We start from the raw sequence: 57,671 nt of genomic DNA, 5'->3' as shown, positions 1-57,671 counted from the left end.
ATTCATAATACATTACATAACCTCTTGGATCTGTAATACTTGTTAACCCAATTAATGGATCGTACGTGTAGGTTGTAATTTGTGCTTTTGCCAAACTTGAAACAGTTCTTAATTTATCCAATTCTTCTCGCAATTTACCTTCTGTTCCTTGATAACCAAATGCTCTATCTTTATCTAAATTTGACAACCTTTGTAGGTTTTCAATTGTTTCTGTTGATAATGATGATAAACTGATTCCTTCAATTTTTGCAATAGGCTTTGTTTGATGATACCCCCAAACATAAACGATACGAGTACCATCTTTTTTACTAACTTCTGTTGGATTTCCATAATCATCATAATTATGATATACAACTCTTGGTTCTAATTTTTGATTGCCTTTACCTACATGAATACTATCTAACAAATATGAATTGTTTCTAAAAACTTTATAACCTGACTTTTGCTTACTTAAAGTTATTGTAGTTCCTGAAATAATTTTCTTCGTTTCAACTTCAACTGGCTCAGTAATACGATGATCAAAAAGCAATCTTCCTTCATTTGTCTCATGTGCGTACTTGGTGGTACTAGTTATAATTTCTCCTTTACTATTTGTTGTTGTGGTTTTTAAAGGTTTATAATTATTTAAACTGTATGCATATGTTGTATTGGTAGTAGTTTTCTTCTCGTTTCCTAAAGCATCATAAAAATATGATTCAGAAATACTCTCTTTCATAAAAGGTAAACCATAATCGTAATATACTGGTTGAATATCAACAAAATCTGTAGGCTCTCCACAAGGTTTTGGGACTAAGTTCCCAGAACTAGTACCTGTACAAGGAGAACTAGCTCCAGTAGCATTACCTATTATATACTCGTTATAAGTTTTATAAAATTTGGCAACGCCACATTTTGTACCTGATGAATATTTGAAAAAATATCTTTCTGAATTTATTAACTCATAATCATAGTGATTGATTGTTTTAGTTAATGTTTGTCCAGATTCATTTTTTACTTCGCTTGATATTAAATTTCCTCTCTTATAATCAATATCTCTAACAGGTACATCATAATAAGAAGGTAAAACATCTTGATTATAAAAACGACTGTCATAAGAAGGAAAATCTATTGGACTAGTATATGTTAAAATACTTTTTCCATTATCCTCTTTAATAATTTCTACATTTTTATATCCAACATAACTACCTTTAGTCATTGAGGTTTGCAACCCATTAAAATATTTGTGCACGTATACACGTAAAGTTAATTCAGCTCCACTTCCATTGCTTTCTATTGAGTTACAAAACACACCGTTAAAACTTTTTAAAGCTACTCTATTTGTTCCTAAAGTTCCATCAAATGACCCTGAACTATATCCTGTTGCTGATGTTAAATTATAATCTTTCATTACTTTTTCATCTGAAAGCGGATAATGATACGTTGTTTTAGTTCTTTCTACGTTATCAAAAAATTTAATCTCTTGGATTCTAATTCCAGCACCCTTCATCTGTTTATTAATAGCACCTAAATATTTTTCATAATTCAAACTTACCTTTAATGAAATTTCTTCTGGCAATTCTATTGGAATATAGGCCCTACTATTCAAACGCATTGAGTAGGTTCCTTTTTTAAGTTGGACTTTATGAGTGCGTTGTGCTAAATCATTAATAATAGTTTTACTTAACAAATTATCTGAAGGAATAATTTCTAAATAATGATTTTGTTTAGCCTGATTACTTCCAGTTAACCCACTCAAAGTAATGCTAACCTCTGCATCATTTGAGACCTCAAATATCAAGCTATTTTCAACTTGACTATTTATCGGATGATGCCTTAACAAACTATCTGTAAATGCATAAAAAACTTCATAGTTTTCAGGATTTTTTTTAGGATCTAAAATTGTATTTCCTAGAAAAGAAAACCGATTAGGTTCAAATTTAAATTCTTTAACTCCTCCAGTTGGGTATGAGATTCCAGTAAGAACTCCAGTAGTTACCATTTCTGCATCTACAAACTGTAACCCTGTGGCTGTTATTTCTGGCGCTTTATAATATCCCCATTTATCTTTAAATAAACTACCGTAGCCTGGTAGTTTTTCTTCGTTATCGTAACTTAACCCATAATTTAAAGTTAAATTAGCTGCCTTTTCCTCAATATCCATTAAAAACAATCTATTTTCTTTAGTTGTTTTATAATTAAAAAGAAACTCTTTATTAAGGCTTCCTGCTACATCAAATATTTGCATTTTTCCCAAAATACACCCTGAAGAATTATTATCTTCTGGATGGTTTTCATCTTTCAATCCAATTACAAGTTTAGTTTGATCTCTAAAAACTACTTCTTTAACTTTTCTAGACCAAACATTAATACTATTCCAAGAACTTAATCTTTTAGGTGGTAATAAAGATGCGTTGTATGAAGAATTTGAATTTGAATTTAGATATTTAGAAAAGATAGGTGCGTCTGGAGAATATAAAGTAGCACTTTCAGTGCTGTAAGGAGTACTATAACTTACCAATACACTATCATATAAAAAAGTACATAAAGAAGATCCATTAGCTGATTTTACCTCTGACAAGTGCCATGATGATCTATATTTGATTTCTTTAAATGAATTAATATCGTCTACAATTTCATTATTTGCTAAATCCATTCCTCTTTTTCTAGAGGTACTAAAAGATTCTTCAAAAACATTAAATATAAATTGATATCCATTTGGAGCCTTTACTGTAAAGCTTGAAATTTCAAATGTATCCTCATCATATTCTAATTCAATTAATACTTTTTGTGAAGATGATAACAAACTTGGTTTTAACTTACCGTTGTCATTTACTATTATAAATCTTCCAGAATATCCCATAAAATTAAATTGAAATAAATCTGGCTGATAGTCATAATGTTGAACACCATTTGCTGACTTCCATACAAATTCTTCCCATTTTTGGTATTCAATACTTTGAGGATCAATTATGGTATTACCTGAATTAATATCATCAAAATATTTAACTCTATCGTAGAAACCATTGTGGAAAGTTCCTATATCTGCACTTATATATTCTCCTTGAGCAGGAGCTTTAGATTCATCAGGTGAATCCATAACAGTTCTTGATATTGCTCCTCCTACGAATAAAGACCATCCAGTCCCTGTCCAGCTAGAACGTTCATCAACTCTAATTCCTGAACTATTATAATTTAACGATACAGAAAAACCTAAGCCTCCATCTAAAGCTTTAGAAAACAATGGAATTGAAATATTAGGCTGTCCTGAATAAGTATCTACTGGAACTTCTTCAAATTTCATTAGGTTAGCAACAGTAGGTGAAGGAGGTATTACATTTGGTAAATCTGTAACTGTACTATTGGAACCTCCCGTAGACAGTTGTGCGTATATGGTAGTATACAAAAGCAATAAGAGTATGCTTAATAAATTTTTTCTCATAAACAAATGGTTTTTCTATAATTAGTTAAGATTACTATTTTTAGCATCGCGCAAATCTAATTATTTTTTTTATACCAGATTTCTTAAATAAAGTCTAATATTTCCCACCTGCAGAGGTTCTTACTATAAACTTTGATGCTTCAGTATATTTACTAAATAAAAAAAAACCTACTCAATTTCTTGAGTAGGTAAATTGCTATGAAAATGAATTTCAAAAGTTGTTTTGAAAATTTAATACATTTATCTTATAACTTCTACGTTCACAGCATTTATTCCTTTTTTTCCTCGCTCAGTTTCATATTGAACCTTGTCTCCTTCTCTTATATCATCTATTAAACCAGAATTATGAACAAAAACATCTTGTCCTGATTGTGATGTAATAAAACCAAATCCTTTAGTTGTGTTAAAAAACTTTACTGTACCTTCTTGCATGTTTACTATATTATTTAATTATTTTTTTGCGTAAATTTTATTTTAAATGTTTAATTATCTGTATTAAACATTCGCTCTTTGTACTGAGCTTTTTGTACCTCTTCTCTTCTACGTACAGATTCTTTCTTATACTCTTTTCTCCTTCTTACTTCTTGTATAAGTTTAGTGTTTTTATACTTTTTTCTGTAACGTTTCAAGGCTCTATCAATGTTTTCTCCTTCCTTGATCTTAATTATCAACATATATTTATTATTAATTTTAAATTTTTATCCTAAATAAGCTATCAAAACTTTTGATTTTGATGAATGCTTTAATCTTCTTAATGCTTTTTCTTTTATTTGTCTTACTCTTTCTCTTGTTAAATCAAATATTCCTCCTATCTCTTCTAATGTCATTGATGATTCATTTCCTATACCATAAAACATTTTTATAACATCAGACTCTCTAGGTGATAAGGTTTCCAACACCCTATTAATTTCTATGTGAAGTGATTGAGCATTCAGTTCTTTATCAACATTTGCTAGCTCTCCAGAGTTATACACATCATATAAATTAGAATTCTCTCCTTCTTTAAACGGAGCATCCATAGATAAATGCTTTCTCGAATTACTTAGAGACTCTTTTACATTAGTCAATGTCATATCTAACTCTTTAGCAATTTCATGAATAGACGGTTCTCTTTCGTTGTCTTGCTCTAAACGAACTATTGCTTTGTTTATCTTATTAATATCTCCAATTCTATTCAAAGGCAATCTTACAATACGAGATTGCTCTGCTAAAGCTTGCAATATTGATTGACGAATCCACCATACTGCGTAAGAAATAAATTTAAACCCTCTAGTTTCATCAAAACGTCGTGCCGCTTTAACCAAACCTATATTACCTTCATTTATTAAATCTATTAACTTTAAACCCTGTGTTTGATACTGTTTAGCTACAGAAACAACAAAACGTAAATTAGCACTTACTAAGGTTTCTAATGCTTCTTGATCTCCTTCTTTTATTCTTCTAGCCAACTCTACTTCTTCATCTGCAGTAATTAAGCCAATTTTAGAAATATCTTGTAAATACTTATCTAAAGATTTTGATTCTCTATTGGTTACTTGCTTTGTAATTTTAAGTTGTCTCATATTCTATTAAATACATTATAACTCTATTATTGATTATTAATTAAAATCATTTTTTATAACAAGAGTTAATTGAATGAATAAGAGCTATTTTAAAACTTATTGATCCTAATATTCAGTAACGTTACTATATGCATAGCCAGTTATTGAATCTCATATAATTAGAAAAAAAATTAAAGCGCAAGAAGGATAAGTTTGTCTGATTGTCTTAGGCGGGAAAGAAAGTTAAACGCAAAAATCCGTTTGTAATTTAATCTACAATTTTAATATATCCCTCAAAGGTAGGCTTTTGTATTAGATAAAAAAAAGAATTATTCAGTTTTTAAAACTTATAGCTAAAAAGAAAGCAAAACTTCATACATATAATAGTAACCATACCATATAGTTAGATGAACTGATACTATATACCTAATGGAAATGCCTTTATATAACTAATAGAACTGACTTCATAATTTTAAAATTATAGTATTTTCAATCTCAAAAGATTACTTCATTTCGTTGTACTACATTCGTAATAACAGTTCATCCCCCCCTGACCTATTGATAAAAATTTAAAAAATCAAGGCAGCAGCGTTGGATAAAAGATAAAAAGCTGTTTGAGCGATAGCGAGTTCTTTTTATCTGTGGCTGGTAATGCCGTAGTATTTTACAAAGTTTTATCATACCTCTTTATTTTTGGTTCTTTGCATCAAGGCAAAGAAGAAACTAAAGTACTTTAAAACCATAAGATTACTTCATTTCGTTGCACTACATTCGTAATAACAGTTCATCACCCCCCGACCTATTGATAAAAATTTTAAAAATCAAGGCAGCAGCGTTGGATAAAAGATAAAAAGCTGTTTTAGCGATGGCGAGTTCTTTTTATCTGTGGCTGGTGATGCCGTAGTATTTTACAAAGTTTTATCATACCTCTTTATTTTTGGTTCTTTGCATCAAGGCAAAGAAGAAACTAAAGCACTTTAAAATTAAAGAAATCAAGGCAAAGAAAAAACAAAACCATATTCAATAAAAAAACCTAAAAGACCATAAAGCCTTTTAGGTTTTTAATAAAATTTATATACTATTAGTTACACTGAAACAACCATTACAGTAAAAGGAGTTTCAGATAAACGAACTTCATTTAAATAAATACCTGTACTTGTTGTAGACTGTGTTTTTATTCTAATTTTGTAAATACCCGCAGTAAGTGTTGGTGCTTGCCCTATAATTTTTCTGTTACTATTTTGAGCCATCAACTGCACTTTAAACTCTGTACCATCTTCAGCAACAAAATACAACCCAACTTCTGGTTTATCTCCATCTACTTTTAAACGTGTACCATTTATTTCAAACAATCCGTTAGAAGTTAAATCGGTATTAACCGTTTGTGTAGTAATATCTCTAAAACTGTTAATTATGGTATTGGTTACTGGTTTTGTTATTTTTTGTAACGATATATTATTTTTAACTTCATTAATAAGTTTACCACTATTAATATTTACATGTAGCTTATGATTGCTTGCATTAAAACTATCACTTTCAGTTTCAAACACTCCTGTAATAGAATAACTTAAATTAAAAAATGGTAAATTAATATTATCTCCATCTAAAATACATTCCATCATTTCTTCATAATAAGAATTTAATACAGCTACAATATCTGTTTTACTTACTAAATTACGTTTGCTAAGCATTTTTTCAATAAGTGCGTCTTGATTTACGGTACGCTCAACTAACACACGTGCCGAATAGTTTTCCTCTTCTGTCAACTTGTTTTCTACTAAATAGTATTTCATAACATTTATTATTTATGGTTATTAATTTCTTTTCATTTACTAAGTATTGCCTACATGCATACACAACACTATATAGATACCTACCTATACATGCTACTTAATTGATAATTTGTAATGTTTATTGTTAGATTCGCAATTTTTATATCTAGCTTTTTTAATATTTCAAATTCAATAGCACAATAAATGTATAAAGTATTTTATAACTCCCCAATTATTTAACTAATAGTTAACAACAATACATACCCTTAACTTAAAATTAAGAGTACTTCACATACCAATAAACAACTAACAAATAGCAACTTTATACAGAAAAGTTTACCAACAACTCTTCACCCTCTATTAAATTAAATTACTTATCAACACGAAACCGTTTTCGTTTACCACCACCTTAAAATTCTCTTTTTATTATATCTATTTTTGATAAATGTTTAAATAAAAAGGGGATTATTTTAGTTATTATCAAAACAATCACATTACAACACTAACCTCCTCATACATCGTTTTAGTGCTTTTAATTTTACATTAAAAAAAGCTTTTTATATGGTTTGCAAACCCACACCAAAACCTGTATAACCTTTTATTTATTCTTTTTCTTTTAATAAAACTCATGGTACTGCAGACTTAATTTTTATTGAAGGAATCATTTAATTAATCATTCTAAATAATATCATGAAAGACATTAAATTATTTTTAATTGCTGCTTTTTTGTGTGTAGGATTATTTGCTCAAAAAGTACATACTTCTTATTTGTGGCACATGCAACAACCTATTTACTGGGCAGAAAAAAGTAAAGCAAACCCTAACCGTTACCAAACAGTATTTGAATCATTTAACTTAAAACAATCTGGAGATCCCTTTAATGTATATGCAGATGGTAAAAGCCATCCTTTAAATGATCTTGAAGAAATATTTGGAAAGTATGATAGAGTAAAAGCTTATCAATACGGACCAAAAAACTCTGTACAAACCTTATTAGGACATCCAAATGGTGGTGCTCAAGTAAACTATTCTGGATGTTTAATAGAAAATGTAAATAGTTTAGCCAATGCAGGTGCTTGGGGCTATTACCAAGGCTGGGAAAATGAATTTATTCAGGGTAAAAATTGGAAAACATCTGGCGGACAACCAAGAATGGATTTAACAGGTTTTACATTTCACCATGCATTAGCTCCGTTAATTAGTGAGCGTGCTTTAAGAATGGAACTAAAAACACACAGAATTATTTCTGATCAAACATTCGGAGGGGCTTATTCTAAAGGGTTTTGGCCTGCCGAATGTTCTTTCTCTGAACGTATTATTAAAGTATTGGTAGAAGAAGGTTTTGAATGGTCGGTAATTGCAAATAGTCACTTAGCCAGAACTTTAGATGATTACCCAATAAATTATGGAACTTCTGGTACCAATATTGATCCGCCAAACGCTGCCGATAAAGTAACTACCAAAGGGGTAAATTGGTGGAACGGACAAATTGATGGTCGTGGTGGTACATTTGCCGCACCGTATTCGTATCAAGCTCACAAGGCACAATACATTGATCCTGAAACAGGGCAAGCATACAAACTAGATGTTGTACCTATGGCGGATTTGTTAAGTTACCAAAACGGATTTAGCTCTATGGGGACTGATGAAATTGATAAAAACATCGCTCCTTTTAGTAATGAAGCGCACCCTACCATTATTTTATTGGCACACGATGGCGATAATGCTTGGGGTGGTGGTGATAGTTACTATCAAGAATCTGTGCCTGGTTTTGCCAATGAAGCAGCTTCTAAAGGGTACGATCCAACTACTATTCAACAGTTTTTAAATTCATACCCTGTGCCAGAAAACGACATTGTAAAAGTAGAAGACGGTTCGTGGGTAAATGCTGCTAATGACTGGGGGCATCCACAATTTATTAATTGGTTATGGCCTTTATATGATACTACTAGCTACAAGTTTAATCCGAATGGATGGACAGAAGATGCAAGAAACTGGGCAGTAATTACCGCTGCTGAAAATTATGTATTTACTGCTGCTGATATAGACGGAAATGTGAATCCTGCACAAGTAATTAATCCTTCAGCAAGTGCCTCAAGTGCAGAAAAAGCTTGGCACTTCTTTTTGCCTTCATTAACTAGTGGTTATATGTATTACGGTAAGGCTATTGATATGGAAGTAAAACAAACATTAGCTGGTAACATAGCTATTGATCATGCCATGGATGTGATTAATAGTAATCCTGATGAAGATACTACACCTCCTTCAGTTTTTATTCCGCAACGTTTTCCTTACAATCCTGGTGGTAAAGGCTTCGGTCCTATTTACGGATACAAGGAAGTTCAGAATTCTTCTGATTTTCATGTATGGACTTTTGCGCATGATATTAGCGGATTAGCTTCTATTGAATTAAAATACAGAACTGATGATGATGGGGTAAATCCAGTATCTGATAATGCAAACGATACTTACAGCGGCGGACAAGGTGTTGGTGCATGGGTTTCTAAATCGATGACTAAAAAAGCTTTTCCGAAGGGAAATATAACCAATGACCCTGAAATTGATTTATTTATTGTGCCTACGGATATTGCTGATTTATGTTATGCTGAAATTAAAGGTTTATCTAATGTATTGGTAGATTATTATGTAGAGGCAATTGATACCAAAGGAAATGTATTTAAAAGCCCAATTCAACACGTATATGTTGGAGAGTTTAATAGTAGTGATGAAGTTACTTTAGCTGTAAATCCTGAATCTGGTAACAACCTAGATACTATTGAAATAAGTATGGAAGCTGAAACAACTGCTGAAAATGCTACTGTTGCAATTTATTATACTTTAGATGGTAGTACACCAAGTAAAACTAGTACTGCATACAATGGTACTTTTAACATAGGAAATAGCGAAAGTGAAGCTATTACCTTAAAAGCAATTGCCTACGATAGTAATGATAATACTTCAGAAGTAATTACTAGAAACTATACTTTTGGAGAACTTGATTCTTTTGATATTCATTTTAAAAACACAGCTAACTGGAACAATGTATATGTATATTTATATGATAAAAACAATGACAGTGCTTTACCTGGATGGAGCTGGCCAGGAAAATTAATGACCAACGTACAAAATTCTCCTTGGTTTAAGTACACCGTAGAAGAGGCTGTGGAAGTAGGTATTGTATTTACAAATAATGCAGGAGCACAATCTGACGATACTTTTAGAACTTCAAATGGTTGGTATGTATCATCTGAAAATACATGGTATGATAACTGCCCATCTGACTGTCCTGGACTTTTAGATGTTCCCGTATTAACTGTTGATACTAATGGTGGTATCTATCAAGAAAACATTTCTGTTAATTTATCTGCTACTAATAATGGGGTTATTTATTACACTACTGATGGGGCTGTGCCTACTGCATCTAGTGCTACCTACACTAATACTTTAACTTTTACAGAAACTACAACGTTAAAAGCGGTAGCTATTAATAGTACCGGTAGCTCTAATGCTATTGAAGAAACTTATGAAATAACTGCGGATACGGGTGATACTGATTATACGGTACATTTTAGAAACACGAATCAGTGGAATCAAGTATATATTTATTTATATGATAGAGATACCAACTCTTCAGTAAATGGATGGAGTTGGCCAGGCAGACCAATGTCTCAAGTACAAGCATCTGAATGGTATTCTTTTACGATAGAAAATAGTGGTAATATTGGTATTGTTTTTAACAACAATAATAATGGTGCACAAACTGATGATTTAAGCCGAAGTACAGATGGTTGGTTTGATTTATCAACCAATCAATGGTATGATAACTGTCCTGCTGCTTGTCCTGGTGATGATAATCCTGATGATACTGAAAATCTTGTTATTCATTTTAATAACAGTAATACCAACTGGAATAATGTTACTTTATATTATTGGAACACTTCACCTGGTGTAATGACCACTTCATGGCCAGGAGTTAGTATGACAGACAGCGATGGTGATGGTTGGTTTGAGTATACTTTACCTGGGGTTAACTGTGCTAATGTTATTTTTAGTAATAATGGAAGCAATCAAACAACAGATTTAGAAATTTGTGGTGAAGGTTGGTATGATGGTGCTTGGGTTGCTAACCCTAATGCTGTAACTACTAAAGTAGCAACTACAAAAGTAAAAGAAGAAGTTTCTGCTCCGTACCCAAATCCTTTTACAAACAATGTAAACTTTTACATTGGCGGTACTGATAAAACCATGAATATTACTGTACACGATAGTAAAGGTGCTTTGCATTATTCTGATAGAGTAAACATTATAAATGGTAGTGTTTCTATTCCATTAAATGTTGCTACTGGTATTTATTTTGTAAAGTTTAGAAACAAAACGATTAATAAAGTTGTAAAAATTGTAAAGTAATTTATACCGTTTACAACTATTGTTTTCAATAAAAAAAGAGACTGTCTATTTAATTAGGCAGTCTCCTTTTATTAATTTTAATTGGTGTAGTATCATTCAGTAAATACTACATACTCACTACTGAATACTAAATACTTTATACTAATATCTCAATACTAAATACTAATGTCTAAACACTACAAACACCAATAACTTCCGTTAACATTTCTATGCTACTTCCAGGTCCTATAGTTAATAATTTAGCACCAGTAATAGGCGTTCCGTTAAAAGGTCTTATGTGAACTTCACCATCTGGTTTACGTTCAAAATAAGTATAATTATCATCCTCTCCTACAATAGTACATCCTTTCACCCTGAGAATACTACTCGGAATTTCTTTACATATAAAATGAATATAAGCTTCACTTGGTAAATTGGGTAAATCAACAGAACAAGAAGCCCAGTGTGCTTTTTTATGATCTAACTTTTGAGCTTTGTTAGTAGATGGTGTTAATTCTGGTAACAATAAAACATCTAAATCATCCATGGTTACTATTTTAACTAATGGATTTAATTTGTTTAACTCATCAATTACCTGATTTTTTCGCTCTTCACTTTGTCCCTCTACATGCGTTAATATTACCAATGATGATACCTGAATTTGATTGGCTTCTAACTCATTATTTTCTCCTCGTTTTTGCCAGTTTTTTACATCAACAACCGAAACTTGTATAGGTGGTAAAAAGCGCTCTTCTATTCCTACTCCTAAAAACTCCATTAACGAGCATGCATCTGAGGTACCATTGGCTTCTATTAAAGTTACTCCCCTATCTCTTTCAGGAATTCTATTTACCGTATTTCTTAATTCAACAATTCCGCTACAACAAATACAACTACCACTCAACGCTTTAATTGTATTACCGTCAACCAAACTTGTTAATTGCTGTGCATCCATGTTGGCATTTTCATAATCGTTTAAAACTACAAAAGGTTTCCAATCTTTATTTGTAAAACTATGCACTAAATGTTTTAAAAGCGTTGTTTTACCTGCTCCTAAAAAGCCTACTATTGTTATAATAGCTTCCATTTTTTCTTCTCTTTATTTGTTATAGAGTATTAAGTAGGCAGTATCTAGTATTAAGTACAAAGTGACAAGTACTTATCTCTTAATACTTTGTACTCACTACTCACTACTCAGTACTTAATACTTTGTACTCAATACTAAACCTCTATCTCGTTTAATCTATTCATTTTTTCAATTAAATCTCCCTTAATAGCTACTACAGCTGATTTCGGAATATTATCTGCATCAAAAGGCCACTTACTAGTAGGATTTTTAATGTCTTCTGTTTGTTCTCCTGGATGTTGAACACTTAAAAATAATGTTTTTCCGTCTGGAGAAAACCATGGACCAGTAAGCTCTGCATCTTTTGGTGCTGAAGCTACACGAATTACTTTACCTGCATCTTTACCTGATCTAGGAATAACAAATAAACTGTTGTTTTTAAAAGGCATATAAGGTTTGTCTTCTCTATTCATAGAACTACCAGACATATCACTAGTCATCCATAAATTTCCTGATAAATCAAAAGCCAAATTATCTGGACAAGAAAAACCGTTTTCCTCTCCTCCTGCTATGTAAGTAGATGCTTTAAATGTTAATGCATCAAAAGCGCCTTCAGTTTCTTCTATTTTTAAAATAGATCCGTGATAATCACCTTTATCTTTATTATTCGTTAAGGTAACAAAAATATTTCCTGTTACTGGATCTATTTCAATATCTTCAGGCCTATTTAACTCAGTAGCTCCTACTAGCTTTGCTGCTTCACGGGCTCTTACTAATACTTCTGTTTGATTTTTAAACTTCTCTTTTAAAACAGCTTGTGTTTCCCAATCTAAAGACAACCATTTTCCATTTACTGTATCTGCTACATACAGCGTTCCTTCTTTTAACGATCCTGGTTTAGATGAAATAAACTTATATAAGTGTTCACTATTTTTGTCGTCTCCTGTATATGCTACTACACGTTTATCTTTTAATTCGTATAACGTACAACATTCGTGTGCAAATCGTCCTAAAGCAACGTGTTTTTGCGCTGTACCGTCTTTTGGATTTACCTCTACTACCCAACCATAATGTTCTGGCGGATATTCATAAAAATTTTCCCAACCGCTTCTACTTGGTCTGTGAGTTGCTTTATTATTTTCATCATATTCAGTTTCTCCAAAGAAACCATCGTAGTTTTCTTCACAGGTTATAAAGGTATTCCAAGGTGTAATTCCTCCTGAACAATTACTATTGGTTCCTATTACTGTTGAAGCTCCTTTTATAGGCGTATCCCAATTTAATTTAATAGGTGTTTGAGCAGTAATTCGTCTGTTATGAGGATCGTTTTTTACAATCTCCCACTTGCCATCAACTTCTTTAATTCTTACTATACTACCTCCTACATTGTACATTTCTTTGTCAACTTGCTCTTTTGTACGATGCGCTATCGGGTTCTCAAATTCTCTGTGATTAAAATCTGAAACAAAAAGAGGATTAACATATTCGTGATTTACCCATAAAAGTCCGTCTTTAGGATTTTTCTCATCAAAAGGCAAAAAGCACGTAAAATCATTATTAAATCCAAATGCGTCAACATCACTTATTTTATCTCCCCATTTAACAATTGTATGGTAATTTAATCCTTCAGATAATAATAAATCATCCGCATCAGAAGGCTGAATAGCTTTTAGTGTCACTTCTTTTAATTTTGCCAAATACTCATCTGATATTTTTTCTGATTTAGACGGTGTTGTGGTGTTACCGCAACTTACCAAAAATGGTGGTACTGCTACAATTCCTATACTAGCTTTTCCTAAAAAGGAAATGAATTTTCTTCTGTTATAGTCCATAATAGTTTTCATGAAAAAACTACAAAACCAATCAAGTTGATTTTGTAGTTCTTTTAGTTTAAACAATACTTATCAATACATACCAAACTAGGGTAAATATCGCTGAAAGTATCTCCTTGTTTATTGTAAATTTTAGCACTAATTTGAACTGAATCAAGAAAAGACTGATGAAATTCAAATTGGAGCTCTTTTATTTTTATGTTTAAATAATGAGAGAGTATGTAAAACGCTCTGTTTGTTGTAGAACTTGTTACAGTTGCATACTTTTTATGTGTTGACATTTCTTGGTAGAAATCTCTTAAACCAGTAATATATTCGTATTTCTGATTCTCTAAAGCATCTAGTATAATGTAGTTTTCATCAGACAATACAAAAATCACCTTAGTTATTAAATGTTTACGAACTATTTGCTTTAGTTGTAATAGTGTTTGACTATTAAATACAACAGAATTGCCTAGAGAAGTATAAAAATAATTTTCATTTTTAAATGTACTGTCAATAACAGTCTCCAAACAATCTGTTGGACATATAAAATATAAATGCTTACGCATTATACTGCTGGAACCTCAATTTTGTATGGGAAAGATGAATGGTGTAAATCAATTTTTAATTTTCCATCAACTAACTTGTAACCAAACGTATATTCTACTTTTGCTTCATCACCTTCTACAGTTGTAAAAAAGTAATTACCCATAGCTATGGCTCTATCTTCTTGTAAAATAATACCAGCGTTTTCAAATCTTACCTTTGTCCAAGGTTGAATCGCAAATCCTTTATCTTCTTTACAAGCACGATCATCACCTGCTATAAAATAAGATTGAGCTTCTGCTTTTGATGGTCTAAACTGTTCTACTTCACATTTTGTAGGTTTAAATAAAACTGTACCTAATTCAAATGCATATAAATCATCTAAAAACTCGCTTGTAAAGTTTACACAGTTTGTTCTTTCTTCTTTTAACGAACCTATCTTTACTACTCCATTCCCCCAGTTTTCTTGTGCTGCTAACACTTGTTCTTTTGTTATCATTATTTATAATTTTTGGTTATTTACTATGTTTAAAAACTCGTCACGCTTTACTTTTTCTTCAAATACACCTCCAAATTCAATGGTTGTTGTAAAGCTATCTTTATCTTTTATTCCTCTTGAGGATACACATAAATGTTTTGCACAAATCATTACAATTACATCTTCTGTTTCTAATGTGCCTTGTAAATCTTTCAGAATTTGTAATGATAATCTTTCTTGAACCTGAGGACGGTGTGCATAATAATCTACCAAGCGATTAATTTTTGATAGTCCGATAACTTTGTCTTTTGGTATGTAAGCAATATGGGCATGCCCAGTAATTGGTAAAAAGTGATGTTCGCACGAAGAATCTATAGTTATGTTCTGTTCAACAAGCATTTTTTTATATCCGTACTTATTTTCAAATACTGATAATTTTGGCTTATTTTCAGGATTTAAACCATAAAACAGTTCTTTAACATACATCTTTGCAAATCGATAAGGAGTACCAGATAAACTATCGTCTGTTAAATCTAAGCCTAGCTCTTCCATTATTTTTCCGAAATGATGTTGTATGTTTTTGATTTTCTCTTCATCAGATTTATCAAAAGCATTTGGTACCATTGGTGTTTCTACACTCGAAGAAATATGGTTATCTCCTATTATCTCAATTTGCTTTTTATCCATTTTTTGCTCAACATTTATCGGTTTCACATTGACAATATCTCTGATTATACAAGTGAAGAACCACCAGTACTATTGCTGGTATGTAATTAAAAAACTCAGGTATGTGGAATATTTTTAAATTTTCGTTCATTATTACTAAAAACAACAAAAACCAACTTACCCAAAGTGCTTGTTTAATGTTATTTGAAGTAGTTGTTTGTATTGAATAATACACTGCTAAACCAGATATTATTAAAAAACAATAATCTACTAATTTCCACCATGTAGGCACGCCTACACTACAACATGAAGCAGAAGCATGAACTAAAAAAAGAAAAGGAGTTGCTATACAATGTAATAAACAAAGAGTACTTGCAAACATCCCCAATGCATCTGACTTTAATGTAATCAATCTCATATATAACTATTAATGCAACTAAGTCGCACACGTAAAAATACTATTTTTTCTAAAAACTTAGTTGATTTTGTGATGTATTAAAAAATTACAACAATAATTTAACTTATTTAACCTTACCTATAGTAACTAAAGTTTCTCCTTTATTAACTGGCGGAGTACCAATTATTAACAGAATTACACCATTTGACTTGGCATAAATAGTTTCTAAAGTATTACCAAAATAATCTGTAATCTCTCCTATTTTCATTCCTTTTGTAACATAATCACCTGACTTCTTTTCTGTATAAAAAATTCCATTGTAATTACTACTTTGGTAAACTCTATCATCTATAAAGAGATACTTATTATTTACAGCATTACTTACAGATAACATTTGAAGATGCACTAACATATTTAAAACACCTTTTTCTATTTTACGTACTAAATGGTCTTGTGTACCTCCTAATTTTCCGCATTCAATATCTACAGAGGGAATATTTCTTTTAAAAGCCTCTGCTGAACAGTATAAACTCAATTCATTTTTCTTAAGATATTTCTTACCATCTGTTTTAAAAACTATGACGTGATCAAAAAGTAATGCCTTAGCCATTTCTCTTCCTTTTTGAGATGCTTCTGGCATTGATGTGTTAGAATAATAAGCTGCATAAGCCATTAAATCTTCGGGTGCATCGCCGGCATGTGCATCTAAAAAGAAATCAGACTTTGCAATTACATTGTTGGTTATAAAATTTGCTATTTTTTGAGTAACTGTTCCTTTGGCATCCCCTGGAAAAGATCTGTTTAAATTTTTACCATCTAACGGATTTATAAAAGGAGCTCTTTTAGAAAAACTACCTACATTGGCAATTTGAACTAAAATAACGACTCCTTTTAATAACTTAGGATTGATACTTTTAATTAACCGTTGTCCTGCCAAAATAGGAGGATACTCATATCCGTGAACTCCGGCAGTGATACCTAAAACAGGACCTTGTTCTGCTCCACAGAAAACAGTTATAGGTATAAATGTTTCAATAGTTCCATCAGAAATAGGAACTTTAAAATGTTGTTTAGTTCCAGCAGCTACTGTTTTACCATAAAACTCAAAGGAATTTTGCGCATAAGTGCCAAGACTAAACAACAGACTAAATAATGTGATAACAAATGACTTCACTTTAAGAGAATTTTTTAGCGTTTATAAAAAAACTAAATCCTAATAACAATAATGTTACCAACACTATAGGGAATACTGTTTTAAACAAATTGAAATTACTACTATCTTCATAATACTCTGGTTTAAACTCATTCCAATCTACACTATCAACAGGATCATTTTCAAAAATCTTAGGATAAAACTTTAAACGAACTCTTTCGTGAAAATCGGTTGTTGCGTTTAAAAACCGTACTTGATCTGTTAAACTTGTATTTGCGATGGCATTCATAGATAATTGTACCTGTAAAGGAGGAAAAAACTGTGCTATTTGCTTGCTTAATCGCTCTCTTTTATCAATTTTATCGTACATCTGGTCTCTTTCTAACTTCGATTCGTCATCACCCATTTGTTGCATTGCATAGTACCACAACCAAGTAAATCCTTCTTTTTGTAACTTATATTTAGAGAATTGTGGATAATGTTTGTAAAATTTATCCATCGTTTCTTCTTTATCTGTATCCCATCTTTTGTGGTATTCATCTCTTTGCTTAATCGTCATAGAAAAAGCCTCTTCTACTGGGTATTTATTTGCTATGTAATTACTTACTAATACTGGTAAAAACACCACTAACACTAACCATGTTGTTAATAAAGTAATGGCGTTGGTATTTGATGATTTTCTTAATAGAATTACAAAAAAGCAAAGTGCAAACCAAAATAGAATATACACATAACTGATACTTATCATTTGCCAAAAAGCTGTGGTAAATGGTATGCCTAAAATTATTTTAGCTAATAAAAATAACACACCTAAAACGATGCTTATAAATAATAATCGGATTGATAATTTTAATAGTAAGTATTTGAAAGTAGAAGTACCTTGAATAGTTACCATTTTCCAAGTTCCATTTTCCTCTTCTTCAGATAAAATATTAAAGTTTAAAGCTATAATTACTAACGGAAAAAGAAAAATGATTAAAAAACTAAGATCTAAATTCCCAGCTTGCAATCGCATTGGATTGACCAAATCGGTATCATATTTTTGACCTTCCAGATTTAAAATAGTTACATTTTGTATGTGAGCATTCACATCACTTTGTCCAATCGCAATTCCTGCAATAGGATTTAATGGATTTATAAATGAAAACTTTAAATAGTAAGACAACAAACCAATATCATCTTTATGAAAAGAAACTTGTCTTTTTAAATGTTTTTCTTGTTGCTCTATAGTTTTATTAATTGCTATTTCCTTTTGATTTAAAAATTGTTTTCCGGTAGCAATTCCTAAAACACCTAAAAACAGTAAAATTCCAAAAGCTAGCAATACTGTTTTTGATCTAAAAAACTGTTTGATTAATAATTTGTACACGTTAAATAATTTTAAATCGATTAGAAAATTTGATCATTAATACAAAAGCTACAATACTCCAAAGAATTAAAGATATGAGTGCCAACAATTGATTTTTTAGGGTTACTGAAACTGTAATAAACTCATAACTAAACTTTGGGGCAGATTTCCAATACTCTCTATCTATCACATGTACTTTTCCTTCACTACTTTTTGCTTTATTACTGATGAATTTCATCTGCAATTCATTCATATACTGAGATTGCTTATATCTGTAATCTTCAGTTTGTAGTAAAAAATTAACGTAGGTTTCAAAATCTGTTGCCGATAAACTCATTGACAAATTCTTAATTGCTAAATAAGGATTGATAATTACCAAACCATTTGTAATACTGTTTTGATTTTTATACGTCTGAATTAATTTAGCTTGCTCTACATTATAAATTTTTGCAGTTTGCTCCTCACCTTTCCCCATTATAAATCCACTATAATTGAAAGGTAAATCTTTTACATCAGTAACATTATGAGCTTTTAAAATGGAATCTCTAATACCATTAAAATAAGGATCGTCAGGATTGTGACCATCTCCTTGCTTAGAAACTTCTTCTTCTATAGCCGCACTAAATTCAATTTTTGACGGATTTGGGTATACTGAACCTCCAACTACTTGAGCTGTTTTAGGTATAATGATAAAAAATAACAACCATCCTCCTAAAAGAGTCAGTAATGCTTTATTTGAGTTGGTACTTCTTCCAGAAATAAGTACCGTTACTCCACATAAAATCAAGTAAAAAACTAGGTAACTTAAAGTAATTATAACTGCTCTTGCAATTATTGCACTATTAGCTATTTCATGTTCAAATATAGAAATGCTCCACATTGCCAGCATTGCTGGTACAAAAAACAAAGAAGCTATTAAAAATAATCCTAATGACTTACCTAACAAGATTTCTTTCATTCCTACTCCTTGAGTATAGTAAATCTTTAAAGTTCCATTCTCCTTTTCAAAAGTTATAGAAGAGTATCCTATAAAAAATATAATTAAAGGTAGAATTAACTGCAATAGCATGGCAATATTTAAATCTCCAAAACGTACCAAACCAGTTGCTAAGCTTGCTTCTGAAAAATTAGCTGTATGTTGTTTATGAGCTTCTAAAAAAATAGAATTACCTGTGTAACTTTCTATACCTGAATCGAAAATACTTAATGGGTGTTGTAAACGAAAAGCAAACGTTCCAAAATGCGCCATTCGATGAGGGTGCTTATCCGGATTGTCTTCCCAACTTTTTCTTGCTTTGTCTTCATGGTGTTCAACTACATCATGATTTGCTTCAAAAGCACTCCAACCACTTACTGTAATGTAAACTAATACTAATATAAAAGTTGATAATAGTGCTAAAAGACCTTTATTGCTAAAGGTCTTTTTAAAAAACTGTTTCGCTATGAGTAAAACAACTTTAGTTTTCATATAATTTAAAATTTATATGTAGCATTTAATAATACATTTCTTGGTGCACCAGGACCTAATCTAGATGGATTTAAACCTCCTAGCCAATAAGTGCTGTTAAATAAATTATTCACCTTAAGTGTTAACTGAATTCCTGTATTGTTTGGTTTGTAGTACATAGCAGCATCAAATACTGTATACTCAGGAAGTAATACTCTATCTGTAGCATATGTAGGATTATACCAAGTATATCTATTATCTACATACTGCACTCCAAAACCAAGTCCGATACCTCTTAATGTTTTATTATTAAAGTCGTAGCGTCCCCAAAAGTTTGCATTGTGCTTTGGAGCTCCACCAATTCGCTCTCCTATAAATTCTGGAATAGCATCTTCAACAATTTTAGCATCATTATATCCATAAGATGCTGTAAGCTGAAGATTTGGCAATACAGAACCTGAAACATCCATTTCAATACCTCTACTTCTCTGTTCTCCTCTTGTGGTTAAGTTATCTAAATCGTAAGTATCACCTAATAAAATGTTCTTTTGAGTGATATTAAAAACGGCAAGGTTTGCAAATATTTTACCATTCATAAACTCTCCTTTAGCTCCAACTTCAATTAAAGCACTTTCTAAAGGATCAAATCTTGCTGGAGAAGCTGACCAAAAGAATCCTTCGGCAGTTGGTGATAAAGACACTGTATTTGTATGAGGTTGAAAACCTTCTAAATACGTTGCATAAGCACTAATATCTTCTGTTATTTCATAAGTTAAACCTAACCTAGGAATGATGGCATTATTCTTAAATTCAATTTCATTAGCTCCCTTGTAATTAAAAGTATCGTTAAACCACTCATATCGTAAATTTACCAATGCTGAAAACTTTCCTATTTTAAACTGATTTTGAATGTAAACACCATTTGATGTAGTTAAGTTTGCTGGGATTGTTAACTCAGCTAAATTGTAATTATCGGTATTTCTTGCTCCATTAAAAGGATTTTCTAAATCGAAATGAGGAACGGCTGGTACAGGCATTGTAACTCCGTCTACTACCATTTGTTGAAAATTCGCTGCATTCGCTGGATCGAAATTAGCTTGTCCACCACTTACTGTTAAGTACCTTCTAGCTCTTAAAAATCCAGCTCCAATTTTTCTTTCCCAAAAAGAAGCATCATATCCAACTAAAATTTTGTTGGTGATATTTTCGCTTTTAATATCATAATTGAAGAAAGCACTAAAGTTATCAGTTTCCCAAAACTGTTGTCTTCTATCGTATCTCATTCTTGCAAGTGTAGGAATAACATTACCTGCAATATCTACTGCTGTACCATCTACTCTATGCTCTGCTAAATCTTCATCCCAAGTTTGCTTCATAAACTGAGCATTGAAACCAAAATTCTCTGTGAACTTTTTACTAAAGTTTACCATAAACATTAATTCTTTCGTTTTATAATGATCACTTGAAGCTCCTACATTCATGGTAATAGGAGTACTATTAATATCAAACTCACCATTGATTGCTCCAAAAATAGGTTGCCCTCTATCTAAATTACCTTCTGCATTGTTGTAAATCATTTCAACATTAAGTGAGGTACTTTCGTTAGGAATGTAACTAAATGATGGTGATATTAAAATAGCATTATTGTTTACTACATCTCTAAATGAATCTGCCTCTTGAAAAGCAGCATTAAAACGATATAATAATGTTTTCTCTTCATTTAAAGGACCTGTAAAATCTGCAGCCGCTCTTATCGTTCCAAAACTACCAGTAGTAGCAGAAACTTCATTTCTCTTTTCTGCTAAAGGCTTTTTAGTTACCATATTTACAGTTCCTCCTGGATCTGCACTTGAAAAAGTTACTGATGATGGTCCTTTAATTACCTCTACACGCTCTAAATGAGATGTTATCGGTTGTAAAAAATAATATTGACGCGTACGCATTCCATTAATAACTTGTCCATCATCAGCCTGAGTAATACCTCTAATATTATAATGATTATACAAACCTGTAACAGCAACATTACTTACAGCTTTTACAGCATCAGGTAACTGAAATGATAAACGATCTGAAATAAGTTCTTTGGTTACTGTAGATACAGATTGTGGCAACTCTTTATTTTTAATTGCAATTTTTGTAGCAGAAAAAGAATAGTCACTATTGTAATCTTTTCTCTTTCTTCCTAAAACTTCAACAGATTGTAATAATTCAACAGACTCTTCAAGAACAATAGTTCCTAAATTGATGTCTTGTCCGTTTGTTACTGAAACTACTTTCGTAAATGTATTAAAACCTATAAATGTAATACCAATGGTATACGTTCCTTCTTCATTTATAGTTAAACTAAAATCTCCTTCAGCGTCTGAATTAACGCCACTTTTCTTTTGAGATTCACTAGTTGAAATAATATTGGCTCCTGGTATAGGAGAATTGTCAGAATCTAAAATTTTCCCCGATATTTTAGATTGTGAAAAACTTACTTGAATAGTAAGTAAAATAATAGTTAGGATTATATAATTAAACTTCATTATTAAATGATTAAAATATGTAATAGTTAAATTGTTTTGATGTACAATTCTTGTAATTCTTGAGCTGAAATTTTATCTGTTTCTGCAACATGCACTAGAGACCCTTCCTTCATAATCCCTATTCTTGCACATATATTTACTGCATTGAAAATATCATGAGTTGCCATTAAAATGCCTACCCCTTCACTAGACAATTTTTTACAAGTATTGGCAAACTCCACAGATGCTTTCGGATCTAAACCAGAAGTAGGTTCATCCATTAATATATAGGAAGCTTTTTTAGCTAAAGCAATGGCTATTCCTACTTTTTGGCGCATTCCTTTAGAATACTTTTTTAATTTTTTTCCAAAGGCTTCTTCTTGTAAATTAGCTTGTTTAAGAAAAGATTCCAATTCTTCTTGAGTATATTCAAATCCTGCTAACTGACTGAAAAAGTCTAAGTTTTCTAAACCAGTCATGTTGGTATACAGTTGAACTATTTCAGGAATATAGGCTATTGAATTTCTTGTAGATTTATTATTTGTTACAGAACTATCATCTATCAAAGCCTCTCCTGAAGAAGGCTCTAATAGTCCTAAAAAAATATTGATAGTTGTAGTTTTACCTGCTCCATTTTGTCCTAATAAACAAAAAATTTCTCCAGGAGCTACAGTAAAACTTAAATCCTTGAGCGCTAATACGTCGTTATAGCGCATGTTAAGCTTTTTTGCTTGTAACATAACGATGTTGTTTTAATAAAAAAATGATTGATATGCCCTTAAAAGAGTAAGAGCTTATAGTTTACAGGCATGAATGCTGTAAAAGAAACGAAACATGTTAACCCAATAATTTGTGTACTGATAGATATATTACATGTTTAGTAAAAAGTAATACGACTAAAAATAAAATTGAATGGTGATAATATGTTATGAAATTAAACTTGGTGGTGATCTTGACTGTTTAAAGTAAAGTATTACAGGTATGAATTTATCATCCTGCTGTATAATCCTACTTTCAATAAACAAAGGAGAAATAATTGGTACGTAAGATATCTTAGCTTGAGTTAACTCAACATCTAAATAGATATCACAAATAGTACATTGTTCCTCTAACTCAACGTCATCAAACTCTAATACAGTAGATAAATTAGTTGAATGACGACTGTCTGAATGATCTTCATGATGTTCAATCGTATGAAAAAGAATAGCAAAGTGCGTCATTAAAATGACTACAGAAAGAAAAAAACTTGCTATTTTTTTAAAATTAAACATCTAGCAAAGATATAATTTATCTAAATCATCTTTCTATTAAAGCTCATTAAATATCATAATAGTATGTTAATTTAACACTTTAAACAAAATCGCTTATTTAAGTTAATTTTTTAGTAGTATCTGGGTAATCTTCTAAGTTTATCTTTTAAATCAATATCATAAAGCAACATTATTTCATGTGATCCATTATTATTGAGTACATTACCTACAGAAAAATCATATGAGTACCCTACTCTAAGGTGATCATTTACATGTATTGCTGCTATGCAACCAATTGATTCTTTTAAACGATATGAAACTCCTATTTCAAATTTATCTTCAATAAAAGCCGTATTTGAGATATCTAAAGCAGTGGGAATAATAGATGAATACCTTACCATAAATGCTGGTTTAAACTTTAGTTTTTCACTAATTTTAAACACATAACCAGCCCCAAAATACAAAGTACTATTTCTAGATGTTTCTGTTATGACATTAGTTGCATTTAATGTTTCAAAAAAGTTTGTACTTAACACATTTGGCATTGATAAGCTTACATAAAAATCTTCTTCTTTAAAATACACTCCAAACCCTAAGTTTGGATATATATTATTAGCTAAGTTTACAAAGGAATTATCTGTATTATTAAATCTTAAAAGTGATTGATTTACATTTTGTGTTGAAATTCCAAACTTTAATCCGAAAGATAGTATCCCTTCTTTTGACACATTTACTTTATAAGATAAGTCTCCATATAAATGTGTCTCTTTAAGAGGTCCTATTTCGTTATAAATTCCAGAAAAGCCAATACCAAAAAACCTTCTTGCTCCTAAAGGTGAATGAATTCCTAAAGTTCCTGTTTTAGGTGCCCCTTCTACTCCTGTCCATTGTGTTCTACCTAATAAATTTATAGACAAAGTATTTTTTACTCCGGCATATGCCGGATTAACAATGTTCATATTATAGGTATATTGAGTAAATTGAGGATATTGCTGTCCATGTACATTTACAGAGATTAGAAGTTGTAATACACACAAAATTCCAAAATACCCTCTAACTTTCTTTTGCATAACAATACTTGTATCGATAATAATATTTCTACTTTTCATTTTTTAATTAGCGATTTAAATACACCCAAGTAGTTTTTGGCTGCTTAGAACCATTATTATAATTCAAAGAAAAATAATAGGTTCCTGTTGGTAAACTTTCTCCTTTATATGTTCCATCCCACCAAACTGGCATAGCATTTACATCTCCGTTATGTTTGTATCTATATAATTCCATACCATTTCTATCGAAAATGGTCATCTCAAAATTCGGATACAACTTCTCTAAATCCATTATTTCAAAAACATCATTATTACCATCATTATTTGGAGTAAACGCATTAGGCAACTCCAGTTGTTTTTCACCCGATTCTCTTATTATAAAATCGGCACTCACAAAATCAATTTCATAATTCATATCATCTAGTGTACCTAATTCTATAGCATACACTCCTATTTCTTCTCCTATCTCTCTTTCTAAACTTCCAGATAAAACATCTCCTGACACTAAGCTCCCTGAGGTAATTTCATAAGTCAATTCAGGATCTAAAGCACCATATCCTTTACCATTAGTATTAGCTGTAACAGTGATTGATCTTGGAGTAATTGTGAAATTTGCCGTAATAAATGTAATTGTGTAGTTAGAGTTAGATAATCCATTATTTATAGTATAATCTCCTACATCTTCTCCCGTATCTCTTACCAAACTACCAGATAAAACATCTCCTGGTTCTAAAATTCCTGTAGTAATTTGATAGCTTAATATAGGATCTAAAGTTCCATATACTTTATCTTCTGAATCTGCTGTCACTGTAATTGACTTAGGAGTAATTTCTAAATCTGCTGAAATATATCTTATTTCATAATTTGGATGAGACAACGAACTATTAATAAAATAACTACCTACATTTTCTCCTGCATCTCTTGTCAAAGTTCCAGATAAAACATCTCCAGACTCCAAACTTCCAAAAACAATTTGATACGTTAATGGCGGATCTAGTGTTGCATATTCTTTAGTTTTAGCATCTGCTGCTACTGTAATTTCTTTCGGTGTGATTATTAAATCACCTGGAATATATGTAATTGCATAATTTGGATGTGATAATGTACTATTAATCGCATAATTTCCTGCATTCTCCCCTGGAACTCTGCTCAATCCTCCAGAAAGAAAGTCACTTGGTAATAAACTTCCTGCAACAATTTGATAGGTTAATATAGGGTCTACAAAACCATATTCTTTAGTTTTAGTATCTGCTAAAATTGTAATAGCTCTTGGAAGAATAGTCAAATCATCAGAAATATAGGTAATTGTATAATTCGGGTGAAATAAAGTACTGTTAATTGCATAGTCTCCAATAGCTTCTCCTGCTACTCTTGTCAATCCTCCTGATAAAACATCTCCTGTTTCTAAACTTCCTGAAGTAATTTGATACGTTAATAACGGATCTGCTGAACCATATTCTTTGTTCTTTGCATCTGCTTTAATTGTGATTGGTTTTGCTGAAATTGTTAAATCATCAGAAACATAAGTGATTGTATAATTCGGATGAGATAAAGTGCTGTTGATTGCATAATCTCCAACAACTTCTCCCGCTACTCTAGTCAATCCTCCTGACAAAACATCTCCTGTTTCTAAGCTTCCTGTAGTAATTTGATACGTTAATAACGGATCAGCTGAACCGTATTCCTTATTCTTTGCATCTGCTGTAATCGTGATTGGTTTTGCTGAAATTGTTAAATCATCGGAAACATAAGTAATCGTATAATTCGGATGAGATAAAGTACTGTTGATTGCATAGTCACCAACAGCTTCTCCTGTTACTCTTGTCAATCCTCCTGATAAAACATCTCCTGCTTCTAAACTTCCTGCAGTAATTTGATACGTTAATAACGGATCTGCTGAACCGTATTCTTTGTTCTTTGCATCTGCTGTAATTGTAATTGGTTTTGCCGATATAGTTAAATCGTCAGAAACATAAGTGATTGTGTAATTCGGATGTGATAATGTACTATTGATGGCGTAGTCGCCAATAGCTTCACCAACTACTCTAGTCAATCCTCCTGATAAAACATCTCCCGCTTCTAAACTTCCTGTGGTAATTTGATACGTTAATAACGGATCTGCTGAACCATATTCTTTGTTCTTTGCATCTGCTGTAATTGTTATTGGTTTTGCTGAAATGGTTAAATCATCGGAAACATAAGTAATTGTGTAATTCGGATGTGATAATGTACTATTGATGGCATAGTCGCCAATAGCTTCGCCTGCGACTCTAGTCAATCTTCCTGATAAAACATCTCCTGCTTCTAAACTTCCTGCAGTAATTTGATACGTTAATAACGGATCTGCTGAACCATATTCTTTATTCTTTGCATCTGCTGTAATCGTGATTGGTTTAGCCGAAATAGTCAAATCATCAGAGACATAAGTGATTGTATAATTCGGATGAGATAAAGTACTGTTGATTGCATAGTCTCCAACAGCTTCACCTGCTACTCTAGTCAATCCGCCTGATAAAACATCTCCTGCTTCTAAACTTCCTGTAGTAATTTGATACGTTAATAACGGATCTGCTGAACCGTATTCTTTATTCTTTGCATCTGCTGTAATTGTGATTGGTTTTGGAGTTGGTGTATTAGTTAATATCAACTCAAAATTCACTTCGGCACTTCCACAAATCCCTGAATCAAATACATAAAGTGTAACTGGATATGATGTAAAATCTGAAAAATCTATCACCTCACCAGCATTGTAAGAAGTTCCTAAACCATTAGCTTGTGTATAATATTTCTCTCCTCCTGATAAATCTGTTCCTAAAATTGTTGGTAACGTGAAAGAATTAGATTGATTTACATCTGCTATAGCTGTTATTACTGTATTAGCTTCTTTTCCTCCGTCAGTAATCACCCACATATCACTAGCAATCATGTTTGCTCGTTCTGTTTCAGCTGAACAATATGTGCTATTACCACCAGAAAAATTAACATTTCGTTGTAAAACTTGTGTATTCCAACCTTTTAATAATGCATCGTAATTAGCTGTAGATAGTTTTACTCCAAAGAACATATCACTCATGTCAGTTACATTACTCACATCCCAACCACTTATATCTTGATTAAATACAATTGCTCCGCTAAACATACTTTGCATATTGGTTACATTACTAGTATCCCAGATTGAAACATTTTGATTGAATATAGTAGCTCCTTTAAACATATCTTGCATGTTTTCAACAGTACTTACATTCCAATTTGTAATATCGCCATTAAAAGATGTTGCGTTATCAAAAGCTTGAAAGCAGTTGGTCAGATTGCTTAAATCTGGTGTATCAATACTGGGATTAGTAATATTTAAATTAGAACATCCATAAAAAGCACTCTCCATAGAACTCCATTCAATATCCCCCCATTGCTCAATGGTTAAAATTTTATCTTTATCTCCTGTATTATTAAAATAAATTCTAGGGAATGTTCCTGAAATTGAAACTGTATGAACACCTGCTGTTCCATAAGTATGTGTTGCATCACCTGTTTCTACTGTTGGAGTACTTCCATCTCCCCAATCAACCCTATAATTATAAGTTTCTCCAGCAGCTGTAGGAATAGTTATAGTTTCATTTGCTGCTGTTGTTTGCCATGTGGTAATAAATGGTTTTGCTATTGAACTACAATCAGAACCTCCATCTGTAATTGCCCAAAAATCATTATCGATCATATTTTGTCTTTCCGTAGCTGCAGTACAATACGTACTATTTCCTCCAGAAAAGGTCACATTAGGTTGTAAAGTTTGTGCATTCCAGCCTTTTAGTAATGCATCATAGTTTGCTGTTGATAATTTTACCCTAGCAAACATTTGTTGCATACGAAGAACTGCGGAAACATTCCAACTACTAAGATCTTGATCAAAATTCGTAGTTCCATTAAACATGCTCTCCATGTTTGTTACGTTACTCACATCCCAACCTCCTATATCTTGATTGAATTCAGATGCGTTGGAAAACATAGAAGACATTTGTGTAACATTACTTACATTCCATCCCCCAATATCTTGATTAAATTTACTGGCACCTACAAACATCCATAACATAAGCTTCACTTTACTGGTATCCCAACCACTGATATCTCCATTAAATTTGCTAGCTCTGTAAAACATCCCTTGCATATTAGTAACATTCCCCGTATTCCAACCTTTACCTGTAGTAGTATCGAAACCGATATCTTGATTAAAAGTAAAAGCTTCTCTAAACATCGAAGCCATTTTTTCTACCTTGCTAACATCCCATCCCGATATATCTCTATTAAAGTTATTTGCTCCGTTAAACATATCGCCCATATCGGTCACACTACTGGTGTCCCAACCACTGATATTACCATTAAACACTGTAGCTTTTTGAAACATACCCTGCATATTTTCTACACTACTCGTATTCCATCCTATACCTGTACTAGCGTTAAAATTGATATCTTGATCAAACTTACCTGCCTCAAAAAACATGTAAGACATGTTTTTTACACTACTTACATTCCACTTCTCTATAGAGTGATTAAATTCTCTAGCTCCCCTAAACATAGATCTCATGCTAATAACCTTGCTCGTATCCCAACTACTTATATCAATATTGAATGTATGAGCATTAAAAAACATTCCACTCATATTTGTTACGTTACTCGTATTCCATCCACTGATATCACCATTAAATGAACTAGCTCTACTGAACATAGCACTCATATCAGTAACTTTTGATAAATCTGGATTATCAATACTTGTATTTATGATATTGAGGTTAGAACTACCTTCAAAAGCACTTTCCATAGAACTCCATTCAATATCTCCCCATTGTTCGATCGTTAAGATTTTATCTTTATCACCTCTATTGTTAAAATAAATTCTAGGGAAAACTCCTGAAATTGAAACTGTATGAACACCTGCTGTTCCATAAGTATGCGTTGCATCACCTGTTTCTACTGTTGGTATTGTTCCGTCTCCCCAATCAACAGTATAATTATAGGTTTCTCTAGCAGCTGTAGGAATAGTTATAGCTTCATTTGTTGTGGTGGTTTCCCATGTGGTAATAAATGGTTTTGCTATTGTACTACAATCAGAACCTCCATCAGTAATTGCCCAAAGATCATTATCGATCATATTTTGTCTTTCTGTAGCTGCGGTACAATAAGTACTATTTCCTCCTGAAAAAGCAACATTTGATTGTAAAACTTGTGCGTTCCAACCTTTTAATAAAGCATCATAATTAACTGTTGATAATTTTGCTCCTTGAAACATCAACCACATGCTGGTTATATTACTTACATCCCAATTTGAAATGTCTTGATCAAAAGCTACAGCATTTTGAAACATTCTTGATAAAGAAGTAGCATTACCTAAAGTCCACCCACCAATATCTTGATTAAAACTTGATGCATCTTTAAACATGAAATCTAACTCCGTTGCACTCGCTAAATTCCAACTACTAATATTTTGATTGAATGCAGAAGCTTCGTTAAACATCCATGAAAATGAATTTACTTTACCTACATTCCAGCTACTAATATTTCCATTAAAAGCAGTTGCATTACTAAACATTGCTCCCATGTTGGTTACATTACTCACATCCCAACCACCAATATTTTGATTGAAAATAGCAGCACCTTCAAACATTCTTTGCATTTGAGTTACTTTACCTGTTTTCCATGTTCCTATATTTTGGTTAAATGCCACTGTATTTTGAAACATATGATCCATGCTAGTAACGTTGCTTACATCCCACCTCCCAATATCTTGATTAAATGATGATGCTTTACTGAACATAAATCTCATATTTGTCACCTTACTAACATTCCAAGCTCCAATATTTTTATTAAAAGAAGAAGCGCTACTAAACATGCTCGACATGTTTGTTACATTAGAAACATTCCAAGCACTAATATCTTGATTGAAATTTTCTGCTACTTGAAACATTAATTTCATATCCGTAACCTTGCTAACATCCCAATTAGAAATTTCTCTATCAAACAATTTAGCTACATTAAACATTTCAGACATATTGACTACAGACGATACATTCCAGTTGTTTAAGTCTTGGTTAAAAGCTAAAGCTCTCTTGAACATTTTTGACATGTTCGTAACCTTACTAGTAATCCAGTTAGAAATTTCACCGTTGAATTTAACAGCATTTTCGAACATTGAAACCATATTATTTACTTGTCCTACATCCCACAAATTCAGATTTTGATTAAAGTTTTCAGCACTACGGAACATGGAATACATACTATTAACATTGCTAACGTTCCAACCTCCTATATCTTGATTAAAAGCTTTAGCACTATCAAACATTTGATACATTTGCGTCACTTTTTTGGTATCCCAAGCACTAATATCTTGATTAAATACAGTAGCAAAAGAGAACATTTCTCCCATATTCTCAACGTTACCTACATTCCAACTACCAATGTTTTGATTAAATGAATTTGCTGCTCTAAACATTTGCCTCATGTCAGTAACGTTACTGGTATTCCAACTAGATATATCACCGTTAAATACTGTAGCAAAATTGAACATGAAAGAACAATCTGTTACCTTACTTAAATCAGGAGTATCTATTAAAGGATTAGTAATATTAAGCTGCGAACATCCCTCAAAAGCTTCCCTCATAGAGTTCCATTCAATATCTCCCCATTGTTCAATCGTTAAGATTTTATCTTTATCTCCTGAATTATTAAAATAAATTCTAGGAAAAACTCCTGAAATTGAAACTGTATGTACGCCTGCTGTTCCATAAGTATGCGTTGCATCACCTGTCTCTACTGTTGGTGTTGTTCCGTCTCCCCAATCAACAGTATAATTATATGTTTCTCCAGCAGCTGTAGGAATAGTTATAGTTTCGTTTGCTGCTGTTGTTTGCCAAGTTGTGATAAAAGGTTTTGATGCAGGTATTGTAGTAAACGAAATACTTGAACAACCTACAGATTCACCTCCTGCATTACTTGCATAAATCGTTACGTAGTATTGCGTGTTATTTAATAAATCACTAGTAAAAGTAATACTATCTACATCACCTAAATTCGAGTTCACAATATCACTTCCTCCAGATGTACTTCCAACGGTTATACGATAATTTGTAGCTCCAACTACTTTAGTCCATTCAATACTTGGTTGTAGCGCTACTGAAGTAGCTCCAGCTACAGGCACATCAATTGTAGGGCAAGCTGGTGGTAATGGAACGGTTGTAAATTCAATAGAATGACAACCTATACGTTCTCCAACAGCACTTAATCCATAGATAGTTACATAATATTTTGTATCATGTAATAAATCATTCGTTGGTGTATACATATCCACATTGCCTAAAGAAACATCTAAAAAATCTGTACCTTTTGGCGTAGTACCTATGGTTAGATCATAACTTACCACACCTGGAGTTAAAACCCAATTTATGGGAGGTCGTGTTAATATTCTTCCTGAAACTACTTGAGTAGTACAAGTCAACTCTGGTCTTGTAGTTACTTCAATACTAATACAAGCGATATCAATATTAGCTGCATCTCTACCATAAATAGTTACATAATATTTGGTACTTGTAGCAAGTTCTTTTGTTAATTGATAAGCAGTTACATTACCTAAAACAACATCCTCAAATTCATTTCCTTTTGGAGTATTTCCTATAGTAATTCTGTAACTGTTAGCTCCAGTTATAGCATTCCAAGTAATGTTAGGTCTTAACTTTATATTATTTGCATCTGGTTGAGCTGAACAAGTTAAAGGAGGACAACTTAACCCTCCATCTTTAATATTCCATGTATTAGCAGTTTCTAAATTTGATCTTTCTGTAGCAGCTGTACAATAAGTACTGTTTCCACCATCAAAATTTAGGCTTGGTTGTACTGTTTGTGTATTCCATCCTTTTAACAAAGCATCGTAATTAGCAGTTGATAATTTTGCATTATTAAACATTCCATCTAATGTAGTAACCTGACCAATATTCCAATTACTAATATCTTGATCGAAACTAGCAGCACTTTGAAACATACGATGCATTCTAGTAACCTTACTAGTATCCCAATTACCGATGTCTTGATTAAAAGCTCTAGCACTGGAAAACATTTCATTCATTTTAGTAACTTCACCTGTATTCCAACTTCCTATATCTTGATTAAAAGCGGTAGCACTCGAAAACATTGCCCACATTGAAGTTACTTTGCTTACATTCCAACCTCCAATATCTCCATTAAAAGCAAAGGCTCTAGCAAACATAGTTTCCATTTTTTCTACTTTACCTGTATTCCAACGTCCTATATTTTGATTGAATGCTCTAGCATCTGAAAACATACCATACATATCAGTAACCTTACTAACATCCCAACCTCCAATATCTTGATTGAATGCTCTAGCTGATGAAAACATAGTTCGCATAGTATTAACCTTTCCTACTTGCCAAGCACTTATATCTTGATTGAATACTAAGGCAGCACCAAACATCGAACGCATATTTGTAACGTTATTTACGTTCCATTTACTAATATCTTGATTAAATACTACAGCTCTCTGAAACATTTCTTCCATAGAAGCAACATTACCAACATCCCAATTGGTAAGCTTTCCGTTGAATGCTTCTGCTTCTTTAAACATTCTAACCATATTTGTTGCTGATTTTGGATTCCAGTTTTCTAAATCTTGATTGAAAACTTCTGCTCCATTAAACATTGACTCAAATGACAGCACTTGCTCTACATTCCAAGAACTAATATTTCCATTAAAAGCTTTGGTATTTGAGAACATAAATCCCATTTGAGTAACTTTACTTACATCCCAACTACTCAAATCTTGATTAAAAACATCATTAGCAGAAAACATACTACTCATGTTAGTAATGTTACTCACATTCCAACCACTAACGTCTCCATTAAAAAGAGTTGCTCCTCTAAAAGCAGAAGACATACTTGTTACATTTGTTAAATTAGGATTTCCAGCAGCAGGATTTGTAATATTAAGTTTTGTACATCCCCAGAAAGCTCCTAAAAATGAAATCCAAGGATTATCTCCCCATTGCTCTATGGTTAGAATTTTATCTTTATCTCCAGAGTTAAAAAAATAGATCTGAGGAAAGGTTCCTGAAATCGTGATGGTATGAATTCCTGGCATTGCATAATTATGAGTTGCATTACCTGTTTCATTAGTAGTAATAGTACCATCTCCCCAATTAACGTTATAGTTATACGTTTCTAAAGAATTAGTAGGTATAGTTATCGATTCATTTGCTGTAGTGGTTTCCCATGTAGTAATAAACGGAGTTTGACCGTAAACTAAACATTGAAGCAACAATAATAGCAGCAATATTTTTTTATTCATCTTTCATGTTTGATTTAATAGCGCAAAATTAATTTGCATAACCAAACACAACATCCCTGAATTCAGGGATATTATAAATAATTAAATAAATAAGGTATTGACGTTTATTATTTAAACGCTTCTATTTTGCAATCCTTAAGTATGTAATTGAAATGATTGACATCATTATCATTTAACTTTAACACACCTGACACTGTTATAATTGAATCTGTTTTTAGTCTTATTTTTGAATCGAATTCTAGTTCGACAGCCGTTTCTGGTCCACCTACTCCACAAAAAAAGCATGATGCCATAGGACCTTTAGACAATATATATATATTGCGCCTTTAGGATCAATATTTAAAAAATAGCCTTTAATTGATATTCTTTTCCCTTGCAAAGCTTTTACTGAATCAGAAAAAGTAGGATGTAAAAAATTACTATCAAATTCAGCATAATATTTTTCTTTAAATGTCACTTTAGATAAATCAACCCATGTGATTTTTTTTTGACTATAACCTAATACGCTAGTCAATAAAAAAAATACTATTAAGATTTTACTTTTCATTACTTAAAATTGTTGAAATGTTCATTCTTATAATTGGTAATAAGGCAAATGAAGCTGAAAATATAATCACTACAAAAGCTAATAAACCAATTTGCAATACCTCTATACCATTTACTTCTTGTACTAATGATAGTTTATAACCCGAAACCGTATAATTAAACATTGAATACAATATTGTTTTTAAAGTTAACATAGCTAATATAAAAGATGAAATTACAATAATTATGCCTTCATAAAACACCATTTTTATCAACTGAAAATTACTCGCCCCAAATGTTCTAAATAAAGCTAAGTCAAAAGCTCTATCTTTTACCATTCTATACAAGCTTATAAAAATAGTAATTCCAGAAATTATTAAAATTAAATAAGCAATAAAAGAAATTGTTTTAAATCCAACTCCCATAAAATCGTATAATTTATCCAATTCAAACTTTGGCATTGCTGCCTGCATGTTCGTTTCTTTATTTATTTTTCTTGGCATTGATAATAATGCCATTGGATTTTTAAACGAAACTAATAATGACGTTATTTCTTTATCATCATGACTTTCATCAGCATGAGCTTCCTCCTCTTTATGGCTTTCATGAGCATGAGCTCCGTGATCGTGAGCTTCTTCCTCTTTATGACTTTCGTGAGCATGAGCTCCGTAATCGTGAGCTTCTTCCTCTTTATGACTTTCATCAGCATGAGCTTCGTGATCATGAACTTCCTCCTCTTTATGACTTTCATTAACATGAACTTCGTGATCATGAGCATCTTCCTCTTTATGATTTTCATCAGCGTGACCTTCGTGATTGTGAACCTCCCAAACACTCTCTAAATCAGAGATAATTAAACGATCTATTACTTTTAAAGTAGGTTTGAATATTCCAACCACTGTAAATTCATCTGAATGTACATCAATGTCATTCTCTATTAATCCGTGAGAACTTAAAAAATGATCTCCTACAGAAAGACTCAAAGTTTTAGCAACCTCACTACCAATAACTACTTCTAGTGGCTTCTGTACATCTCTTCCTTTATCTATTTCTGCTTTGTATAATTTTTTGAATTCAACTGTAGTACCAACAATTTTATATCCTTTATAATTATCTCCGTAAGAAATAGGTACCGAAAACTTAACTAAAGGATTCTTCCCTATCTTTTTTGCTGCTGCATAAGATATATTACCCGTAGGATTATCTATGTGCAAAACAGAGGATAAAACCAGTTGCAAAGGACTTCCTTTTGCTCCAACAACCATATCTACACCTGCTAAATTATTATCTATTTGATGTTGAAAAGATGACTTAAATTGTTGAGTACTTATTAATAGGAATATACTCAGAGCTAAAGAAAAGATACTTAACAGCGTATATAATAACTTCGACTTAATATTGTAATAAACTATTTTCCAAAGATTCATAATACTATAGTGTTTTGAAAAAAAGACTTGATTCTTTTATCGTGAGTAATTACTATTAAATTTGATTTGCTTTTAGCTGACTGATTTATTAATAAATCAATTACAAGCTTGCAGTTTTCATCATCTAAACTAGAAGTTGGTTCATCAGCTAAAATAAGCTTAGGGTTATGAATTACAGACATTGCTACTCCTAACCTCTGTAACTGTCCTTCACTTAATGAAGTTGTTTTAGCTTTTTTATGTGCTCCTAAATCTAATTCTTCTAATAAATCATTAATCTTATTTTCATCTACCTTATTACCACTAAAAAAAAGACGAGCTTTTAAATTATCGTACACACTCAATGATTGAATTGCATATTTTTTTTGAAATACCAAACCAATTTCTCTTCCTCTAAAATTATCTAACTTACCAGATGATAAAGTACCAATATCGGTATTGTTGATTTCAATTTTTCCTTCTAAAGGTTTTAATAATCCTGATAAGAGATGTAATAAAGTTGTCTTACCAATACCTGATTTCCCTAAAATTACTAGGTTTTCATTTTCTTTTAATGAGATATCTGGAAAACTAAAAACTTTATTTTTCTTATGATATTGAAATTTAACGTCCTTTGTTTCTATCATGAGTAAATGTAGTATTCAACTATTTTAGATTATAACTTTTTATCATTACAAATGTAGATATAAATAATATTAATGCAATTAAGTTGCTTTTATTTTAAAATAACTTTAGCAAAGTTTTAAAACATAAAAAAAACCCACTCAAAAATTGAGTGGGAAAATTGCTATGAAAAAGAAAAAGTCTCTAAACGTCTTTAGAGATACTACAAATATATATGTTTTTTTTAACATATGGTAATATTTTTCGTTTTTTTTGACATTTAAAATCAAAAGATGCTCAAAACTATATAAATGAATGTTTTACTGTAATAAATTTTAGTTACAAAAGTGTATGCTGTATAAGCATCTCTTTTATTCCTGAGACTCTTGAGTAACTTTTAATGAAAAGAAAGACATAAAAAAACCCACTCAAAAATTGAGTGGGAAAATTGCTATGAAAAAGAAAAAGTCTTCAAACGTCTTTGAAGATGTTACAAATATACATATGTTTCTACATATATTCTAATTTTTTCACTAAAAAAAATCACTTTTTCAATTTTTCGAATGATAATTTTCAATAAAGACTAATTATCAACATTTTAAATATTAATTTGAATCTATAAAAAAAGGCTGAATTATAAATAACTCAGCCTTTTAAACATATTTTGAAAGTTTTACTTCTTATTTCAAAGATACTAAACTTGCTTTTATCGTTTCTATTTTTGCCAATGCATCAGCTTCTTTCTTGCGTTCACTTGCCACAACTTGTTCTGGTGCATTATTAACAAAACGTTCATTAGATAACTTTTTCTGAACAGATTTTAAGAAACCTTCAGTATAGTTCAATTCTTCTGTTAACTTTTTAATTTCTTCCTCAACATTAATATTGTCTAAAGAAATAGGAACAAAATATTCATTTGATTTTACTCTAAAAGAAGCTCCGTCTACTTTTTCAGAAACATAATTTATCACTGAAGTATTAGTTAACTTCTGAATAACACTATCAAATCCTTCAGAAGCTTTTTCATTATTAATTACAAATAACTCAATTGCTTCTTTGTTTGCAATGTTCTTTTCTTTTCTTACTGTTCTAATTCCTGAAACTACTTCTGAAGCAAAATCTATATTTGCTATCAATTCTTCATTAAAAGAGGTTTGCGCAGGATATTTTGCTACAATTAATGCTTCTTCAACAGATCTTTCTGAAATTAATTGCCAAATTTCCTCAGTTAAAAATGGCATAAACGGATGTAAAATCTTCAAGTTATCTTCAAAAATAGCTATGATTTCTTGATACGTTTTAGCATCTATTGGTGCTTGATATGCTGGTTTTACAATCTCTAAGAATAATCCACAGAAATCATCATAAATCAACTTATAAATTCCCATTAAAACATCACTTAAACGGTATTTACTATAATGATCTTCAATTTCTACCAACGTTTTTTGAAGCTTGGCTTTATACCACTCAATTGCTATTTTACTATGTTCAGGTTGTTCAACTTCTTCAGAAACTTCCCATAAAGTAGTTAAATAGAAAGCACTCCAAATTTTATTTCCGAACTTCTTCCCTTGATCACACAACGACTCGTCAAATAATAAATCATTACCTGCTGCTGCACTTAATAATAAACCAACACGAACTCCATCAGCACTATAATCTTCAATTAATTTTAACGCATCTGGTGAATTCCCTAATGATTTACTCATTTTTCTACGCTGCTTATCACGTACTAAACCTGTTAAATACACGTTTTCGAACGGACGAACATCTTTGTACTCATATCCAGCAATAATCATACGAGCAACCCAGAAGAATAAAATATCTGGACCAGTAACTAAATCATTCGTTGGATAATAATATTTTATTTCCTCATTTTCAGGATTACGAATTCCATCAAATACAGAAATAGGCCATAACCAAGAAGAAAACCATGTATCTAAAACATCTGGATCTTGTTTTAAGTCTGATGCTTTAAGTTCTTTATTAGATGTTTTTTCTTGAGCTAATTTTAATGCCTCTTCTCTACTTTCAGCAACTACAAAATCTTCTTTACCATCGCCAAAGTAATAAGCAGGAATCTGTTGTCCCCACCATAATTGACGAGAAATATTCCAATCACGAATATTTTCCATCCAATGACGATACGTATTCTCAAACTTTCTAGGATATAACTTTACCTCTCTATCTTCTCCTAATACAGCAGCTAAAGCTGTTTTAGCTAAATCTTCCATTTTTAAGAACCACTGATCAGACAATCTTGGCTCAATTACTGCTTTTGTTCTTTCAGAAGTACCTACTTTATTAGCATGTTGCTCTACTTTTTGTAAATATCCTTTTTTTTCTAACTCATTAGCTATTTCTTTACGAACAACAAAACGATCTTTTCCTTGATAATGTAATCCGAAAGAATTTAAAGTTGCATCTTCATTAAAAATATCAATTACTTCTAAATTATGCTTATCTCCTAAGTTTTTATCATTTTCATCGTGCGCAGGAGTTACTTTTAAACATCCGGTACCAAACTCTACATCTACATATTCATCTTCAATAATTGGTATTTCACGATTACATAATGGAACTATTACTTTTTTACCTTTTAAATGAGTATATCTTTCATCTGTTGGATTGATACAAATGGCAGTATCTCCTAAAATAGTTTCAGGACGTGTAGTAGCAATAGTAACTTTCTCATCAGAATCAACTATATCATATTGTAAATAGTATAAATTCCCTTGACGCTCTTCGTATATTACCTCTTCATCAGATAAAGTTGTTTTTGCCTCAGGATCCCAATTTACCATTCGGTATCCTCTATAAATACGACCTTTGTTGTATAAGTCAACAAAAACTTTAATTACAGCTTCACTCATGTCATCATCCATGGTAAACTTTGTACGTTCCCAATCACATGAAGCTCCTAACTTTTTAAGTTGCTCTAAAATGATACCTCCGTATTTATCTTTCCATTCAAAAGCATGTGCTAAAAACTCTTCTCTTGTTAAATCGTTTTTATTAATACCTTCTTCTTTTAATTTAGCTACCACTTTAGCTTCTGTTGCTATAGAAGCATGATCGGTACCAGGTACCCAACATGCATTTTTACCTTGTAAACGTGCTTTACGTATTAAAACATCTTGAATGGTATTATTTAACATATGTCCCATATGCAATACTCCTGTGACATTTGGTGGTGGTATTACTATAGTGTAAGGTTCTCTCTCATCTACTTCAGAATGAAAATAATTATTTTTCATCCAGTATTCATACCATTTACTTTCTGCCTCTATTGCATTATATTTAGATGGAATGCTCATATGTTTACTTTTTATTTTTAAATTTTAGCCTATCTGTGTTAAATAATTATTAAAATTATTTTTGGCACCATTTTTGAATTATAGTTGACAAAAATACAACTATCTTACGATGTATAGAAAATTTAGAAGTTGATTTTTTATAACTAAAAAAAATTAGTTAGATTTGTAAAACATAGGAAATTCCTAAACAATTATTTTAATATTATGAAAACAATTTTATCATTTATCGCAGTATGTTTCTTAACTTTAGCTGTGAATGCTCAAGAATTTAAGTTTGACACTGAGGTTATTGACTATGGAAAAGTAGCTCATGGATCTGAAGGAAAAAGAACTTTTGAATTTACTAATGTAGGTGAGGCTCCGTTGATTATTAAGGATGTAAAATCTACTTGTGGATGTACAGTACCTAGCAAGCCTGAAAAGCCAATTATGCCAGGTGAAAAAGGGAAAATTGAAGTTTCTTATGATACTAAAAGACCAGGTGGTTTTTCTAAAGCAATTACTGTTTACTCTAACGCTAAGCAGGAAAGAAAAATGTTAAAAATCAAAGGATTTATCGTTAAAAAATAATTCTTTTTAGATATAAAAATTAAATCCTGAGTTTATGCTCAGGATTTTTTTTATGCTTTAAAACGAAAGAAATATTAAATTCTTCTTTTTAGTTTAAATTTATACTTGTAAGGTATTCCGTCTCTCTCAATTTCTAATGTTACTTTTAAATTAGGCTCTAAAACAAACATTCCGTTTATTTCATCTAGTGTATATAAATGCGCTGATTTACCATTAATTTTTGTAATTACATCATCTTTAAGTAAACCCACCTCATGAGCAGGTGAACCTTCAATAACTTCTTGAATTTTAAACAAAGGTTTGAAGTTATATGAAAATTTAGACACAAAAGAAAACACATCACTATCTGATGTTAATTCGCTTGACGATGATAAACCAAAAGGATTTTTTACAGCAACTTGTTCTTCTTCTTTTATAAGCTGTTGTCCATCATATACAACTATAAGTCCACTCATATTATAATAAAATCCTTTTTTAAGAGAACTATTCTTTTTAAACACAACTTTTTTATTAGGATAATCTAACCAAACTTTAAATCTTCTAAGAATAGCACCACCTATACTCCCATTTCTATCTTTAAACACTCTTGCATTAACAGTTGTAGTTGTATCTAAAAAAGAAACTGTTGGTTCTTTTATCACATACTTTCCTAAAACAAACTTAGGTACCTTACTCCTATTTCCATATATAGTTCCGCTTAAGCCTTCTCCTAAAATGTCATTAAAAAACTTTTTTGGTGTTTTAATATCTTCTTTAGTTTCTTCAAAAAGCCACAAAGCGTCACTACCACCAGAATCTATTAATAATTTGGTATCCGTTAATTTCTCACCAATTGTATCTAACTGAATTGCTGTATTTATATAAGGTTTATTTCTAAAAAACTTTAAATCAAACGTTTCACATTTTCTACATGGTTTAACCTCATATTTTTTAGGATTGTAAAAAGTAAGCGTTTTGGTTTTATAATTTATCTTAACAATAACATCTTTCAATAAATTATATCCGATAATACCATGTATGGCAACCCCCATTTTTGCAGAAAAGTTCAAATCTTCTCTTAATATTACATACAAATCTTCATTATAATTAACAATTTTACTTACTCTAAAATTATTATTCTTTGAAATTAATGCATGAACAGGTTTTCCATTTCCTAAACCTTTTAGCTTTATTCTTCTTACCTGATTTAATCCAATACTATCTTTATCAGAAAGATTAAATAAAATTGTTTTATTAACTCCTGTATCTAAAATAAAAGATAGGTCTTGTCCATTAACTTGGACAGGAATTACAATTAAGTTGTTTATTAATTTAAAAGGTAATTTTTGCTTTACATCTTCTTTTCCATAAAATTGATACCTACTTTGGGAGTAAGAGCTTTCAAACAAAAAGATTAACGCAAAAAATAGTAGTATTTTCTTCAATATTAACATTTTTTTATACTACAATATACGATCTTAAAATTTCTAAAATTTGTTTTTAAGATAGTTTTAACCTTTTAAAAGAAATAGAAACATGCTTCATTAGATAAAAATCAATTATAAAATTCAAATATATTTTCGCAAATTTGCCATCGAATAAACAACTTAAATTAATTATTATGCCTGCGATATCTGTCAAAGGAAATTCAATGCCTCAATCACCAATAAGAAAATTGGTTCCATTTGCTGAAAATGCTAAAAAAGAGGGAGTTCATGTTTTTCATTTAAATATTGGACAGCCTGATATTAAAACTCCTCAAGTAGCATTAGATGCTGTAAAAAATAATGCGATTGAAGTATTGTCATATGCGCGCTCTGAAGGATCTGAAACTTACAGACAGAAGTTAGCTAATTACTACGGTGATAATGATATTAATATTGAAGCAAACGATATTGTAGTTACTACAGGTGGTTCTGAAGCTTTATTATTTACTATTGGTAGCATTACTGATCCGGGAGATGAAATTATTATTCCTGAACCTTTTTACGCTAACTATAATGGTTTTTCAATAGCTTCTGGTGTAAAAGTAGTTCCTGTTATTTCATCTATTGATGATAACTTTGCTTTACCTAAAATAGAAGACTTCGAAAAGTTAATAACTCCAAAAACAAAAGCAATTCTTATTTGTAACCCAGGGAATCCGACAGGTTATCTATATAGTAAGGAAGAAATAGAGAAATTAAAGCAAATTGTTTTAAAACACGATTTATTTTTAATTGCTGATGAAGTTTACAGAGAGTTTTCTTATGATGGAGCTACACACCATTCTATTTTAAAAGAAGATGGTATTGCTAACAACGCAATTGTTATAGATTCTGTATCTAAGCGTTATAGTATGTGTGGAGCAAGAATTGGATGTATTGTTTCAAGAAACAAAGAAGTTATTAGTACAGCTATTAAGTTTGCTCAAGCACGTTTAAGTCCACCAACTTATGCTTTATTAGCTAGTGAAGCTGCCTTAGATACTCCTAAAAGTTATTTTGATGATGTAATTGGAGAGTATGTTGAAAGAAGAAATACTTTAATTTCTGAATTAGAAAAAATTGAAGGAGTAAAAGTTGCCAAACCTAAAGGAGCTTTTTACTGTGTTGCTGAATTACCTGTTGATGATGCTGACGATTTTGCTCAATGGATTTTAGAAAAATTCCACCATAATAAACAAACAATTATGGTAGCTCCTGCAAGTGGATTTTATTCTACTAAAGGTGAAGGTAAAAACCAAGTAAGAATCGCTTATGTATTAAATAAAGCTGATTTAGTTAGATCTGTAGAAATTTTAAAAATAGCTCTTGAAGAGTACAACAAATAGTCATTTGAATATTCAAGAAAACATATCACTAAAAAAAATGAACACGTTTGGCATTGATGTAAATGCCAAACGTTTTGTTAATATCACATCTGTATACGAACTACAACAACTTGTAAAAAAAGAAAAGGATCTGTTTTTACTTTCTGGCGGTAGCAATATGCTACTTACAAAAGATATTGAAGAGTTAGTTGTACATTTAAATATTACAGGAATTTCTATTGATAATGAAAATGATAGTAATGTTAATTTAACTGTAAATGCTGGTGAAAATTGGCACAATTTTGTGTTATGGTGTGTTTCTAATAATTATGGAGGTATTGAAAACTTATCATTAATTCCTGGTAATGTAGGTACCTGCCCTATTCAAAATATAGGTGCTTATGGCGTAGAAGTTAAAGATGTTATTACAAAAGTTGAAGCCATAGAAATAGCTACAGGAAAACTTGTTTCTTTTAGCAATAATGACTGTGAATTTGGTTACAGAAATTCAATATTTAAAAACACTCATAAAGGAAAATATATTATTACTTCTGTTAGTTTTTGTTTACAAAAACAACCACATCAATTGAATACCTCTTATGGAGCAATTGAAAAGCAATTAGATAGTAACAGTATTAAAAAACCAACAATTAAAGATGTTTCTGAAGCTGTAATCAATATAAGAAACTCAAAATTACCTAACCCTAAAGATATTGGTAATAGTGGTAGCTTTTTTAAAAATCCAGTAATATCTACCACACATTTTAAAAGTTTACTTGAAAAATATCCTGAAATACCTAATTACCCAATCTCTGAACATGAAGTAAAAGTTCCTGCTGGATGGTTAATTGAACAAAGCGGTTTTAAAGGAAAAAGATTTGGAGACGCGGGTGTGCATGATAAACAAGCCTTAGTTTTAGTAAATCATGGAAATGCTAGTGGTAAAGAAATCTACGAATTAGCTAAAACTATTCAACAAACAATTCAAGAAAACTTTTCTATTAATTTAGAAATTGAAGTGAATGTTATTTAAATTAAAAAAGGTCTAATGATAATTAGTATTCACTAGACCTTCCTTACTGTTGTTAAATATCAACTAGCGATTAAATCTGTTACGATTTCTTTCAACTTTAACACGAATAGGACTCAATGTTTTGTTGTTCTCTTTAGTAACTAATACAACTAATTCTTTGATACTTTCAACAACATTAACTAATAAATTCATAATTGAATAACATTTTAGGGATTTAATACTAAACTTTTGACACACAATTTTTATTGAAGTCACAATATATAAAAAAATAGTTTACTTATCTTTGTATTTTAAATTAAATTTAATGAAATTAGTTATTTTAACAATTGGTTTATTAGCATTAGCCTTCGCTGGAATCGCAATTAAAATTTGGGCTAAAAAAGACGGAGAATTTGCTGGAACTTGTGCTAGTCAAAATCCTGCTTTAAATCAATCAGGTGAAGCTTGTGGTTTTTGCGGAAAAACTCCAGATCAATTTGACAGTTGTAGTGAACCACAACATCAATAAAACAGGAAATCATAAATAAAGAAACGCTACAACATATTGAGTTAGCCAAAAAAGGAAATCAAGCATCTTTTAATTATTTATTAGATGCTTTTTGGTCTAATGTTTACGCATACCAATTTAAAAAAATTGGTAATGAAATTGATGCTGAAGATATCACTATACAGACATTTGCTAAAGCTTTCAATAAAATTGACAGCTTTAATCCAGAATATCAGTTTAGCACATGGTTAATCGCTATTTCTAAAAATTTACATTACGATTTACTAAGAAAACGTAAATCATCAATCATAACAAAATCTACTTCAAACGAAACAAACGAAGTATATGACATTGTTGATGACACCCCTACCCCTGAAGATAAAATAATCAGAGAACAAAATTTAGCTAAATTGCTAAAGAATATAAAAAAACTTCAACCTAAATATCAAGAAGTTATTAATCTACGCTTTTTCCAAGAGTTAAGTTATAAAGAAATAGCTACTCAAATTAATGAACCAATGAATAATGTAAAGGTGAAATTATTAAGAGCAAAAAAACTTCTTGCAGATATTATTAGGAATAATAACTCATGAAAAAATCATTTTTAAGCATTCTGGGTCCGGGATTGTTATTTGCCGGAGCAGCAATTGGGGTTTCACACTTAGTACAAGCAACAAAAGCTGGTGCAGAATATGGATTTGGTTTAGTTTGGGCTTTATTAATTGTACATTTATTTAAGTACCCTTTTTTTAAATTTGGTCCTAAATACGCAGCAAGTACTGGTGAAAGTTTACTTGACGGGTATTTAAAATTAGGTAAAGGTTATTTAATGATGTATTTTTTTGTAAACATTGTTACCATGTTTACTATACAAGCTGCTGTTACTATTGTTACAGCAAGCTTAGCAACTCAACTTTTTGGCTTCAGTAATAACTTAGTATTATGGTCTACTATTATATTAGTTGCGCTTTTAATTATTTTAATTGTTGGTAAATATCAGCTTTTAGATAAGTTAATGAAATATATTATTGTTTCTTTAACTATTAGTACTTTAATTGCGGTTTTTATTGCTATTTACAACAATTCTGCTTCTTTTTCTTTTGTTCCTTTTATCCCTAAAGAAGTTGCCGAAATTAGTTTTTTAATTGCTTTTTTAGGCTGGATGCCTGCACCATTAGATATATCTATTTGGCATTCATTATGGTCTGTAGAAAAGAATAAAAGTACCACAGATAAAATCACGGTAAAAAAATCAGTATTGGATTTTAATATCGGTTATATCGGCACAATGATTTTAGGTTTATTTTTTATAATTTTAGGAGCATTGGTTATGTTTAATAGTAATACCGAACTAGCTTCTTCTGGTAGTGGGTTTGCGATACAACTTATAAATTTATATACTGAGAATTTAGGTGATAACTTCAAGTTAATTATAGCTATAGCTGCTTTTACAACCATGATTAGCACAACTATTACAACTTTAGACGCTTCTCCTAGGGCAATGGCAAAAACTACTTCTCTATTGTTTAATAATAATTCTACTTTAAATTATTGGTTTTGGTTACTTTTTTTAACATTTGGAACCTTTATAATTCTGTTCTTTTTCTTAAGTAATATGATCCTACTGGTAAAAATTGCAACCATCTTTTCTTTTTTAACAGCACCTATTTTTGCTCTCTTAAACTATAAATTAATCACCAGTAAACATACTCCCAAAGAAAACCATCCTAACATATTCATAAAAACACTAAGCTATCTTGGTATTATTTTCTTGATTTCATTTAGCGGATGGTATATATTCTCAATATTTTAACACTTTTTATAATTTTAACAGAAAAATCATTTTTTTTTTAATAAAAAAATTAAATTTGCACGGTTTTTGGTTTCATTTAGCAAAAATCAAAGTTTAACCCCAATATATTAAGATGCGAAACAATAGATTTTTATTTAAATCGGTATGTGTAATTTTTGCTATGCTTTCTTTTCAAATTATCTTTTCACAAGCCGATAAATTAAAAGGTGCATTAGGAGACAACAGCATAACCGTAAAAGGAAAGCTACAAGCTGAAAAAGGTAAATACAGATATGACTACCATGATGTATACCAACAAGACTCTATGGCAAAAGATTTGCAAGCTAGCGGATATCACGGAGGTGGTCCTTCTTGGCTTGGTATTATTTATGGTGCTTTTAAAGTATGCGACGACAATTTAATAGATGATTTAGAGATGAAAGTTGAAGTTACTGGAGTAACATTCTGGAGTCCTAACAAAGAAGATTTAGAAAAAATTGGTCGAATTGTTAACATTGTAAAAAGTGATAACGCTTGTTTACAGTTAGCAATTGATAAAGCAACTGAATTAGATATCATGCAATAAAAGATTCTTTTGTAAATTTGCAATTCAAATTTATAGTAGATGTCTGAAAATACAATTACAGCAACAACTCCGAAAGAACGCGTTAAAAAACCCAAGTGGTTACGCGTAAAACTTCCTGTAGGAAAAAAATACACGGAGCTTAGAGGTCTTGTAGATAAGTATAAGCTTAACACTATTTGTACTAGTGGTAGCTGCCCAAACATGGGAGAATGTTGGGGAGAAGGTACAGCTACATTTATGATCTTAGGTAATATTTGTACTAGATCATGTGGTTTTTGTGGTGTAAAAACAGGAAGACCTGAAACCGTTGAATGGGACGAACCCGAAAAAGTGGCTCGTTCTATTAAAATAATGAAAATTAAACATGCCGTTATAACTTCTGTTGATAGAGACGACTTAAAAGATGGTGGTTCTATTATATGGAGTGAAACTGTTCAAGCAATTAGAAGAGCTAATCCAAATACAACTTTAGAAACTCTTATACCAGATTTCCAAGGAAACACTAAACTTATAGACCGTATTATTAACGTTCATCCAGAAGTTGTTTCTCATAACATGGAAACAGTTAGAAGATTGACTAGAGAAGTTAGGATTCAAGCTAAATACGAACGTAGTTTAGGTGTTTTAAAATATTTAAAAGAAAACGGTATGAGAACTAAGTCTGGTATGATGCTGGGACTTGGAGAAACTGAAGAGGAAGTTATAGAAACAATGAAAGATCTTAGAGACATTGGTTTAGATATTTTAACACTTGGTCAATATTTAAGTCCGACAAAAAAGCATTTACCTGTTAAAGAATTTATAACTCCTGACCAATTTAAAAAATACGAAACAATAGGTAAGGAAATGGGATTCATGTATGTTGAAAGTAGCGCTTTAGTAAGGTCTTCATACAAAGCACACAAACATGCTAGCTAAACATTTTTTTATGGATTTCTTAACATTGCAGTTGTTTTGTATTAAAAAAATGTAAAATTCTCAAAAAATAAGATTTAATACTTCTAATATTCGTAATTTTGTCTCAGATAATGAAAACAAATTTTGTTTTCATTGTGTAAAATTATTTGAATTAGTTGATTAACGAAAAACCACCTAAAATTTAGGTGGTTTTCTGTTTTAAAATAAAAAGAGTCAGATATTATCTGACTCTCTCTTATAAATTATAATAATTTATTCTCTATAAATATATAGCAAAACCTATTAATCCTTGAAAAACACCATTATTTCCTTCATCTAATGCGATATTATACCTAATAGCAGGTTTAATACTCACATGTTCTCCAATAAAATAAGCATAACCACCTTGTACACCTACAAAATTTGAACTTCTACCATTACCAGAAACTCCTGTAAAATCAACACCTACAGGAAATTTACTAGCGATATAGTACTCTCCTCCTACTTTGTATGTAAAAGCATCACCAAAATCAGATCCTAATCCAAACTTTACAGCTAAATCATCTGCCACAAAATAACCTCCATCTAAACCAATAGCTGCATCAGTATTTCCATTTACAGAAGTTAACCTAAAAGATGTATTACCTGTTGCTTCTGAACCAGTATTAGCTTCAATAACAAATTTTCCTTTTTCTGTTTGTGTATTTGAATCTTGAGCATTCATAGCAAAACCTATCATTGTCATAACAATTGATAAAAAAACTTTTTTCATAATTTTAAATATTTGATTTAAATTCTGCCTCAAAAGTATGAAGATTCGCATACAATTCTATGCTCTAAACAAATATTCGTTTATAATTAGTTAATTTTTGATCAAATAAGGGTAGTTAAGTGCTACATGTCTACAAAAACCTCTAACTCATCATAAGCTAAAGCAACGTTCTCTGGTAACTCTTTTTGAATATCTTCATGAAATCCTAACAATTCACTAATATGACTAAAGTATGCTCTTTTAGGATTTAACTCTTTTACTAAATCTAACGCTTCTTCTAAATTAGCATGCGTTTTATGAGACTCTCTTCTAAGCGCGGTTGTAATTAAAACGTCTAATCCTTGTAGTTTTTTCTTTTCTTCTTCTGGAATACTTTTTACATCTGTCAAATAAGCCACATTACCAAATCGATATCCTAAAATTGGTAAATCACCATGCATTACTTGTATAGGTAATACTTCTACTCCATCAAACAATAAAACATCATCTTTTGTAATCACACTAGGTGCTACTGCAGGTGCTGATGGATACCTATTTTCTGTAGCAAAAATGTAATCATATCTTTTTTGAAGTGCTTTTAAAACTCTTTCATCAGAATAAATAGGCACATCACCCATTCTATAATAATAAGGTCTTATCTCGTCAAAACCAGCAATATGATCAGCATGCTCATGAGAAAATAAAATTCCTTTAATAGACTCCACATTAGCTCTCAACATTTGTTGGCGAAAATCAGGTCCACAATCTATTATATAATTATTCTCATCCCAAGAAAACATTACTGACGAGCGTAAACGCTTATCTTTACTATCCTCAGAAAATCGAACTTCATTTTTACTTGCAATCATAGGTACGCCAGTAGAAGTTCCCGTACCTAAAAAAGTTATCTTTAATTGTTTTTTCACACTCATTTGTTACACAAAAGTAATATAAAAATTGACTAATTCTTCGTATTTTCTTTACATTTGTTGCGTAAACAAATAACAACTAAAATGGCTATTACCTTAAAAGGGGATCAAAAAATAAGTAGTGTACCTACAACAAAGAGTAAGGCGCTTAGAATTAACCTAAATGCTAATATTTACGGAACCTTTGCTGAGATTGGTGCAGGGCAAGAAACTGTTCGTAATTTCTTTAGAGCTGGAGGTGCATCTGGTACCATTGCAAAAGCAATGAGTGCTTACGATAAAGATTTTTCAGATGCTATTTATGGAATTGAAGCTGACAGACGTTATGTTACGGAAGCTCGATTAAAAAAAATGCTTCGTCATGAGATGGATTTAATTGAAGATCGCTTAGATCGTCAAAAACATCCTGACAAGTTATTTTTTAGTTATGCCAACACTGTAGCAACTATTAATTTCAGTAAAAAATTTAAAGGACATGGATGGGTAGGAATTCGTTTTCAGTTAGATCCTTTAGAAGATTACAATGAAATTATTTTACACCTACGTTTTAAAGAAACAGACGCTCGTTTACAACAAGAAACTCTTGGTGTTTTAGGTGTAAACTTAATATATGGTGCTTTCTACTTAAATGATAATCCAAAAGAATTATTAAAATCTTTCTATGACAATATCGACAGAGATAAATTGGAAATAGATATGATTAATTTCTCTGGACCACGATTTATGTATGTTGATAATCGATTGATGAGTTTACAATTGGTTAAAAACGGAATGACAAATGCCGTAATGTTTGGTCCTGATGGAAACAACTTATTACCTGCACAAGTTCTTTACAAAAAAAACATATTAGCTTTACGTGGTAGTTTTAGACCTGTAACAAAGGTTAATATGGATATGTATGAAGAGTCTAAAAAACTTTTTTTCCAAGAGAAAAAAGTAAATCCTGAAAAAACTCAAATCATCTTTGAGATAACTCTTAGTAATTTACGTGCTGAAGGAGAAATTAATGAACGTGACTTCTTAGATAGAGCTGAACTTTTATGCTCTTTAGGTCAGAACGTAATGATTACGAACTACCAAGAGTACTACCGTTTAGTAGAATACTTTAGTGAATTTACTAAAGAAAGAATGGCACTAGCAATGGGTGTTAACAATTTAATTCAAATTTTTGACGAAAAATACTATCGTAATGTAAGTGGTGGTATTTTAGAAGCCTTTGGTAAATTATTCTACAGAGATTTAAAAGTATACATGTATCCATATAAAGATACAGAAAACGATAAATACATCAACTCTAACAATCTTAAGGTACACCCAAGAATGAAAGAGCTTTACAAGTTCTTTAAAATTAATGGTAAACTTGTAGATATTGACACTTTTGATCCTGAAATTTTATCGGTTTTCTCTAGAGAAGTGTTAAAAATGATTCAGAACAATGAAGATGGGTGGCAAGAAATGTTACCTAGTGGAATTGCTGAAGTTATTGAAGAAAAACGCTTATTTGGATTTTCAAGAAGAAAATAATTCTAATTTAATTAAACCTTTTTGTAATTTTAGAGTCATATAAATGAAAACAATTATCATTTGACCGACGAAATTACGTTTATAACTAAATTAAAGGATAAAGCCACTAAAGAAGCTTCTTTTAAAATATTAGTCTCTCAATACAAAGAGAGACTATATTGGCATATTCGTAAAATTGTTATTTCTCATGATGATACTGATGATGTGTTGCAAAACACATTTGTAAAAGTTTTTAAAAATATTGATAATTTTAAAGGCGAAAGCAAACTGTACTCATGGATGTATAGAATAGCAACTAATGAAGCTATAACCTTTCTTAACAAAAAGGCAAAATCACAAAATGTTGATATTTCTGATTACAAACAATCCATTGTTTCTAATTTAAAAAGCGACGATTGGTTCTCTGGAGAAGAAATTCAACTCATACTTCAAAAGGCTATTGCTACACTTCCACAAAAACAGCAATTAGTATTCAATATGAAATATTTTGATGATTTAAAATATAATGAGATATCAGAGATACTAGAAACTTCTGTTGGATCGTTAAAAGCATCATATTTTCATGCTGTAAAAAAAATTGAAAATTTCATAAAAAACTATCATTAAACCTTTTACAAAAAATGAAGTCTTACATATAGAAAATGGATAAAAAATTAGAAAATAGCGTTCAATATTTAAAAGAAAAGACAAACCAAAAGCATGGTTTTTCTATTCCTGAAAATTATTTAGATGAATTTGATGATCAAATTTCAGCTAAAATTATTGAATCTAGTTTTTCTAATAAAAATTCTTTCAAGGTTCCTGATAATTATTTTGATTCTTTTGAAGAATCAATTATGAACAGTGTAAAAGAAGATACTGAAGAGCCTGTAAAAGTAATTTCTTTATATAGTAAAATTAGAAAGTTTGTTACTGTAGCTGCTGCAGCTTCAATATTATTATTCTTTAGTATTTTTTACTTTAGTGGACAATCAGGAGTTGCTAATGAAAGTATTACTGCTGATGATATAGAAAGCTGGTATAGCAATAGTTTTTTTGAAGATGCTTCAGCCTATGAGCTTTCAACTTTATTAAATAATGAAGATTTTACTGATGAAGAATTATCTTTTGTAGACAACAATGATGGTCTTGAAGAATATTTCAACTCAATAGACAACAACTCTTATATTGATGAATTACAATAAGAGAACAAAATATATACAAATGAAAAGAACAATACTTATCATCTTATTTTTCGGTTTTTGTGTTAATTTAAGCGCACAAAAAAAGAGAGACAAAAAGATAAAGGCTTATAAAATTGCTTTTATCACTGAACAACTAGATTTAACGGAAGCAGAAGCAGAAAAATTCTGGCCTCTTTTTAATAAACATGAAAAATCTAAACATAGATTGTTTAGACAACAAAAAACCGAAATCAAAAGTAAAATTGAAAATTCAGGTGGAGTTGATAGCCTTTCTAACAAGGAAGCTAAAAATTATTTAAATCTACTTCAACAAATAAAGAAGTCTCATTACGAGCAAAAAACTGAATTTTACGAAAAATTATTAGCTTTCTTACCTGCAAAAAAAGTTCTAAAACTAGAAATAGCTGAACATGAATTCAACAAAACTTTAATGCGAAAATTACGTAGAAAAGACGGAATGCATAAAAAAGGGCCATTTAACGGGGGCGGACCAAGAAGACGTAGATAAACAAGTTACTATACTCTACTATTAACTACATTCATACAAGCATACAACTCTGGCTTGTTAGCTGTATATTGTCTCAACCATATCACTAATTCGTCTACTTCATAAGGTAATAATCTAGATACTGCTTTCTCTAACTCTTTACAAAATAAATCTGCATTAAAACTTACTTTTTGTAACACTACCTTGGTGTATTCGAACATGGCTCTTGGCATACTTTAATGATTGATGATTACTTCACTAAAATACAAAAAAAGTACTTTACTTTTGTTAAAAATTTGCAAAGTTATAGCAAATCATTAAAAAATTCGCATTAATAAAAGAGAACTAACACTATACCAACAAGAAATCATCCTTTAATAAATCTCTTAAAAATATTGTTTTGAAAACTATAAATATTTGTTAATTTTTTGGTTTATTTTTTTCCATAACTTTATTTCATTAATTTTCCACCTATTTTTATAACACCAACTAAAACCTAACAATGAAAAAGCTTACTTATATTCTTTTTTCTATGGTATTTACAGTATTCTCTACATTTGCACAACAAGTAGAGAAAGAAAAAAAAGCTGGACATACCGACAATAATAAATTTAGGCAGCTAAAAGATGTTTTAGCTACCCCAAACTCTTACAGAACTGCTTCTGGTGCTCCTGGACACGAGTATACACAACAAAAAGTAGATTATGTAATGGAGCTTCGTTTAGACGAAACCAATGATAAGTTATATGGTGATGAAACTATTACTTATCACAATAATTCTAAAGACCATTTAGAATATTTATGGGTTCAATTAGACCAAAACATGCGTGCTCCAGATTCTCAAACTCCATTATCAGAATCGAAAGGAGTTGATGGATGGCAACAACCTTCTGAATTTGTTGCTGACAACATGGGAAAAAAGAAAGATTTTGGTTTTAAAATCGAATCTGTAAAATATGAAGACGGTAGAGATTTATCACATACGATCATCAATACTATGATGCGTATTAACTTACCTCAACCTTTAGCTCCTAATGGAGAATTTGTTTTCAAAATCAAATGGAATTATTTAATTAACAATTCTGTTGAGGATGGTGGTCGTTCTGGATTTGAATTATTTAAAGACGGTAACAAAGCATATACTTTAGCTCAGTTTTTCCCAAGATTATGTGTATATAATAATGTAGAAGGATGGCAAAATATGCAATTCTGGGGACGTAGTGAATTTGCTTTAGAATTTGGAGATTATGATGTAAAAATTACTGTTCCTGCTGATCACATTTTAGATGCAACAGGTGAATTACAAAACGAAAAGCAAGTTCTAACTAAAGAACAACGTAATAGATTCGAAAAAGCAAGAAACTCTTACAAAGACCCTGTATTCATCGTTACTCAGAAAGAAGCTGAGGAAAATGAAAAAGAAGGAACTTCTAAAACTAAAACTTGGCATTTTAAAGCTGAAAATGTTCGTGATTACGCATTTGCTTCTTCAAGAAAATACATTTGGGATGCAATGGCAGTAAAAATTAATGGTAAAAATATAATGGCAGTTTCATTATACCCTAAAGAAGGGAATCCATTATGGGAAGAGCACTCTACTAGAGTTGTTGCAAATACATTAGAAGAATACTCTAAATTAACTTTCGATTACCCATATCCAAAAGCTATCTCTGTTCACGCTAAGCGTCAAGGTATGGAATATCCTATGATCTGTTTCAACTATGGTCGTCCAGATCCTGATGGAACATATTCTGATAGAGTAAAATATGGTATGATTGGAGTAATTGCTCACGAAGTTGGTCATAACTTTTTTCCTATGATTGTAAATTCTGATGAGCGTCAGTGGACTTGGATGGATGAAGGTTTGAACTCTTTTGTTGAAATGTTAGCTGAATTAGATTATGACCCTAACTTTCCAGTAAGAAGTTTACCTAGAAACATCGTTCCTTACATGAGCTTAAACCAAGATAATTTATCTCCAATTATGTCTCAAGGAGATTATGTTAAGAACTTTGGTCCAAATGCATATACAAAACCTGCTGCAGGTCTTTATTTACTTCGTCAAACTATTTTAGGTCCTGAATTATTCGACTTCGCTTTTAAAACTTACTCTAAGCGCTGGATGTTTAAACACCCTACTCCTGCTGACTTCTTTAGAAGTATGGAAGATGCTGCTGGAATGGATTTAGACTGGTTTTGGAGAGGATGGTTCTACACTACTGACTTTAATGACATAGGAATTAAAGAAGTTAAAAAACTGTACGTTACAGATAAGAAAAGCGAAAGAGTTAAGGAAATTATTAAAACAAACCCTAGAGCTAAAGCTTATTTTGATTCTTTAGGTGATTTAGTTTTCTTAACAGATAAAAAAGAAGATGCTAACACTTCAAAAATAGAAAACTATGTATCTACATTACCTGCAAACGAAAAATCAAAACTTAAAAAACTTCCAAAATACATCTACCAAGTTGAGTTTGAAAAACCAGGTGGATTAGTTATGCCTATTATTGTTGAATTAACATACAAAGACGGAAGTACAAAACGTGAAAAGTATCCAGCTGAAATTTGGAGAAAAAGCGACACTAAAGTTTTTAAAGTATATACTTCAGATAAAGAAATTACTAAAATTGTTTTAGACCCAGATTTAGAGACTGCTGATATTGACACTCAAAATAACAGTTGGCCTAAAGAAACCAAAAACAAGTTTGACAATTTTAAAAGCAAACAATAAACAATTATAAGCCGTAACTTAGTTACGGCTTTTTTTATACACTTTTATAGTTTAAATGGAGAACTTAATTAATTACTTAAACAATATTGAAATACTTAACCACAAAGAAGTTCTTACCTTTAAAGAGAGTTTTGAATTGGAATTCATTAAAAAAGGAACTGCAGTAACCAAAGCTAACAGTATAGCCAATTATATTTATTTTTTAGACTCTGGTATTGTAAAAGGTTATAGTATCAACTCAAACAACTACACTGTTAACCATCTTATTGAGTCTCTTAATTTTTTTGTTGATTTTGAGAGTTTCAAGAATAGAACCATAGCTACTGACATTTTTGAGACTATAACAGATTGTACACTTTATAAATTATCTCTACAAAACTTCCAAATTCTTTACAATTCAACAAGTTCTTTTGAAAAAATCATCAACACAATAACTAACAACGCTTTGCAATGTAAAATGGAACGAATTAAAGATTTTCAAACTCTCACTGCAAAAGATCGTTACTTAAAAGTGTTAAAGACATCTCCAAACATTATAAATAGTGTATCTGTAAACGACTTATCTTCGTATCTAGGCATCACTCCTCCTTCATTAAGCAGAATCAGAAAAGAGGTTTTCTAACATTTGTTATTTTTCCTTTTGAAATATTCACTGAAATTAGACAAAAATAATTTTAGTGTATTATATGGATCGAAAAACTTTAGTAACTGGCGCAAACGGACATTTAGGCTTCAATCTTTGTAAATTATTGATTGATAAAAAAATTAATGTTGTTGCTACGTACAGAAATAAAAAAAATAAGAAAATTTTAGAAGAACTTGGATGCGAAACAGCTCATGTTGATATCATGGATAAGGAATCCATGATAAAAGCATTCAAAGATATTTCGGATATCTACGCAGTTGGTGCTTCTTTTAAAATGTGGGCTAAAAACCCTAAAAAAGAAATTTATGACACCAATGTTACTGGTACTAAAAATTTATTTGAAGCTGCAGCTACATGTGGTGTTAAAAACATTGTATATGTTAGCTCCGTTGCTGCTTTAGATTTCACAAAACTTCCTGCAAAAGAAAGTAATGGATACAATAGTGATAGAAGAAATTGGTATTACAATTCTAAAAATGATTCAGATAAATTAGCTCTTGAACTAAGTAAAAAGTTCAACATAAGAACTGTTTTAATTTTACCCTCTGCTATGATTGGTAGCAAAAGTCATAATTTGAGCTATTCTAATAAGTTAGTTCATCAAATAATGACAGGAGAAATGATTGCTGATACTAACATAACTTTGAACTGGATTGACGTCAAAGATGTAGCAATAGGGGCTTATTTGGCAATGAAAAAAGGAAAAAATAGAGAACGATATATTTTAGCAAACGAAAAACACACTTCTATCCAAGAAAGTGTACACATAGTTTCTAAAGAGTTTCCTGATTTAAAATTAAAAACACCTCCTAAAATCCCTAAATTCACACTTCACATCATTGCTTTTTTTATGGAAATAGGTAGTAAATTAACAGGCAAGGAACCTTTGTTAAAAAGAGAATACATCAAAATGTTTTACGGTTTAAAACAAGATTACGATATTCATAAAGCTAAAACTGAATTAGGCTTTAACCCTACCAATTCAAAAACAGCTTTGATTAATGCAGTCAAGTATTTAAAAAATGATTGGAATTACATATCGTAAAACAAAAAAAGAGTCTAAAATAAATTTATTTTAGGCTCTTTTTTTTGTTTTGAAATTATTATTTCTTCGAAGTCATCTTGACTTTTCAATTTTATGAAATTTCTTTAATCCGATTACAATAAATGCTAGGAAATTAAAGCCTTTCCAACTAGTAATTGTGGTGTCAAATCTATTCAATAAAGAACGAAA

General features: G+C 31.0%; 44 protein-coding genes and 1 pseudogene (1 of these 45 running past the window's edge). 16 read left to right on the top strand and 29 right to left on the bottom strand.

Annotated features, from left to right (window positions below; all coding sequences use genetic code 11):
- From EYW44_RS00220 to EYW44_RS00200, 5 genes are all read right to left on the bottom strand, one after another.
- On the bottom strand, positions 1–3,418 hold the 5' portion of the coding sequence (locus EYW44_RS00220; protein WP_132721195.1) for an RHS repeat domain-containing protein. It extends 83 nt beyond the left edge of the window; the window shows 3,418 of its 3,501 coding nt (coding positions 1–3,418); it begins with the start codon at positions 3,416–3,418; its stop codon lies beyond the left edge, outside the window.
- Positions 3,419–3,658: 240 nt separating this feature from the next.
- Positions 3,659–3,850 (bottom strand): cold-shock protein, encoded by a 192-nt coding sequence (locus EYW44_RS00215; protein WP_132721193.1) that lies wholly within the window; start codon positions 3,848–3,850, stop codon positions 3,659–3,661.
- Positions 3,851–3,900: 50 nt separating this feature from the next.
- Positions 3,901–4,092, bottom strand: coding sequence for a 30S ribosomal protein S21 (gene rpsU / locus EYW44_RS00210; RefSeq protein ID WP_132721191.1), 192 nt, complete (start codon positions 4,090–4,092; stop codon positions 3,901–3,903).
- Between the two features lie 24 nt (positions 4,093–4,116).
- On the bottom strand, positions 4,117–4,980 hold the full coding sequence (locus EYW44_RS00205) for a sigma-70 family RNA polymerase sigma factor (RefSeq protein ID WP_132721189.1): 864 nt from the start codon (positions 4,978–4,980) through the stop codon (positions 4,117–4,119).
- A 1,064-nt stretch (positions 4,981–6,044) separates the two neighbouring features.
- Entirely contained in the window at positions 6,045–6,752 is a 708-nt protein-coding gene (locus EYW44_RS00200) for a DNA-binding domain-containing protein (protein WP_132721187.1), read from the bottom strand.
- 669 nt (positions 6,753–7,421) lie between these two features.
- On the opposite strand from EYW44_RS00200, the gene EYW44_RS00195 reads away from it, so the two are divergent.
- Entirely contained in the window at positions 7,422–11,138 is a 3,717-nt protein-coding gene (locus EYW44_RS00195) for a starch-binding protein (RefSeq protein ID WP_132721185.1), read from the top strand.
- A gap of 169 nt (positions 11,139–11,307) precedes the next feature.
- Here EYW44_RS00195 and EYW44_RS00190 read toward each other — a convergent pair whose 3' ends face one another.
- The 18 genes from EYW44_RS00190 to EYW44_RS00105 all read right to left on the bottom strand — a co-directional run bounded on the left by EYW44_RS00190 (position 11,308) and on the right by EYW44_RS00105 (position 40,050).
- On the bottom strand, positions 11,308–12,204 hold the full coding sequence (locus tag EYW44_RS00190; protein ID WP_132721183.1) for a GTP-binding protein: 897 nt from the start codon (positions 12,202–12,204) through the stop codon (positions 11,308–11,310).
- A 134-nt stretch (positions 12,205–12,338) separates the two neighbouring features.
- Complete coding sequence (locus tag EYW44_RS00185) at positions 12,339–14,027, bottom strand: PhoX family protein (RefSeq protein WP_243643578.1); 1,689 nt, start codon at positions 14,025–14,027, stop codon at positions 12,339–12,341.
- 41 nt (positions 14,028–14,068) lie between these two features.
- The gene (locus tag EYW44_RS00180) at positions 14,069–14,566 is read right to left on the bottom strand and encodes a hypothetical protein (RefSeq protein WP_132721181.1); all 498 of its coding nucleotides are present in this window, start codon (positions 14,564–14,566) and stop codon (positions 14,069–14,071) included.
- Positions 14,566–15,042 carry a hypothetical protein gene (locus EYW44_RS00175; protein ID WP_132721179.1) on the bottom strand — a complete coding sequence of 159 codons (477 nt, stop codon included), beginning with the start codon at positions 15,040–15,042 and terminating at the stop codon, positions 14,566–14,568. Before EYW44_RS00175 ends, EYW44_RS00180 begins: the two co-directional genes overlap by 1 nt.
- A 3-nt stretch (positions 15,043–15,045) precedes the next feature.
- Entirely contained in the window at positions 15,046–15,708 is a 663-nt protein-coding gene (folE, locus tag EYW44_RS00170; protein ID WP_132721177.1) for a GTP cyclohydrolase I FolE, read from the bottom strand.
- 7 nt (positions 15,709–15,715) lie between these two features.
- Positions 15,716–16,105, bottom strand: a complete 390-nt coding sequence (locus EYW44_RS00165; RefSeq protein ID WP_132721175.1) for a MerC domain-containing protein — start codon at positions 16,103–16,105, stop codon at positions 15,716–15,718.
- A 103-nt stretch (positions 16,106–16,208) separates the two neighbouring features.
- Positions 16,209–17,258 (bottom strand): succinylglutamate desuccinylase/aspartoacylase family protein, encoded by a 1,050-nt coding sequence (locus EYW44_RS00160; protein WP_132721173.1) that lies wholly within the window; start codon positions 17,256–17,258, stop codon positions 16,209–16,211.
- A 1-nt stretch (position 17,259) separates the two neighbouring features.
- Entirely contained in the window at positions 17,260–18,606 is a 1,347-nt protein-coding gene (locus tag EYW44_RS00155; RefSeq protein ID WP_165872121.1) for a DUF3526 domain-containing protein, read from the bottom strand.
- Position 18,607: 1 nt separating this feature from the next.
- The gene (locus tag EYW44_RS00150) at positions 18,608–20,053 is read right to left on the bottom strand and encodes an ABC transporter permease (RefSeq protein WP_132721169.1); all 1,446 of its coding nucleotides are present in this window, start codon (positions 20,051–20,053) and stop codon (positions 18,608–18,610) included.
- A 5-nt stretch (positions 20,054–20,058) separates the two neighbouring features.
- A complete protein-coding gene (locus EYW44_RS00145; RefSeq protein ID WP_132721167.1) occupies positions 20,059–22,560 on the bottom strand; it encodes a TonB-dependent receptor in 2,502 nt (833 codons plus the stop codon).
- Positions 22,561–22,586: 26 nt separating this feature from the next.
- Positions 22,587–23,279 carry an ABC transporter ATP-binding protein gene (locus EYW44_RS00140; RefSeq protein ID WP_132721165.1) on the bottom strand — a complete coding sequence of 231 codons (693 nt, stop codon included), beginning with the start codon at positions 23,277–23,279 and terminating at the stop codon, positions 22,587–22,589.
- Positions 23,280–23,465: 186 nt separating this feature from the next.
- The gene (locus EYW44_RS00135; RefSeq protein ID WP_132721163.1) at positions 23,466–23,810 is read right to left on the bottom strand and encodes a hypothetical protein; all 345 of its coding nucleotides are present in this window, start codon (positions 23,808–23,810) and stop codon (positions 23,466–23,468) included.
- A 110-nt stretch (positions 23,811–23,920) separates the two neighbouring features.
- Complete coding sequence (locus EYW44_RS00130) at positions 23,921–24,898, bottom strand: PorP/SprF family type IX secretion system membrane protein (protein ID WP_132721161.1); 978 nt, start codon at positions 24,896–24,898, stop codon at positions 23,921–23,923.
- A gap of 7 nt (positions 24,899–24,905) precedes the next feature.
- Positions 24,906–34,178 (bottom strand): BspA family leucine-rich repeat surface protein, encoded by a 9,273-nt coding sequence (locus tag EYW44_RS00125; protein ID WP_132721159.1) that lies wholly within the window; start codon positions 34,176–34,178, stop codon positions 24,906–24,908.
- Between the two features lie 265 nt (positions 34,179–34,443).
- Entirely contained in the window at positions 34,444–34,725 is a 282-nt protein-coding gene (locus tag EYW44_RS22560) for a hypothetical protein (protein ID WP_243643577.1), read from the bottom strand.
- Entirely contained in the window at positions 34,715–36,130 is a 1,416-nt protein-coding gene (locus EYW44_RS22555; protein ID WP_132721157.1) for an ABC transporter permease, read from the bottom strand. Before EYW44_RS22555 ends, EYW44_RS22560 begins: the two co-directional genes overlap by 11 nt.
- Positions 36,127–36,756 (bottom strand): ABC transporter ATP-binding protein, encoded by a 630-nt coding sequence (locus EYW44_RS00110; protein WP_132721155.1) that lies wholly within the window; start codon positions 36,754–36,756, stop codon positions 36,127–36,129. The genes EYW44_RS22555 and EYW44_RS00110 overlap by 4 nt, the downstream gene beginning before the upstream one ends.
- A gap of 657 nt (positions 36,757–37,413) precedes the next feature.
- On the bottom strand, positions 37,414–40,050 hold the full coding sequence (locus EYW44_RS00105; RefSeq protein WP_132721153.1) for a valine--tRNA ligase: 2,637 nt from the start codon (positions 40,048–40,050) through the stop codon (positions 37,414–37,416).
- A gap of 204 nt (positions 40,051–40,254) precedes the next feature.
- Between EYW44_RS00105 and EYW44_RS00100 the strand changes: the two genes are divergently transcribed.
- Positions 40,255–40,620 (top strand): DUF1573 domain-containing protein, encoded by a 366-nt coding sequence (locus EYW44_RS00100; protein WP_132721151.1) that lies wholly within the window; start codon positions 40,255–40,257, stop codon positions 40,618–40,620.
- A gap of 74 nt (positions 40,621–40,694) precedes the next feature.
- On the opposite strand, the gene EYW44_RS00095 is transcribed toward EYW44_RS00100, so the two are convergent.
- Positions 40,695–42,053, bottom strand: a complete 1,359-nt coding sequence (locus tag EYW44_RS00095; protein ID WP_132721149.1) for an aspartyl protease family protein — start codon at positions 42,051–42,053, stop codon at positions 40,695–40,697.
- 167 nt (positions 42,054–42,220) lie between these two features.
- Here EYW44_RS00095 and EYW44_RS00090 point away from each other — a divergent pair, with 167 nt between their 5' ends.
- On the top strand, positions 42,221–43,411 hold the full coding sequence (locus tag EYW44_RS00090; RefSeq protein ID WP_132721147.1) for a pyridoxal phosphate-dependent aminotransferase: 1,191 nt from the start codon (positions 42,221–42,223) through the stop codon (positions 43,409–43,411).
- A 4-nt stretch (positions 43,412–43,415) separates the two neighbouring features.
- A complete protein-coding gene (gene murB / locus EYW44_RS00085; RefSeq protein ID WP_132721869.1) occupies positions 43,416–44,423 on the top strand; it encodes a UDP-N-acetylmuramate dehydrogenase in 1,008 nt (335 codons plus the stop codon).
- Between the two features lie 63 nt (positions 44,424–44,486).
- On the opposite strand, the gene EYW44_RS22665 is transcribed toward murB, so the two are convergent.
- On the bottom strand, positions 44,487–44,615 hold the full coding sequence (locus tag EYW44_RS22665) for a hypothetical protein (protein ID WP_256369363.1): 129 nt from the start codon (positions 44,613–44,615) through the stop codon (positions 44,487–44,489).
- A 112-nt stretch (positions 44,616–44,727) separates the two neighbouring features.
- On the opposite strand from EYW44_RS22665, the gene EYW44_RS00080 reads away from it, so the two are divergent.
- The 5 genes from EYW44_RS00080 (at position 44,728) to lipA (ending at position 48,206) form a co-directional block, all read left to right on the top strand.
- Positions 44,728–44,931: a membrane or secreted protein gene (locus tag EYW44_RS00080; protein WP_132721145.1), complete on the top strand. Its 204-nt coding sequence runs from the start codon at positions 44,728–44,730 to the stop codon at positions 44,929–44,931.
- A complete protein-coding gene (locus EYW44_RS00075; protein WP_373681043.1) occupies positions 44,928–45,503 on the top strand; it encodes an RNA polymerase sigma factor in 576 nt (191 codons plus the stop codon). Before EYW44_RS00080 ends, EYW44_RS00075 begins: the two co-directional genes overlap by 4 nt.
- On the top strand, positions 45,500–46,723 hold the full coding sequence (locus EYW44_RS00070) for an Nramp family divalent metal transporter (protein ID WP_132721141.1): 1,224 nt from the start codon (positions 45,500–45,502) through the stop codon (positions 46,721–46,723). The genes EYW44_RS00075 and EYW44_RS00070 overlap by 4 nt, the downstream gene beginning before the upstream one ends.
- A gap of 112 nt (positions 46,724–46,835) precedes the next feature.
- Positions 46,836–47,288, top strand: coding sequence for a hypothetical protein (locus EYW44_RS00065; RefSeq protein ID WP_132721139.1), 453 nt, complete (start codon positions 46,836–46,838; stop codon positions 47,286–47,288).
- Positions 47,289–47,327: 39 nt separating this feature from the next.
- Positions 47,328–48,206 carry a lipoyl synthase gene (lipA, locus tag EYW44_RS00060; protein ID WP_132721137.1) on the top strand — a complete coding sequence of 293 codons (879 nt, stop codon included), beginning with the start codon at positions 47,328–47,330 and terminating at the stop codon, positions 48,204–48,206.
- A gap of 259 nt (positions 48,207–48,465) precedes the next feature.
- On the opposite strand, the gene EYW44_RS00055 is transcribed toward lipA, so the two are convergent.
- Positions 48,466–48,957 (bottom strand): hypothetical protein, encoded by a 492-nt coding sequence (locus tag EYW44_RS00055; protein ID WP_132721135.1) that lies wholly within the window; start codon positions 48,955–48,957, stop codon positions 48,466–48,468.
- Positions 48,958–49,079: 122 nt separating this feature from the next.
- Positions 49,080–49,868, bottom strand: coding sequence for an MBL fold metallo-hydrolase (locus tag EYW44_RS00050; protein WP_132721133.1), 789 nt, complete (start codon positions 49,866–49,868; stop codon positions 49,080–49,082).
- A gap of 81 nt (positions 49,869–49,949) precedes the next feature.
- Here EYW44_RS00050 and EYW44_RS00045 point away from each other — a divergent pair, with 81 nt between their 5' ends.
- Genes EYW44_RS00045 through EYW44_RS00030 form a run of 4 tightly spaced genes read left to right on the top strand, consistent with a single transcriptional unit; the run spans position 49,950 to position 53,081 of the window.
- Entirely contained in the window at positions 49,950–51,389 is a 1,440-nt protein-coding gene (locus EYW44_RS00045) for a TonB-dependent receptor (protein ID WP_132721131.1), read from the top strand.
- A 60-nt stretch (positions 51,390–51,449) separates the two neighbouring features.
- The gene (locus EYW44_RS00040; protein WP_132721129.1) at positions 51,450–51,995 is read left to right on the top strand and encodes an RNA polymerase sigma factor; all 546 of its coding nucleotides are present in this window, start codon (positions 51,450–51,452) and stop codon (positions 51,993–51,995) included.
- Positions 51,996–52,030: 35 nt separating this feature from the next.
- Positions 52,031–52,573, top strand: coding sequence for a hypothetical protein (locus EYW44_RS00035; protein ID WP_132721127.1), 543 nt, complete (start codon positions 52,031–52,033; stop codon positions 52,571–52,573).
- Between the two features lie 19 nt (positions 52,574–52,592).
- Positions 52,593–53,081, top strand: a complete 489-nt coding sequence (locus EYW44_RS00030; RefSeq protein WP_132721125.1) for a hypothetical protein — start codon at positions 52,593–52,595, stop codon at positions 53,079–53,081.
- An 8-nt stretch (positions 53,082–53,089) separates the two neighbouring features.
- Here EYW44_RS00030 and EYW44_RS00025 read toward each other — a convergent pair whose 3' ends face one another.
- Positions 53,090–53,293, bottom strand: coding sequence for a hypothetical protein (locus EYW44_RS00025; RefSeq protein ID WP_132721123.1), 204 nt, complete (start codon positions 53,291–53,293; stop codon positions 53,090–53,092).
- A 269-nt stretch (positions 53,294–53,562) separates the two neighbouring features.
- Here EYW44_RS00025 and EYW44_RS00020 point away from each other — a divergent pair, with 269 nt between their 5' ends.
- The 3 genes from EYW44_RS00020 (at position 53,563) to EYW44_RS00010 (ending at position 57,482) form a co-directional block, all read left to right on the top strand.
- Positions 53,563–55,791: a M1 family metallopeptidase gene (locus tag EYW44_RS00020; protein WP_132721121.1), complete on the top strand. Its 2,229-nt coding sequence runs from the start codon at positions 53,563–53,565 to the stop codon at positions 55,789–55,791.
- Positions 55,792–55,846: 55 nt separating this feature from the next.
- Positions 55,847–56,413, top strand: a complete 567-nt coding sequence (locus EYW44_RS00015) for a Crp/Fnr family transcriptional regulator (protein WP_132721119.1) — start codon at positions 55,847–55,849, stop codon at positions 56,411–56,413.
- Between the two features lie 64 nt (positions 56,414–56,477).
- Positions 56,478–57,482 carry an SDR family NAD(P)-dependent oxidoreductase gene (locus EYW44_RS00010; protein ID WP_132721117.1) on the top strand — a complete coding sequence of 335 codons (1,005 nt, stop codon included), beginning with the start codon at positions 56,478–56,480 and terminating at the stop codon, positions 57,480–57,482.
- Positions 57,483–57,554: 72 nt separating this feature from the next.
- On the opposite strand, the pseudogene EYW44_RS22745 reads toward EYW44_RS00010, so the two are convergent.
- Positions 57,555–57,671: pseudogene (locus EYW44_RS22745) on the bottom strand (IS5/IS1182 family transposase); the annotation flags it as partial.

This window comes from Tenacibaculum sp. M341, assembly GCF_004337695.1.
Lineage (GTDB): Bacteria > Bacteroidota > Bacteroidia > Flavobacteriales > Flavobacteriaceae > Polaribacter.
Note: the sequence above shows the minus strand (reverse complement) of the source record. Positions and strands in the feature narration are given on the sequence as shown.

Bases quoted from the DNA above. Each gene is read 5' to 3' on its own strand.
- EYW44_RS00215 (WP_132721193.1), bottom strand. From the start codon at position 3,850: ATGCAAGAAGGTACAGTAAAGTTTTTTAACACAACTAAAGGATTTGGT.
- rpsU (WP_132721191.1), bottom strand. From the start codon at position 4,092: ATGTTGATAATTAAGATCAAGGAAGGAGAAAACATTGATAGAGCCTTG.
- EYW44_RS00205 (WP_132721189.1), bottom strand. From the start codon at position 4,980: ATGAGACAACTTAAAATTACAAAGCAAGTAACCAATAGAGAATCAAAA.
- EYW44_RS00200 (WP_132721187.1), bottom strand. From the start codon at position 6,752: ATGAAATACTATTTAGTAGAAAACAAGTTGACAGAAGAGGAAAACTAT.
- EYW44_RS00195 (WP_132721185.1), top strand. From the start codon at position 7,422: ATGAAAGACATTAAATTATTTTTAATTGCTGCTTTTTTGTGTGTAGGA.
- EYW44_RS00190 (WP_132721183.1), bottom strand. From the start codon at position 12,204: ATGGAAGCTATTATAACAATAGTAGGCTTTTTAGGAGCAGGTAAAACA.
- EYW44_RS00185 (WP_243643578.1), bottom strand. From the start codon at position 14,027: ATGAAAACTATTATGGACTATAACAGAAGAAAATTCATTTCCTTTTTA.
- EYW44_RS00180 (WP_132721181.1), bottom strand. From the start codon at position 14,566: ATGCGTAAGCATTTATATTTTATATGTCCAACAGATTGTTTGGAGACT.
- EYW44_RS00175 (WP_132721179.1), bottom strand. From the start codon at position 15,042: ATGATAACAAAAGAACAAGTGTTAGCAGCACAAGAAAACTGGGGGAAT.
- folE (WP_132721177.1), bottom strand. From the start codon at position 15,708: ATGGATAAAAAGCAAATTGAGATAATAGGAGATAACCATATTTCTTCG.
- EYW44_RS00165 (WP_132721175.1), bottom strand. From the start codon at position 16,105: ATGAGATTGATTACATTAAAGTCAGATGCATTGGGGATGTTTGCAAGT.
- EYW44_RS00150 (WP_132721169.1), bottom strand. From the start codon at position 20,053: ATGAAAACTAAAGTTGTTTTACTCATAGCGAAACAGTTTTTTAAAAAG.
- EYW44_RS00145 (WP_132721167.1), bottom strand. From the start codon at position 22,560: ATGAAGTTTAATTATATAATCCTAACTATTATTTTACTTACTATTCAA.
- EYW44_RS00140 (WP_132721165.1), bottom strand. From the start codon at position 23,279: ATGTTACAAGCAAAAAAGCTTAACATGCGCTATAACGACGTATTAGCG.
- EYW44_RS00135 (WP_132721163.1), bottom strand. From the start codon at position 23,810: ATGTTTAATTTTAAAAAAATAGCAAGTTTTTTTCTTTCTGTAGTCATT.
- EYW44_RS00130 (WP_132721161.1), bottom strand. From the start codon at position 24,898: ATGAAAAGTAGAAATATTATTATCGATACAAGTATTGTTATGCAAAAG.
- EYW44_RS00125 (WP_132721159.1), bottom strand. From the start codon at position 34,178: ATGAATAAAAAAATATTGCTGCTATTATTGTTGCTTCAATGTTTAGTT.
- EYW44_RS22560 (WP_243643577.1), bottom strand. From the start codon at position 34,725: ATGAAAAGTAAAATCTTAATAGTATTTTTTTTATTGACTAGCGTATTA.
- EYW44_RS22555 (WP_132721157.1), bottom strand. From the start codon at position 36,130: ATGAATCTTTGGAAAATAGTTTATTACAATATTAAGTCGAAGTTATTA.
- EYW44_RS00110 (WP_132721155.1), bottom strand. From the start codon at position 36,756: ATGATAGAAACAAAGGACGTTAAATTTCAATATCATAAGAAAAATAAA.
- EYW44_RS00105 (WP_132721153.1), bottom strand. From the start codon at position 40,050: ATGAGCATTCCATCTAAATATAATGCAATAGAGGCAGAAAGTAAATGG.
- EYW44_RS00100 (WP_132721151.1), top strand. From the start codon at position 40,255: ATGAAAACAATTTTATCATTTATCGCAGTATGTTTCTTAACTTTAGCT.
- EYW44_RS00095 (WP_132721149.1), bottom strand. From the start codon at position 42,053: ATGTTAATATTGAAGAAAATACTACTATTTTTTGCGTTAATCTTTTTG.
- EYW44_RS00090 (WP_132721147.1), top strand. From the start codon at position 42,221: ATGCCTGCGATATCTGTCAAAGGAAATTCAATGCCTCAATCACCAATA.
- EYW44_RS22665 (WP_256369363.1), bottom strand. From the start codon at position 44,615: ATGAATTTATTAGTTAATGTTGTTGAAAGTATCAAAGAATTAGTTGTA.
- EYW44_RS00080 (WP_132721145.1), top strand. From the start codon at position 44,728: ATGAAATTAGTTATTTTAACAATTGGTTTATTAGCATTAGCCTTCGCT.
- EYW44_RS00070 (WP_132721141.1), top strand. From the start codon at position 45,500: ATGAAAAAATCATTTTTAAGCATTCTGGGTCCGGGATTGTTATTTGCC.
- EYW44_RS00065 (WP_132721139.1), top strand. From the start codon at position 46,836: ATGCGAAACAATAGATTTTTATTTAAATCGGTATGTGTAATTTTTGCT.
- lipA (WP_132721137.1), top strand. From the start codon at position 47,328: ATGTCTGAAAATACAATTACAGCAACAACTCCGAAAGAACGCGTTAAA.
- EYW44_RS00055 (WP_132721135.1), bottom strand. From the start codon at position 48,957: ATGAAAAAAGTTTTTTTATCAATTGTTATGACAATGATAGGTTTTGCT.
- EYW44_RS00050 (WP_132721133.1), bottom strand. From the start codon at position 49,868: ATGAGTGTGAAAAAACAATTAAAGATAACTTTTTTAGGTACGGGAACT.
- EYW44_RS00045 (WP_132721131.1), top strand. From the start codon at position 49,950: ATGGCTATTACCTTAAAAGGGGATCAAAAAATAAGTAGTGTACCTACA.
- EYW44_RS00035 (WP_132721127.1), top strand. From the start codon at position 52,031: ATGGATAAAAAATTAGAAAATAGCGTTCAATATTTAAAAGAAAAGACA.
- EYW44_RS00030 (WP_132721125.1), top strand. From the start codon at position 52,593: ATGAAAAGAACAATACTTATCATCTTATTTTTCGGTTTTTGTGTTAAT.
- EYW44_RS00025 (WP_132721123.1), bottom strand. From the start codon at position 53,293: ATGCCAAGAGCCATGTTCGAATACACCAAGGTAGTGTTACAAAAAGTA.
- EYW44_RS00020 (WP_132721121.1), top strand. From the start codon at position 53,563: ATGAAAAAGCTTACTTATATTCTTTTTTCTATGGTATTTACAGTATTC.
- EYW44_RS00015 (WP_132721119.1), top strand. From the start codon at position 55,847: ATGGAGAACTTAATTAATTACTTAAACAATATTGAAATACTTAACCAC.
- EYW44_RS00010 (WP_132721117.1), top strand. From the start codon at position 56,478: ATGGATCGAAAAACTTTAGTAACTGGCGCAAACGGACATTTAGGCTTC.